General features: G+C 70.1%; 40 protein-coding genes (2 of these 40 cut by a window edge). 27 read left to right on the top strand and 13 right to left on the bottom strand.

Features of this window, described 5'->3' with window-relative positions:
- Both D7X30_RS10575 and D7X30_RS10565 read left to right on the top strand, forming a co-directional pair.
- Positions 1-7,325, top strand: partial view of a non-ribosomal peptide synthase/polyketide synthase gene (locus tag D7X30_RS10575; protein ID WP_233591505.1) — the 3' end only. It extends 25,678 nt beyond the left edge of the window; the window shows 7,325 of its 33,003 coding nt (coding positions 25,679-33,003); its start codon lies beyond the left edge, outside the window; its stop codon occupies positions 7,323-7,325.
- 274 nt (positions 7,326-7,599) lie between these two features.
- Positions 7,600-8,949: a GON domain-containing protein gene (locus D7X30_RS10565; protein ID WP_120562769.1), complete on the top strand. Its 1,350-nt coding sequence runs from the start codon at positions 7,600-7,602 to the stop codon at positions 8,947-8,949.
- Positions 8,950-8,959: 10 nt separating this feature from the next.
- Here D7X30_RS10565 and D7X30_RS10560 read toward each other — a convergent pair whose 3' ends face one another.
- From D7X30_RS10560 to D7X30_RS10510, 10 genes are all read right to left on the bottom strand, one after another.
- Entirely contained in the window at positions 8,960-9,784 is an 825-nt protein-coding gene (locus D7X30_RS10560; RefSeq protein WP_120562768.1) for a GNAT family N-acetyltransferase, read from the bottom strand.
- 49 nt (positions 9,785-9,833) lie between these two features.
- Positions 9,834-10,559: a hypothetical protein gene (locus tag D7X30_RS10555; RefSeq protein ID WP_120562767.1), complete on the bottom strand. Its 726-nt coding sequence runs from the start codon at positions 10,557-10,559 to the stop codon at positions 9,834-9,836.
- Positions 10,556-12,595: a serine/threonine-protein kinase gene (locus D7X30_RS10550; protein ID WP_120562766.1), complete on the bottom strand. Its 2,040-nt coding sequence runs from the start codon at positions 12,593-12,595 to the stop codon at positions 10,556-10,558. The genes D7X30_RS10555 and D7X30_RS10550 overlap by 4 nt, the downstream gene beginning before the upstream one ends.
- Before the next feature lie 618 nt (positions 12,596-13,213).
- The gene (locus D7X30_RS10540; RefSeq protein ID WP_120562765.1) at positions 13,214-14,938 is read right to left on the bottom strand and encodes a sigma 54-interacting transcriptional regulator; all 1,725 of its coding nucleotides are present in this window, start codon (positions 14,936-14,938) and stop codon (positions 13,214-13,216) included.
- An 11-nt stretch (positions 14,939-14,949) separates the two neighbouring features.
- Positions 14,950-16,371 carry a TolC family protein gene (locus D7X30_RS10535; protein WP_120562764.1) on the bottom strand — a complete coding sequence of 474 codons (1,422 nt, stop codon included), beginning with the start codon at positions 16,369-16,371 and terminating at the stop codon, positions 14,950-14,952.
- On the bottom strand, positions 16,368-17,276 hold the full coding sequence (locus tag D7X30_RS10530; protein ID WP_120562763.1) for an HlyD family secretion protein: 909 nt from the start codon (positions 17,274-17,276) through the stop codon (positions 16,368-16,370). The genes D7X30_RS10535 and D7X30_RS10530 overlap by 4 nt, the downstream gene beginning before the upstream one ends.
- Positions 17,277-17,282: 6 nt before the next feature.
- Positions 17,283-17,489, bottom strand: a complete 207-nt coding sequence (locus D7X30_RS10525) for a DUF1656 domain-containing protein (protein ID WP_120562762.1) — start codon at positions 17,487-17,489, stop codon at positions 17,283-17,285.
- The gene (locus D7X30_RS10520) at positions 17,486-19,534 is read right to left on the bottom strand and encodes an FUSC family protein (protein ID WP_120562761.1); all 2,049 of its coding nucleotides are present in this window, start codon (positions 19,532-19,534) and stop codon (positions 17,486-17,488) included. Before D7X30_RS10520 ends, D7X30_RS10525 begins: the two co-directional genes overlap by 4 nt.
- A 50-nt stretch (positions 19,535-19,584) precedes the next feature.
- Entirely contained in the window at positions 19,585-20,283 is a 699-nt protein-coding gene (locus tag D7X30_RS10515) for a carbonic anhydrase (RefSeq protein ID WP_233591504.1), read from the bottom strand.
- Complete coding sequence (locus D7X30_RS10510; protein ID WP_120562759.1) at positions 20,280-21,512, bottom strand: FAD/NAD(P)-binding oxidoreductase; 1,233 nt, start codon at positions 21,510-21,512, stop codon at positions 20,280-20,282. The genes D7X30_RS10515 and D7X30_RS10510 overlap by 4 nt, the downstream gene beginning before the upstream one ends.
- Before the next feature lie 192 nt (positions 21,513-21,704).
- Here D7X30_RS10510 and D7X30_RS10505 point away from each other — a divergent pair, with 192 nt between their 5' ends.
- Positions 21,705-22,406 carry an MBL fold metallo-hydrolase gene (locus D7X30_RS10505; protein ID WP_120562758.1) on the top strand — a complete coding sequence of 234 codons (702 nt, stop codon included), beginning with the start codon at positions 21,705-21,707 and terminating at the stop codon, positions 22,404-22,406.
- A gap of 2 nt (positions 22,407-22,408) precedes the next feature.
- Here D7X30_RS10505 and D7X30_RS10500 read toward each other — a convergent pair whose 3' ends face one another.
- Positions 22,409-22,960, bottom strand: a complete 552-nt coding sequence (locus tag D7X30_RS10500) for a glutathione peroxidase (protein ID WP_120562757.1) — start codon at positions 22,958-22,960, stop codon at positions 22,409-22,411.
- Positions 22,961-23,152: 192 nt separating this feature from the next.
- Between D7X30_RS10500 and D7X30_RS10495 the strand changes: the two genes are divergently transcribed.
- The 6 genes from D7X30_RS10495 (at position 23,153) to D7X30_RS10470 (ending at position 29,995) form a co-directional block, all read left to right on the top strand.
- A complete protein-coding gene (locus D7X30_RS10495) occupies positions 23,153-25,270 on the top strand; it encodes an ATP-binding protein (protein ID WP_120562756.1) in 2,118 nt (705 codons plus the stop codon).
- On the top strand, positions 25,260-26,633 hold the full coding sequence (locus tag D7X30_RS10490; RefSeq protein ID WP_120562755.1) for a sigma-54 dependent transcriptional regulator: 1,374 nt from the start codon (positions 25,260-25,262) through the stop codon (positions 26,631-26,633). Before D7X30_RS10495 ends, D7X30_RS10490 begins: the two co-directional genes overlap by 11 nt.
- An 89-nt stretch (positions 26,634-26,722) precedes the next feature.
- Entirely contained in the window at positions 26,723-27,247 is a 525-nt protein-coding gene (locus D7X30_RS10485) for an OmpA family protein (protein WP_120563262.1), read from the top strand.
- Positions 27,248-27,283: 36 nt separating this feature from the next.
- Positions 27,284-28,081, top strand: coding sequence for a DUF3014 domain-containing protein (locus D7X30_RS10480; RefSeq protein WP_120562754.1), 798 nt, complete (start codon positions 27,284-27,286; stop codon positions 28,079-28,081).
- A 48-nt stretch (positions 28,082-28,129) separates the two neighbouring features.
- Complete coding sequence (locus D7X30_RS10475; protein WP_120562753.1) at positions 28,130-28,765, top strand: FMN-binding negative transcriptional regulator; 636 nt, start codon at positions 28,130-28,132, stop codon at positions 28,763-28,765.
- Positions 28,766-28,852: 87 nt separating this feature from the next.
- A complete protein-coding gene (locus D7X30_RS10470; RefSeq protein ID WP_120562752.1) occupies positions 28,853-29,995 on the top strand; it encodes a hypothetical protein in 1,143 nt (380 codons plus the stop codon).
- Positions 29,996-30,000: 5 nt separating this feature from the next.
- On the opposite strand, the gene D7X30_RS10465 is transcribed toward D7X30_RS10470, so the two are convergent.
- Positions 30,001-31,101, bottom strand: a complete 1,101-nt coding sequence (locus D7X30_RS10465; RefSeq protein ID WP_233591503.1) for an erythromycin esterase family protein — start codon at positions 31,099-31,101, stop codon at positions 30,001-30,003.
- Between the two features lie 242 nt (positions 31,102-31,343).
- On the opposite strand from D7X30_RS10465, the gene D7X30_RS10460 reads away from it, so the two are divergent.
- The 6 genes from D7X30_RS10460 to D7X30_RS10435 all read left to right on the top strand — a co-directional run bounded on the left by D7X30_RS10460 (position 31,344) and on the right by D7X30_RS10435 (position 40,929).
- The gene (locus tag D7X30_RS10460) at positions 31,344-33,173 is read left to right on the top strand and encodes a sigma 54-interacting transcriptional regulator (protein WP_120562750.1); all 1,830 of its coding nucleotides are present in this window, start codon (positions 31,344-31,346) and stop codon (positions 33,171-33,173) included.
- A 43-nt stretch (positions 33,174-33,216) separates the two neighbouring features.
- Complete coding sequence (locus D7X30_RS10455; RefSeq protein ID WP_158619231.1) at positions 33,217-36,705, top strand: serine/threonine-protein kinase PknK; 3,489 nt, start codon at positions 33,217-33,219, stop codon at positions 36,703-36,705.
- A 79-nt stretch (positions 36,706-36,784) separates the two neighbouring features.
- Positions 36,785-37,729, top strand: a complete 945-nt coding sequence (locus tag D7X30_RS10450) for an SDR family oxidoreductase (protein ID WP_158619230.1) — start codon at positions 36,785-36,787, stop codon at positions 37,727-37,729.
- Positions 37,730-37,766: 37 nt separating this feature from the next.
- Entirely contained in the window at positions 37,767-38,324 is a 558-nt protein-coding gene (locus D7X30_RS41625; protein WP_147443155.1) for a hypothetical protein, read from the top strand.
- Positions 38,321-39,571 (top strand): YcaO-like family protein, encoded by a 1,251-nt coding sequence (locus D7X30_RS10440; protein WP_120562746.1) that lies wholly within the window; start codon positions 38,321-38,323, stop codon positions 39,569-39,571. The genes D7X30_RS41625 and D7X30_RS10440 overlap by 4 nt, the downstream gene beginning before the upstream one ends.
- 2 nt (positions 39,572-39,573) lie before the next feature.
- Positions 39,574-40,929 (top strand): TfuA-like protein, encoded by a 1,356-nt coding sequence (locus D7X30_RS10435; RefSeq protein WP_199724239.1) that lies wholly within the window; start codon positions 39,574-39,576, stop codon positions 40,927-40,929.
- Between the two features lie 41 nt (positions 40,930-40,970).
- Here D7X30_RS10435 and D7X30_RS41620 read toward each other — a convergent pair whose 3' ends face one another.
- The gene (locus tag D7X30_RS41620) at positions 40,971-42,236 is read right to left on the bottom strand and encodes a hypothetical protein (RefSeq protein ID WP_147443154.1); all 1,266 of its coding nucleotides are present in this window, start codon (positions 42,234-42,236) and stop codon (positions 40,971-40,973) included.
- A 328-nt stretch (positions 42,237-42,564) separates the two neighbouring features.
- Between D7X30_RS41620 and D7X30_RS10425 the strand changes: the two genes are divergently transcribed.
- The 12 genes in view from D7X30_RS10425 to D7X30_RS10370 are tightly spaced (at most 33 nt apart) and all read left to right on the top strand, a layout consistent with a single transcriptional unit that may run on beyond the window.
- On the top strand, positions 42,565-43,041 hold the full coding sequence (locus D7X30_RS10425; protein WP_120562743.1) for a hypothetical protein: 477 nt from the start codon (positions 42,565-42,567) through the stop codon (positions 43,039-43,041).
- A complete protein-coding gene (gene tssK, locus D7X30_RS10420; protein WP_120562742.1) occupies positions 43,031-44,395 on the top strand; it encodes a type VI secretion system baseplate subunit TssK in 1,365 nt (454 codons plus the stop codon). The genes D7X30_RS10425 and tssK overlap by 11 nt, the downstream gene beginning before the upstream one ends.
- 6 nt (positions 44,396-44,401) lie before the next feature.
- Positions 44,402-45,187, top strand: a complete 786-nt coding sequence (locus D7X30_RS10415) for a DotU family type IV/VI secretion system protein (protein ID WP_120562741.1) — start codon at positions 44,402-44,404, stop codon at positions 45,185-45,187.
- Positions 45,184-49,116 carry a type VI secretion protein IcmF/TssM N-terminal domain-containing protein gene (locus tag D7X30_RS10410; RefSeq protein ID WP_120562740.1) on the top strand — a complete coding sequence of 1,311 codons (3,933 nt, stop codon included), beginning with the start codon at positions 45,184-45,186 and terminating at the stop codon, positions 49,114-49,116. Before D7X30_RS10415 ends, D7X30_RS10410 begins: the two co-directional genes overlap by 4 nt.
- The gene (gene tssA / locus D7X30_RS10405; protein WP_120562739.1) at positions 49,113-50,171 is read left to right on the top strand and encodes a type VI secretion system protein TssA; all 1,059 of its coding nucleotides are present in this window, start codon (positions 49,113-49,115) and stop codon (positions 50,169-50,171) included. Before D7X30_RS10410 ends, tssA begins: the two co-directional genes overlap by 4 nt.
- Before the next feature lie 33 nt (positions 50,172-50,204).
- Positions 50,205-51,692, top strand: a complete 1,488-nt coding sequence (gene tssB, locus D7X30_RS10400; protein WP_120562738.1) for a type VI secretion system contractile sheath small subunit — start codon at positions 50,205-50,207, stop codon at positions 51,690-51,692.
- 21 nt (positions 51,693-51,713) lie between these two features.
- Positions 51,714-53,204 carry a type VI secretion system contractile sheath large subunit gene (gene tssC, locus D7X30_RS10395; protein ID WP_120562737.1) on the top strand — a complete coding sequence of 497 codons (1,491 nt, stop codon included), beginning with the start codon at positions 51,714-51,716 and terminating at the stop codon, positions 53,202-53,204.
- A gap of 27 nt (positions 53,205-53,231) precedes the next feature.
- Positions 53,232-53,738, top strand: a complete 507-nt coding sequence (locus D7X30_RS10390; protein ID WP_120562736.1) for a type VI secretion system tube protein Hcp — start codon at positions 53,232-53,234, stop codon at positions 53,736-53,738.
- A gap of 31 nt (positions 53,739-53,769) precedes the next feature.
- Positions 53,770-54,246 (top strand): type VI secretion system baseplate subunit TssE, encoded by a 477-nt coding sequence (gene tssE / locus D7X30_RS10385; protein WP_120562735.1) that lies wholly within the window; start codon positions 53,770-53,772, stop codon positions 54,244-54,246.
- Positions 54,243-56,081 carry a type VI secretion system baseplate subunit TssF gene (gene tssF, locus D7X30_RS10380; protein WP_158619229.1) on the top strand — a complete coding sequence of 613 codons (1,839 nt, stop codon included), beginning with the start codon at positions 54,243-54,245 and terminating at the stop codon, positions 56,079-56,081. Before tssE ends, tssF begins: the two co-directional genes overlap by 4 nt.
- On the top strand, positions 56,078-57,028 hold the full coding sequence (gene tssG, locus D7X30_RS10375; RefSeq protein WP_158619228.1) for a type VI secretion system baseplate subunit TssG: 951 nt from the start codon (positions 56,078-56,080) through the stop codon (positions 57,026-57,028). Before tssF ends, tssG begins: the two co-directional genes overlap by 4 nt.
- 7 nt (positions 57,029-57,035) lie before the next feature.
- Positions 57,036-57,671 carry the beginning of a type VI secretion system Vgr family protein gene (locus tag D7X30_RS10370; protein WP_120562732.1) on the top strand. 1,359 nt of this gene lie beyond the right edge of the window, so only the first 636 of its 1,995 coding nucleotides appear in the window; the start codon lies at positions 57,036-57,038; its stop codon lies off the right edge, out of view.

Here is a 57,671-nt window from a genome sequence, read left to right as displayed (position 1 = left end):
GCTTCATCGCCTTCGGTCCGGAGCAGGTCTTCCTCCAGGCCGCGCCGGTCGCGTTCGACGCCTCCATGCTGGAGCTCTGGGGCGCGCTGCTGCACGGCGCGAAGCTGGTGCTCGCACCGCCGCATGCGCTCTCACTGTCGGAGCTGGGCACGCTGCTCGCCATGGAGGGCGTCACCACGCTGTGGCTCACCGCCGCCCTCTTCGAGCAGATGGTCCTTCACGAAGGCGCGCCGGTCGCGGGCGTGCGGCAGGTGCTGGCAGGCGGGGACGTGCTGCCCGTGCCTCGCGTGCGGGAACACCTGTCGCGGATGGCGCCGGACGCCGTGCTCGTCAACGGGTACGGCCCCACGGAGAACACCACCTTCTCCACCACGCACACGCTGCGCGCGGGGGACACCGTGGAGCGCTCGGTGCCCATCGGCCGGCCGCTGGCGAACTCCACCGCGTGGGTGTTGGACAAGCACCTTCAGCCCCTGCCGCCGGGGCTCCCTGGCGAGCTGTACGTCGGTGGTGACGGTCTGGCCTGGGGCTACCTCCAGCGGCCGGACCTCACCGCCGAGCGGTTCATCCCCCATCCCCACTCCGCCATGCCGGGCGCCCGCCTGTACCGCACGGGCGACCGGGCCCGCTGGCGCGACGACGGCACGCTGGAGTTCCTGGGCCGCACCGACTTCCAGCTCAAGCTGCGCGGCTTCCGCATCGAGCCCGGAGAAGTGGAGGCCGTGCTGCGCCAGGCCCCGGATGTTCGCGAGGCCGTGGTGCTCGCGCGCGAGGACGTCCCCGGTGAGAAGCGGCTCGTGGCCTACGTGGTCCTCGACGGAGACAGCGCCAGCACCGACCGGGTGAAGGCGCACGCGCAGCGGCAGCTCCCGGACTACATGGTGCCGTCCGCCTGGGTGGCGCTGCCGTCCCTGCCGCTGTCACCGAACGGCAAGGTGGACCGCAGGGCCCTGCCCGTGCCCGAAGCGCCCCGGTCCACCGAGTCCACAAGCGAAGCCCCACGCAACGCCGTGGAGACACAGCTCGCGGCCATCTGGGCGGAGGTGCTGCACCTGGACGCCGTGGGCATCCACGATGACTTCTTCGACCTGGGAGGCCATTCGCTCCTGGCCACCCAGGTGGTGTCGCGCATCCGCTCGGCGCTGGGCGTGGAGCTGCCCCTGGGTGAGCTGTTCAACGCGCCCACGGTGGCCGCGCTCGCCCGGCACATGGGCGCCACCACGAACCACCGCGAGCACGTGCCGTCCCTCACCCGAGTCCCGAGGCCCCCGCTGCTGCCGCTGTCGTTCGCGCAGCAGCGGCTGTGGTTCATCGACCAGCTCGAACCGGGCAGCGCCCTCTACAACATGCCCGTCGCCCTGCGGCTCCTCGGCGCACTGGACGAGGCCGCGCTGAAGGGAAGCCTGGACGCGTTGATGGCGCGGCACGAATCCCTGCGCACCACCTTCCGCACGGAGGCGGGCCAGCCGGTCCAGCACATCCACACGCAGGCCACCGTGCCGCTGGAGCGCGTGGACCTGACCACGCAGGAGGACACCGAAGCCCGGCTGCGCGAAGCGGAGCGCCTGGTGACAGCGGAGTCCCAGCGGCCGTTCGACCTGGAGCGTGGCCCCGTCATCCGCGCCCTGCTACTCAGGCTCGCGGCCGAGGAGCACGTGCTGGTGCTGCACCTCCACCACATCGTCTCCGATGGCTGGTCGCTGGGCGTGATGGTGCGCGAGCTCACCGCCCTCTACGCGGCCCTGCGTGAAGGCCGTCCGCCCGCGCTCCCGGAGCTGCCGGTGCAGTACGCAGACTTCGCGCTCTGGCAGCGAGCCTGGCTCCAGGGAGAGGCACTGGAGGCGCAGCTGGCATGGTGGGCCCAGCAGCTCGAAGGAGCGCCCCGGGCGCTGGAGCTTCCCACCGACAAGCCCCGTCCCGCCGTCTCCACCCAGCGCGGAGACACGGTGCCGGTGCACCTGCCCCGGGCCCTGTCCGAGCGTGTGGAGGCCCTGGCGAAGCAGGAGGGCGCCACGCCCTTCATGGTGCTGCTCGCGGCCTTCCAGACGGTGTTGCACCGCTACTCCGGCCAGGACGACGTGCTGGTGGGCACGCCCATCGCGAACCGTCGCCACGCGGAGACCGAAGGCCTCATCGGCTTCTTCGTCAACACGCTGGTGCTGCGTGGAAGCTTCGGCGCCCGGACGACGTTCCGGGAGCTGCTGGCCCAGGTGCGCGCCACGACGCTGGGCGCCTACGAGCACCAGGACGTCCCCTTCGAGCGGCTGGTGGAGTCCCTGCAAACGTCGCGTGACCTGGGCCGCATGCCGCTGTTCCAGGTGATGTTCGCGCTCCAGAACGCGCCGGTGCCGGAGCTGTCACTGCCCGGCCTCACCGTGCGCCCCGCGGCCCTCGCGGAGCGCACCACGTCGCAGTTCGACCTGAGCCTGGACCTGGACCGCCGTGAGGACGGCTTCCGGGGCAAGCTCGAATACGCCACGGACCTCTTCGAGCGCCCCACCATGGCGCGGCTGCTCACCCACCTGCGGGTGCTGCTGGAGGCGGTGCTCACGAATCCGGATGGACCACTGTCCGGACTGTCCCTCGTTTCGGAGGAGGAACGGCGACAGCTCCTGGGCGACCTGGCCGGGGGCGTGTCGTCCTTCGAAGGTGACGGCACGCTGCACGGCCACTTCGAGGCCCAGGTGGCGCGGACCCCGGACGCGGACGCCCTGGTGTTCGGGGAGACGACGCTGTCCTTCCAGCAGCTCAACGCGCGGGCCAACCAGCTTGCCTGGCAACTGCGGTCGCTGGGGGTGGGCCCGGAGGTGACGGTGGGCCTGTGCCTGGAGCGCTCGGTGGAGGCCATCGTCGCGCTGCTCGCGGTGAACAAGGCCGGGGGCGCCTTCGTGCCGCTGGACCCGGCCGCGCCCGCCGCGCGCAAGTCGTTCGTCCTCAAAGACTCTGGCGCGTCCGTGCTGGTGACCACGCGGGCCCTACTGGAGGCGTGGCGCCCGGACGTGCCCCACCTGGTGCGGATGGACGAAAAACTTGTCCGACTGTCCGACAGGTTCTCGGAGGACGCCCCGGCGGCGGAGGAAGCCCCGGAACCTGTCCAACTGTCCGACAGGTTCTCGGGCAACCCGCCGCCGACGACGGAGGATGGCTCGGAACCTGTCCGACTGTCCGACAGGTTTTTGGAAACCGCCCCGGCGGCGGCGGGCAACTCGGAACCTGTCCGACTGTCGGACAGGTTTTCGGAAACCGCCCCGGCGGCGGGCGGCTCGGAACCTGTCCGACTGTCCGACAGGTTTTTGGAAACCGCCCCGGCGGCGGCGGGCGACTCGGAGCCTGTCCGACTGTCCGACAGGTTTTTGGAAACCGCCCCGGCGGCGGCGGGCGGCTCGGAACCTGTCCGACTGTCCGACAGGTTTTTGGAAACCGCCCCGGCGGCGGCGGGCGACTCGGAACCTGTCCGACTGTCGGACAGGTTTTCGGAGGCCGCCCCGGCGGCGGCGGGCGACTCGGAACCTGTCCGACTGTCGGACAGGTTTTCGGAGGCCGCCCCGGCGGCGGCGGGCGGCTCGGAACCTGTCCGACTGTCCGACAGGTTTTTGGACAACCTGCCGCCGGCGGCGGTGCCGGGGAACCTCGCCTACGTCATCTACACGTCTGGCTCCACCGGCACGCCCAAGGGCGTGATGGTGCGCCACCGTTCGGTGCTCCACCTGCGCCATGCGCTCTTGCGGACCGTGTACGAGGGACAGCCGCCGGGGCTCAGGGTCGGCGTCAACGCTCCGTTGTTCTTCGACGCGTCCGTGTACCAGCTCCTCTGGATCATCGATGGCCACTGCGTGTGCCTGGTCCCGGGGGACCTCCGGCTGGAGCCGGAGCGGATGCTCACGTGGCTGGAGCAGACGCGGGTGGACACACTGGACGTCACGCCCGCGCAGCTGAAGCTCCTGCTGGACGCGGGGATGTTGGAGCGCCCCCGACTGCCGTCACTGCTGCTGGTGGGCGGCGAGGCCCTGGACGAGGTGCTCTGGCGGCGGCTCGCCGCGACCCGGCGCACGCGGGCCTTCAATACCTACGGCCCCACCGAATGCACCGTGGCGACCACCGCATGGGAGCTGGAGGAAACGTCCCCCGCGCTGCCCGTCATCGGCCGGCCGTTCGACAACCTGCGCGCGTACCTGCTCGATGAACGGCAGGAACTGGTGCCCTTCGGCTTGCCCGGAGAGCTGTGCTTCTCCGGTGAGGGCGTCGCGCGCGGCTACCTGGGCCGGCCGCACCTGACCGCCGAGCGCTTCATGCCGGACCCGTTCGGCACGGAGCCTGGAGCGCGCCTGTACCGCACGGGCGACAAGGCCCGGTGGCGCGAGGACGGGACGCTGGAGTTCATGGGCCGCCTGGACTTCCAGGTGAAGCTGCGCGGCTATCGCATCGAGCTGGGGGAGGTCGAGTCCACGCTGCGCGCCCATCCCAGCGTCCGGGACGCGGTGGCCCTGGTGCGCGAGGACGTTCCGGGCGACTCGCGGCTCGTGGCCTACGTCACGCCGAACGTCGACACCGCCCCACTGCACGAGCACCTGCGAAGGCACCTGCCCGATTACATGGTGCCTGCCGCCCTCCTCGCCCTGCCCGTCCTGCCCCTGACGCCGAACGGCAAGGTGGACCGCAAGTCCCTGCCCGCGCCGGACGCATCGTCGCGCTCGGCACGGGGCTTCGAGCCTCCCGCGACTCCCACCGAGGAGCGCCTCACCGCCATCTGGGAGGAGCTGCTCCGCGTGTCCGGCGTGGGCCGTCACGACAACTTCTTCGAGCTGGGCGGGCACTCGCTGCTGGCCACGCAGGTAGTGTCGCGCGTGCGCGCCCACTTCGGCGTGGAGCTGCGCGTCCGGGCCCTCTTCGAAACACCGACCGTGGCGGGCCTCGCCCAGCGGTTGGCGGACGCCGCGCCCACGCCCGCGCTGCCGCCGCTGACGCGGACCCAGGGGGACGGACTCGCGCCCCTGTCCTTCGCGCAGCAGCGGCTGTGGTTCATCGACCAGCTGGAGCCGGGCAGCACGCTCTACAACATGCCCTTCGCGCTGCGGCTGTCCGGAGCGCTGGACGTCCCGGCCCTCCAGCGGGCCTTCGACGCGCTGGTGCAGCGGCACGAACCCCTGCGCACGACGTTCGAGACACATGACGGAACGCCACGTCAGCGCATCCATCCCGCGCCCACGGGAATGCTGCGCACGGAGGACCTGGAGGCCCTGCCCGCGAACGCGCGTGAAGCCGAGGTCTGGCGCCGGGTGGACGCGGATGCGCTGCGTCCCTTCGACCTGGGCACGGGTCCCCTCGCTCGTTTCACACTGCTGCGGCTGGACTCGATGGAGCACGTGCTCCTGCTGTGCACGCATCACACCGTCTCCGACGGCTGGTCCTTCGGGGTGCTCGTGCGCGAGCTGGTGGCGCTCTACGAAGCCTTCCGCCAGGGCCAGCCGTCGCCACTGCCGGAGCTGCCCGTGCAGTACGCGGACTTCTCCCGGTGGCAGGCCTCGTGGCTGGAAGGCCAGGTGCTGGAGGGACAGCTCGACTGGTGGAAGCGCCAGCTCGAAGGGGCACCGCATGCGCTGGCGCTGCCCACGGACCGGCCCCGTCCGGTCCGCCGCTCCGCGCAGGGAGCACGGTGGCCCGTCCACCTGACGCCGGCCTCGAGTGACGCGGTGGAAGCACTGGCGAAGCGGGAAGGCGCCACGCCCTTCATGGTGCTCATGGCCGCGTTCCAGCTGCTGCTGTCGCGGTACGCCGGACAGGACGACGTGCTGGTGGGCACGCCCATCGCGAACCGCCGTCACGCGGAGACCGAAGGCCTCATCGGCTTCTTCGTCAACACGCTGGTCCTCCGCGCCCGCTTCACCGCGGACACGTCGTTCCGGAAGGTCCTCGCGCAGGTGCGCACGACCACGCTCGGCGCGTACGAACACCAGGACCTCCCCTTCGAGCGACTGGTGGACGCGCTCCAGCCCGAGCGCGACCTGGGCCGCACCCCGCTCTTTCAGGCCCTCTTCGCGCTGCACAACACACCGGAGCCGGAGGTCGCCCTCCCGGGTCTGACGCTGAAGGCCGTGGAAGTCACTCCCACGGCGGCGAAGTTCGATCTGGACCTGGCCCTCACCCGGCAGCCCGACGGCTTCCAGGGTGCGCTCACGTACAGCACGGACCTCTTCGACGCCGCCACGGTCCAGCGGCTGATGGAGCGCTGGAGCACGCTGCTGGAGACCGTCCTCGCCGCGCCCGACGCGCCCCTGGACCAGCGGACGCTGCTGACGGACGAGGAGCTTCGCCGGATGCATATCCCGCATGCACCGGCCTCCCGTACCTCCGAAAGCACGGAGGTCGCCCCACGCGACGACCTGGAGCGGGAGCTGGTGGCGCTCTGGGAGGAGCTGCTGGGCGTCCGCCCCATTGGCGTGACACGTCCGTTCTTCGACCTGGGCGGCCACTCCCTGCTCGCCGTGAAGCTGATGGCCCGCATCCGGGAGCGCTTCCAGCGCGAGCTGCCCCTTGCCGCCCTCTTCCAGGCGCCCACGGTGGAGACGCTGGCCCGGCTGCTGCGCCAGGCGCCCGCGGTCTTCTCCCCGCTCGTGCCCATCCAGCGCGAGGGCTCGCGGCGGCCCTTCTTCTGCGTCCACCCGGTGGGCGGCAACGTGCTCGCGTACGCGGCGTTGGCGAAGCAGTTGGGCCCGGATCAGCCCTTCTACGGGCTCCAGTCCCAGGGGCTCGATGGGAGCCGTCCGCCGCTCGACACGGTGGAGGCGATGGCGGCGCTCTACGTGTCCGCCGTGCGCACCGTGCAGCCCCACGGCCCCTACCGGCTGGGCGGCTGGTCCATGGGAGGCCTGGTGGCCTTCGAGATGGCCCGTCAGCTCCAGGCCCGGGGCGAGACCGTGGAGCTCGTGGCGCTCATCGATGCCAGCCCGGCGACGGATGACCGCGTGCCGCTCGACGTGGACGACGCAGACCAGGTGGCCGCGCTGTTCGAGCTCGACCAGGGCCAGCTCGCGACGCCGGAAGCGGCCACGGCGGCAGGACGTACGCTCCTGCACGTCTTCACCCGCAACCTGCGCGCCCTGAAGCACCACCGCCCTGGAACGTTCACCGGCCGCGTCCTCCTGCTCCAGGCGGGCGACGACCCGACGCGCGGAGATGACGGCTGGAGCGCGCACGTCCAGGGCGAGCTGACGCGCGAGGTGCTCCCCGGCACGCACTACTCGCTGCTGCGCGCGCCCCACGTCCAGCGGCTCGTGGAGCGGTTGACGGAGGCGCTCCAGGGCATGGCGCGGGACGCGTCCCGGTAGGCCGGAGACCCGCACCGGCGCCGTGCCTCCCGCATGGCGCCGGGGTGCGCCCTCCGCGATGTCCGTGGAGGGCCCTGAGGGGGGCATGACAGGCCGCCTCCTGGGAGGAGCCAGCGCGCGTGCCAGGACTGGCACGTTCGCGGCGCGGCCACGTCATCCGGCGGGCCGCGCTCTCACGTAACGCCCCGGAATCCCGACGGCGGGGCCCTGGCGGCCCGCGTGGCCCCGACCTTGCCATGGGAAGGCCACGCAACCCTCACAGGAGCCCAGCCCCATGAACTTCCAGAAGCCTTCCGCCATCCCCCACCTCCCCCGCCACGCGCGGACCCTGACCTGGAGCCTCCTGGCGCTCGCCGCCGCCGGCTGTGGCGCCAGCGACAGCGCCAGCCCCAGCACCCTGGCGGAGCGCCCCCAGCCCCTCACCTCGCGGCCCTCCCGCTGCCTGGAGATCCGCGCCGCCCAACCCGGAGCGCCGGACGGCGACTACGTGCTGTACGTGGCGGGTGACACCGGCGCGTCCTGGACCGCGTACTGCCACGACATGGCCGGCACGCCCACCGAGTACCTCACGCTCACGCGCACGGACGCCGACTCCAACTTCTCGCAGTACACGGCCGGCGGCGCCTCCCCCGGCACCGACGTGCGCACCCACTTCACCCGGCTGCGTATCGACCCGGTGACCCTGCGCGTGGTCACGGGGGACCAGACCTTCGCCACCTCCACGGGCGAGCTGACGCACTCGCCGGACACCGTCACCGCGATGCCCTACGGCGTGGCCATGGCGTGCAACGGCGGCCAGGGCCAGGGCCACATCGACCTCCGGGGCACTCCGTTCACGGTGGAGGCGGAGTCGTTCGGCGTGGCCGGCGCGAACGCGACCGGCGCCGCCATCTCCAGCGAGGACGGCCAGGTCGTCACGCTGTCCGGTAACGGCTTCTGCGGCTGGGTGGGCCCACAGGGCAGCTACAACCCCTTCAACCAGCAGGGCAGCCTGCTCCAGCTCCACTACCGCGGCGAGGATCTCCCCGCGACGTGCCAGGAGCTCAAGGCGGCCCGCCCCGGTGCGCCGGACGGCGAGTACGCGCTGTTCGTGAACAAGGACCCGCTGAAGCGCTGGACGGCCTGGTGCCAGGACATGGCCGGCACGCCCAGGGAGTACCTCCCCCTGGTGCACACGGAGGAGGGCGCCAACTACTCGCAGTACACGGCGGGAGGAAACTCGCCGGGCACCGACGTGCGGACCCGGTTCACGCGCGTCAGGCTGAACCCCATCACCCTCGCCGTGGACACCGGGGACCACACCTTCTCGACGTCCAGCGGCTCCCTCATGCACGTCAACAAGGAGCTCGTGACGGCCATGACCTACGCGGCGGCCATGGGGTGCAGCCGCACGGGCCTGGCCAACGTGGACCTGCGAGGCACGCCGTTCTCCGTGCCCGTCGGCAACATCGGCCGGGCCGGCCCTTCGAGCGAGTCCTCGTGGTGGGCCTTCTATGACCACTTCCAGGTGGTGGAGATGCGCGGCTACGGAGGCTGCGGCTGGGTGGGCCCGCAGGGCAGCTACAACCCGTTCAACAAGAACGGCGCCCTGCTGCCCCTCGCGTACACCCTGCCGCAGCCGTAGCCCCTGACGTTCAGGGCGACGGCTCCAGCCCCGCGCCGGGCTTCACCAGCACGGCGCGGGAGTAGGCCATGAGGAAGCCCAGGCGCATGGCGTTGCGCTCCGTGGGGATGCCGGGCGAGGACATGATGGCCGCCAGGTCGCTGCCCTTCTCCAGCCCCCGCGCCAGCCGCGCGACAATCAGCGCCTGCTGCACGCCGAGCCGCCGGTACGCGGGCAGCACCGACGTGCCGAACAGCGAGGTGAGCCCGTCGCTCACCTCGCAGCTGCCGGCCCCCACCGCCACGCCGTCGAGCCACGCCACGTACGAGTCCGAGGCGGGGTTGCGCGCCGCCTTCAATCCCATCTCCAGGAAGACCGCCGGCATCGACTCGCCTTCCGGGACGAAGCCGCTGCCGGCGACCTCCACGAACCTGCGCACCGCCGCGTCGTCGGACGGATCCACCCGCTCGACGCGCAGCCCGGCGGGAGCGCCCCGGGCCAGCTTCGACAGGTCCTCCCCGGCTTGCAGCGGCCGGTACAGCACCGTCTCGAACTCACGCAGCACGAAGCCCCGGGCCGCCAGCCCCTTCAGCAGGGCCTGGGGCGCGAAGGGGCTCAGCTCCGCCTTGGGCTCCACTCCACGCGACGCGAAGAAGTCCACCAGCGCGTCCAGTTCCGCGTCCGTGACGTCGCGCTCGAAGCCGTAGCCGCACGACTTGTTGATGTAGGACCCCACGCCGCCGAACGCCATCCAGCCGTCCGCGAGCGGCGCGGAGGCCGTCGAAAGCGCCACCGCGGAGGTGGCCTGCTTGCATTCGAACCGCCGGGCGATCTCCACCAGGTTCACGTCGTTCATCCGCCCCGTTTACACCGGAGCAGGCCGCCGCGTCAGTGCGCCGAGGCGCTCACCCAGGCCCGCGTCCCGTGGGCGGCGGGGGCGAGGACAGCAGCCCATCCAGCACGCCGTAGGCATAGAGGGCCGCGAAGGCGTAGGCCCCCACGAGATAGGAGACGTTGAAGGCCCGGGCCGTGGGCGCGTCCTGGGCCGAGTAGCGGCCGTCCGAGCCGCGCAGGGACAGGGCCACGCCCAGGGAGACCGCGGACACGGCGAACGCCGTGCCCTGCCCTGCCGCGAGCACGGTGCCCTTGGAGCGTTGGCCGTGCACGAAGTGCCCCACGCCGAACGGCACCAGGTACCAGCCTTGCGAGGCCGGGCGGGGCTCGACGAGGACGGGAGCGGCGGTGGAGGACGCGGTCCCGGGCAGGAGCACGGGCGGCCGGAGTCGGGCGGCGCGCGGGTCGATGCGGTCCTGCCGCCGCGCGCGCACCCGTTCGATGAAGGCGATGAAGTCCGGCGGATACACCAGGGGATCCAGCTTCGCGTCGGGGTCGAGCGCGAGCCCTTCCACGGCCTCGTGCTCCGCGCGGGGCACGTCCTCCTGGGCGTGGAGCGTCGCCGCGAGCAGCAGGTGGGCTTCGGCCTCCTCTTGAGGATGGGAGAGCCGCGAGGGCTGGAGCAGGGCCTCCAGCTCGGTCCGGGCGCGAGGCAGGTCGCCGGACTGGTAGGCCTCACGAGCGGGGCCCAGCGGGGAGTACGCCGCGAGCAGCAGGGCGACGATGGCGGTCTTCATGGAGCGGACCCCAGCACGACCGTGGTGCGGGACCCCGCCACCGCGTCGAGCGATTGCCTCAGCACGTTGCCTCCCGGGTCGCGGGCGGACAGGAGGTGTCCCCCGTGCGAGAGCTTCAAGGGTTCACGCAGCGGAGCCACGCCCACCTCCACGCCGTCGACGAAGACGCGGGACGCCGCGGGCGCGACGATGGTGACCTCCGCGTCGCGCACCCGGAGGGAGACTTCGCGCGAGACGGCTGCGCCGGCAGCCACTTCGAGCACTTCCTCGACGGGCTCGCACAAGGGGTTGGCGAAGCGGAGCCGGTGCGTGCCGGGAGACAGCCGCAGCTCGCGCAGCCGAGGGGTGTAGCCCCGGCTCTGACCGTCCACGAACACCTCGGCCCAGGGGCGTGTCACCACCGTGAGCGTCGCGAAGTCCTGGGCATCCGGCACGCGAACCGGCAGCTCCGTGCCGGTGGGCTCCGGGGACACGGGCCGCTGCGGAGAGTCCTGGGCGGGGCGGGTCAGCGGCGCTGGCGCTGCCCGAGGCGACCTACCCGGAGCGTCCGGACGCGCGGCCCGGACCGGCGTACCGGCCGCCGCCTGATGCAAGGGACGCGAAGGTCTTTGCGCTGAATCAAGGCGGGCGACGGCCACGGGCGCGGCGGAGTCCTCGCTTGTGGCAGGCAGGCCAGCGCCGGGCGGTGCCGAGGCCGAGGCCGCCATTGTCGCAGTGGAGTCGGCACCGGGCACGAGCGCGGCAAAGTCCTCCGACGTGGCAGGCGAGCCCGCATCAGGAGCAACTGGCACGGCGGTCCGCACCATTGCCTCCAAATCCGGCGCGAGCGCCGACTCCAGCCCGTTGGCCACCGTCGGAGTCCTGGAGCCACCCGCGCGCCAAGCCCACGTTCCCAACCCGCCCAACAGCCCCGCGAGCACCACGCCCGTCAGGAACCCCCGCCTGTGTTCCGCCCACGAGCGCGGGAGCGCATCCCACGCTCGCCGGACGAAGCCCTTCTTCATGGGACGCGAGCGAAGGAGCGCCAGCACCTCGGGGGCCCCGGGCCGGAGCGTCAACGCGGCGTTGAGGCACCGGGCAGCCTGGGCACCCTGCCCCGCGACGAGCAGCGCACGGCCTTCGCCCAACAGCCGCTGGAACCGGTCCTCGCGCCAGCGGGCCACGGAGGACTCCGGTGCCTGGAAGAAGGCACGTGACGCTTCGGCGGGAGCCCCAACCCACGACCGCAGCACCGCCTCCAGCTCCTGCGCCAGCGCCCCACCCTCCACGGGCCTGTCACGCGCATCCCGGGCAAGACACCGCGCGACCAGCGCCGACAGGGGCGCGGGCGTGCCCGGCGCGGCCTCCACCAACGGCGGTGCATCGCGGGTCATCACCGAGACCGCCAGCCGGGCACTGCCCTCCCCTGCATGTGGCGTCGAACCGGTGCACAGCTCGAACAACACCACGCCTACCGCGTAGACGTCCGACGCCGGGGACCACGCCCCGGTATCGATACGCTCCGGCGCCATGTACGCCAGCGAGCCGATGACGGCGCCAGTGCTCGTCAGCCGGGCCTGGTCCTCCGCCAGCGCGGCGATGCCGAAATCCGCGAGCTTCAGCGGCCCCCCACGCGCCACGAGCACGTTCTCCGGCTTCACGTCCCGGTGCACCACACCGCGCGCATGCGCCGCGTCCAGCGCGCGGGCCAGCTCCCAGCCCAGCAGCGCGACGGCCTCCGGCGGCACGGGAGCCAGGCGCCGCGCCAGTTCGCGCAGGTTCTCGCCTTGCACCCATTCACAGACGAGGAACGGGCCGCGCACGGCGTCCTCGCCAAAGTCATGCACCGCCAGGACATTGGGGTGCTGGAGCGAGGCCACCACCTCCGCCTCCTGGCGGAAGCGCTCGGTGAAGCGGGCGTCCAGGCCCGGGTGCAGCACCTTCACGGCCACGCGGCGGGACAGCCGGAGGTCGAGGGCGAGGAAGACCGTCGCCATCCCGCCCCGCCCCAACTCCTGCTCCAACTGGTAGCGGCCGGCCAGCAGTTCGCCCGTCATCGCGCGCGCAGTCTAGGAAGCGGGATCCGCGCGATCAAACCCCGGGGCGCCCTCACTGCTGGCACACGCGGAGGGTGGAGCCGGGGAGCTGCACGCACGTGCCTGCCTGTCCCCCGGGACACTCCGCATCCGACCGGCAGGGTTGGTGACAAGTCTTCCCACGTCCCAGGTCCGCGCAGAAGCCGCAGCGGGCGCAGTCCATGGAGCTCTCGCAGAAGTCGCCCAGGTGCTCGGGGGACAGGCCCTCGCAGGTCTCGACACACAGGGACTCCGGAGCCGGTGAGCATTGGTAGCCCGTGGGGCAGCCCGGGTCGCAATCGCGTGTACAGCGTCCCTTCACGCAGTACGCGAACGTCGAACAGGCCAGGGGATCGGAGCAGGGCTCTGTGAGGCGGGGGCCCGCTTCGCATTCCCTGTGGACGTCGGAGCAGCGCTGGTCCTCGGGACACTCCCGGTCCGCGGCGCAGGAGCGCACGCAGACGTCTCCCAGACAGCCGGCGTCCAACTCCTCACGCACCTGGATGTCGAGCGGACACCCCGGGCCCACGAGTAGGACGAGCAGCAGGAACGAGAGTGGGAAGCGCATGGTGATCAGCTGCGAGGATGGGGGAGCCGTCCTCACTCCTCTTCCCCCAGGTATCGGAACACGGAGCGCACGCCGATGCCCAGCGCCCGGGCCGCCTCTTTCTTGCTTCCCCCGCTGCGAGCAATGGCCTCGCGCACGTAGCGCAGCACGAACGCATCACGTGCCTCGTCCAGGGGCACCAGCGGCGCCGTGTCCGCGGCCAGGTCCAGGTCCTCGACGCCGATGAGCTCCCCAGACGCCAGGATGGCCGCGCGCCGCACGCGAGACACGAGCTCGCGGACGTTGCCGGGGAAGGGATGACCGCGCAGGGCCTCCGCCGCCTTCTGCGTGAGGCCCCGCGCACGCGCGCCCTGCTGCTTCAGGACATGGTGCGCGATGAGCAGCACGTCCTCGCCGCGCTCCCGCAGCGCGGGCACCTCCAGGCGCACCTCGTCCAGGCGGAAGAGGAGGTCCTCACGGAAGGCCCCTCGGGCGACGAGCGCCTTCAACGGCTGGTGCGTGGCGGCCACGACGCGCATGTCGACCTTGCGGGGACGGTGCTCGCCCAGCCGCGTCACCTCGTGTTCCTGGACGACACGCAGCAGGCGCGACTGGAGCGACAACGGCATGTCTCCAATCTCATCCAGGAACAGCGTGCCCCCATCCGCCGCCTCCACCAGCCCCGCGCGGTCGGAGGTCGCGCCGGAGAACGCCCCGCGAACGTGGCCGAACAACTCACGCTCGATGAGGGACTCCGGAAGCGCCGCGCAGTTGATGGCCACCAGCCGTCCGCGCCGGCCGCTCCGCCGGTGAAGCGCCCGGGCCACCTCCTCCTTCCCCGTGCCTGTCTCGCCCTGGATGAGCACGTGCAGGGACGTGGGCCCCAGGCGTTCCACCTGCCGGTAGAGGTTCCGCATGACCGGGGACTCACCGATGAGCCCTTCGAACGTGGCCGCGGCGATGCGCTGCGTGAGGCTGTCCACCTGGGCGCGCAGCTCCGTCAGCTCCCGCGACGTGGCCAGCAGCAGCGCCGCGAGCGACGACAACGCCATGGCCTCCTCCAGCTCGCGGGTCGAGAACGGAGGGCTGCCCAGGCGCCGTCCCAGGTACACGGCGCACAGCGGCGCGGAGCCCGCACGAAGCGGCAGCACGAGCGCGGAGGTCAGCCGCAACGCCAGGACACTGGGAGCCCCCGCGAGCGCCGCCTCCGCCGCGACGTCCGGCACCAGCACCGGAGCCCCCGAGCCCACGACCTGATCCACGAGGCTGTCCACCACCGCCGAAGCCGGCACGGAGCCGGTGGCCGCCAGCACCTGCCGCCGGTCCCCCTCCACCGACACGAGGAACCCCACGTCCGCGGAGGTGACGTCCGAGATGCCCCGCAGCGCCGCCTCCAGCAGCTCCGACGAAGGGCGCTGCACGAGCAGCCGCGAAGCGAAGTCCGTCAGCACGCCCAGCAGGCGGGACGGCGGCGAGGAAGGCTCCACGCGAACCGGCGCCTCCGAAACCGTCAGCGTGAGCGAAGCCCTGCCCACGCTGAAGGACTCTCCCGGCTCCAGCGGCGCCAGCTCCACCCGCTTGCCACGAACCCGGACGTCACAGTCCGCGCTGGCGGCGGACACCGTCCACCCGCGCGCGTCACGGAACACCAGGGCGTGGCTGCCCTTCACTCCGGGCGCGGAGAGGACGACGTCGCACGCGGGCTCGGAGCCCACGGACACCACCGGCTTCTCCAGCGCGATGGAACGGCCGTCCGGGAGGGTCAGGAAGAAGCGCATCCGCCCCCATCCTACTGTCCCCCCGCGGGCGGCGGCTCCTCCCATCCCCCACCCAGCGACAGGAACAGGGCGATCTGATCGGACACCAACTGGCTCTGCGCGGAGGCCAGCGAAGCCTCGGCGTTGGCCCGGGTGCGCTCCGCGTCGAGCACGCCCAGGAAGCTCTCCCTCCCTCCCCGGTAGAGCGCGTCGGCTTCGCGCGCGGCCTCGGCGCTGAAGTCCCGGGCGGCCGTGAGCGCGGCGACGCGCTCCAGCTCCTGCGTGTACTGCGTCAGGTTGCTCTCCGTCTCCAGCAGCGCGTTGAGCACCACCCCGTCGAACTGCGCGAGCGCCCCTTGCGCGGCCGCATCCGCCTGCGCGATGCGAGCCCTGGCGACGCGGGTGTTCGGAAACGTCCAGGACAGCAGCGGCCCCAGGCTCCAGCTCAGCGTGCTCTCCTGTCCGAAGGAACTCATCAGGCCTCCGGACCCCGCGGACAGCCCGAAGTTCACCGTGGGATAGAGGTCCGCCGTCTCCACGCCGATGCGCGCGGTCGCCGACGCAAGCGCCCGCTCCGCCTGCCGGACATCCGGACGCCTGCGCAGCAGCGCGGCGCCATCCCCCACCGGGATGGGCGAAGCCAGCCGTGGCGGCGTCTCACACGCCTCCACGTCCGGAGGAAACGCCGCGGGCGGCCTGCCGCTGAGCACCGCCAGCCGCAGCAGCGCGATGCGCCGCAGCACCACCAGCGGAGGGATGTTCGCGCGAAGCACCTCCACCTGCGCTCGCGCCCGGCTCAGGTCCAGCGCCGTCCCCCGCCCCGCCTCCACCAGCCGCCGCGTCCGCGAAAGGCTCTCCTCCTGCAGGACCAGCACGTGACGCGCCACCAACACCTCGTTGCCCACCGAGCAGACGCTCGCGTACGCCCGGGTCGTCTCCGCGGCCACCGTGATGTGCGTCAGGTCCAGCGCGGCCTGGACCGCCTCCGTGTCCGCGCGCGCCGCCTCGATGCCCCGGCGGATCCGCCCGAACAGGTCCAACTGATACGACACGTCGAAGCCCAGGCCGTAGGTCACCGACGGCCGGACCGGCGGCGTCCTGCCCACGCCCACCGCCGCGTCCACTCCAAAGGTCGGCAGCAGCGCGCCCCCGACCTCCGCCAGCACCGCTTGCGACCGCGCGAGGTTCGCCTCCGCCACCCGCAGGTCCACGTTCGACTTCAGCGCCTGCTGCACCAACCCCTCCAGCACCGGATCCTCGTACAGCCGCCACCACTCGCCCGGGACGGGCTCCGCCGAGTAGTGCGGATCCTCCGCGCCCAGGAAGGCCCCGGTGGCTTCGGGCGAATGGACGACCGCGGACGGCGGTGGCCCCCGGTAATCAGGCCCCACGGTCGTGCAGGCGGACACCAGCAGCGCCAGGCCCACCCACCCGCGCAGCCCCCGCGTGCTCATGGACGGACGTCCCCGGTGCGCGCGGCCGAAGCCCCGTCCCCCTCTTCGTGCACCGTCACCGTCGCGGTGCGTCCGGACACGAGCCGGACTCCCTCGGGCACCGCGTCCAGCGCGATGCGCACGGGCACCCGCTGGGCCAGACGCACCCAGCTGAACGTGGGGTTCACGTTGGGCAGGAGGCTGGGGCCCGCCCCGCGCTCGCGGTCCTCGATGCCCGCGGCGATCCCCTCCACGTGTCCACGCAAGAGGGCCGGCTCGCCCATGAGCCGGATGGTGACTGGCGCGCCAACGCGGATGCGCGGCAGCTTCGTCTCCTCGAAGTAGCCCTCCACGCGGAAGGAGTCGCTGTCCACCAGCGCCACCATCTGCCGCCCGGCGGTGGCGTAGTCCCCCTCCTCCACCTCCAGGTTGGTGATGATGCCGTTCACCGGCGCGCGCACCGTGGAGCGGTCCAGGTTCAGCGCTGCGATGTCCCGGTTGGCCAGCGCCTGCTGGAGCGCCCCTTCCGCCTGCTCCGCGCGGGACAGCCCCTGCTCGCGGGCCTCCTCGGACACCAGGTTGCCCAGCCCCCGGTTGCGCTCGGACTCACGCTGCGCCTGCGCCCGCGCCGCCTGCCGGCTCGTCACCACCGCCTCCGCCTGCCTCAGCGCGAGCTCGAAGCGGGCGCGGTCGATGACGAAGAGCACCTGCCCCCGGGTCACCCGCTGGTTGTCCTGCACGTCCACCGACGTGACGACTCCCGACACGTCCGGCGCCAGTTGCACCACGTCCGCCAGCACGCGGCCGTCGCGCGTCCACGGCTCGACCTCGTAGTGCCGCCACATCCACCAGCCCGCGAGCAGGGCCAGCGCGACGACGGCCACCGTCACGCCAATCCGGATGAGCTGCGGGCGCGTGGGTTTCATGGCGTCTCAGGGGACCCGCGAGGCGAGGAAGGTCACCGCGAACCAGAGGAGGACGAACAGCGCCAGGTCGAAGAGCGCCGGGTGCCACACCCACCGGTAGACATGGAGCGCGGCCAGTCCCCGCCGCAGGGGCACACCGAGCGCCACCGCGACCAGCGCCCAGACGAGGAGCGCGGGGACGAAGACCCCCTGGACGTCCAGCTCTCCCCTCATCGCGCCGCCTCCAGGGGCGCTGCCCGGTAGGGCGCCGCGTCCGGAAACAGCGCGCGCCGCAACCCCACGAGCGCGAGCACCCCGTCGCGCTTCTGCGCGGAAGGCGGCGCGTCCGCCACGCTGCCCAACGTCGCGTCCAGCGCCCCGAGCAGCTCCACCGGAGGCGCCGTCACCCGCCCCAGCGAGCGCGCCCGGAAGTGCCCGGAGATGCGCTGGAGCAGCAGCCCCGCGGACAGGCTCGCGGCAGTCCCCACGTGCGGACGGACCCGCTGAAGGTCCACGACGTTCAAGCCCAGCCGCAGGTCCGCCAGCGCGTCCGCGGCCTCCAGCGCCTCGTCGCGGGACGTGGCCAGCGCCAGCCTCGGGGTGAGCATGCCCAGCCGGTCCAGCATGCGGCTCGTCCAGCCCAGGCGGTCCGGCACGCCCTCGGCGGAGGCCAGGCCCGCCAGCTCCCGCCACCCGGTGCGCAAGAGCCGGTGCGCGCTCCAGTCCGTGCCCACGGAGCGCAGGAAGCGGGTGGACAGCGCGGCGGCGATGAAGCCCACGGCCTGCGCCAGCGAGCTGTTGATGAACTCCGCCAGGTCCGCGGTGTAGCGCTCCTGGAGCGACAGCGTCCCCAGGAGGCCCAGCACCGCGATGCTCGCGCGCCCCGCCCACCGCGGATCCGCCATCAACACCCCCACGCCCAGGAGCGTGGGGGCCAGCGCGGCGGCCAGCAGGGGAAAACCGTCGATGCCGGGCAGGATGCCGAACAGGTACACCCCGCCCACGACGAAGGACACCCCGGTGAAGGCCAGCGCGGACAGGATGGCCGGCACCGGATCATCCTGGGTCGCGAAGAGGCAGCTGTAGACGGCCGCCATCATCGCCGCCGCGCTGCCCTCCGGCCACGCGAGCGAAATCCACACGGCGCAGCAGAGCAGCACGGCCGCCGCCGCCGCGATGCCGGACATGAGCGCCAGGCCCCGGTCGCGGTGCAGCGGACGCTGGACACGCGCGAGCAGGAGCGGCGTCAGGCGCTCCGGCGCGGGCCCGGTGGGGTCGCGGATGAAGGCGCGCAGGTCGCGGCAGTCCTGGACGGTGTCCACCAGCTCGCCCAGGCGCACGGCAAGGCTGGTGGTGACGAGCGCCGTCCAGTCCGCCTTCGCGTCCAGCGGCGGCGCGAGCGCGGCGCAGGCCTCGGAGAGCCGCTGGCCTTCGGCGCGAGCGGCGTCGGGCCCCGCCTGGATCCACGCGCTCAGCGCTTGGAGGAGCGTGTCCCGCCTGGCGTCGGGCCCTTTGCCCGAGGTCTGGAGGACGGCGAGCCGGTCCTCGATGCTGGAGAGGATGGGCAGCAGCATGGACATGCGCTCGTGCAGCGCGCGCACGGCGCCGGCCCTGGGGCGCAGGCCGGCGGTGTCGAACGGCAGGTGCGTCGCCAGCAGGTGGAGCGCGGTGACGTCCTCCGCCAGCCGGTGCCACTCGCGGCGCGTGCGCGCGTCCCTGCGGCCCGCGAGCGCGTCCTGGGCCCACCGGCCCGCGTCCGCGAGGAAGCCGTCGATTCGGTCCAGCAGCACCGGCCCCACCGGGCGCGGAAAGAGAGCGGTGTGCACGACGGTGGCGCACACGATGCCCAGGCCAATCTCCTCCACCCGCACCAGCGCAATGTCGAAGAGGGCCCCCGGCGAGGAGACACCGGGAAAGCCGATGATGGCCGCGGTGTAGCCGCCCAGCATGAAGACGTAGCTGCGCGGCGTGCGGTCCAGGAGCGCCAGGTACAGGCAGCAGCCCACCCACAGCGCCATCGCGAGCGACAGCAGCTCCGGTGCGTTCACCAGGTGGGGGACGAGCACGCACGCCATCACCGCGCCCAGCACCGTGCCCAGCAGCCGGAAGACGGCCTTCGAGCGCAGCGCGCCGGACAGCGGCTGGCTGACGACGTAGACGGTGATCATCGCCCAGTACGGTCTGGGCAGGGAGAAGCGCAGGCCGAGGAACAGCGCGGCCATCGCGGCGGCGAAGGTGTTGAGTGAGAACACCCATGCCCTGAGCCGCGGAGTCATCATCTCCGCGGGTCTAGGCCGCGCTCCCCGGCGCTGTCGTCAGCCCCGGAGTCTCACTCCTTCGTGAGGTCGTAGACCTCCTGGATGCTGTGGAGCGTCTGCACGAAGTCCAGCTTCAGGTCCTGGATGAGGCCGTTGCGCAGGTCGAACACCCACGAGTGCACGATGGGGAAGCCCCGCGACAGGTAGGACTTCTGCACGGCGGCCGTCTTGATGATGTTGATGCTCTGCTCCAGGACGTTGAGCTCCACCAGCCGCTCATAGCGCTTCGTCTCGTCCGAGATGCCGTCCAGCTCCTGCTTGTGGAACCGGTACACGTCCCGGATGTTGCGCAGCCAGGGGTTGAGGATGCCCAGGTCCTTGGGCTGCATCGCCGCGCGCACGCCGCCGCAGCCGTAGTGGCCGCAGACGATGATGTGCTTCACGTCCAACTGCCGGACGGCGTAGTTGATGACCGACATCACGTTGAGGTCGACGTTGTTGACCAGGTTGGCGACGTTGCGGTGAACGAAGACGTCACCCGGCGCCAGACCCATGATCTGGTTCGCGGGCACGCGGCTGTCCGAACACCCGATGTAGAGGAAGTCCGGCTGCTGCGACACCGACAGCTTGGTGAAGTAGTCCGGATCCGAGCGGAGCTGCTCCTCCGCCCAGGCCTTGTTGCTCTCGAAGATCTTGTCGTAGGGCGTCACGGCCCGGAAGGTCGCACGGGCAAACCCCACCGTCGAGCGGTCACTTCCTCCAGTGTTCACGCGCGACCACGGAGCATCCAGTCCCAGTACAGGCGCGGCAGTCCGTACTTCTTGAGCAGCCACAGGTCGCGGCGCTCCACGAAGGTGTTGATGAACGGCAGGCTCGGGGCGGGCTGGCCGTCGTAGTCGAACTCGGCGAGCAGCATCCGCCCGTAGCCCGTCACCAGCGGGCAGGACGCATAACCGTCATACCGCGCCGTGGGCTCGCGCCCCTCCATCACGGCCACCAGGTTCTCCACGAGCACGGGAGCCTCCGCCCGGACGGCGGCGCCCGTGCGCGACGTGGGCAGGTCGCTCGCGTCTCCAATGGCGAAGACGTTCGGATGGTCGGGGTGCTGGAGCGTGTGCTTGTGCGCCTTGACCCAGCCCGCGTTCGGACCGTCCTGATGGGCCAGCGCGCTGCGCTTGATGAAGTCCGGCGCGCTCTGCGGCGGCGTGACGTGCAGGAGGTCATAACCCAGCGTCACCCACTCCCGGCGCCCGTCGCGCGTCACCGCGAAGAGCGCCTCGCGGGTGTGCGCGCGCACCTCCACCAGGTCGTGGCTGAAGTGCGTCTGGATGCCGTAGCGGTCCACGACGCCCTCCAGCACCCGCGTGTAGGGCTGCACCCCGAAGAGCGCCTTGGCCCCCGAGCCGAAGACGACGCGCGACTTCCCCGCGAGCCCGCTGCGGCGCAGGTGGTCCGCCACCAGGTACATGATCTTCTGCGGCGCCCCCGCGCACTTCACGGGCGTGGCCGGGTGCGTGAACAACGCCGTGCCGCCCTGGAACGCCCGCACCATCTCCCACGTCTTCGGCGCCAGCCGGAAGTCGTAGTTGCTGGACACGTACGGCGTCTCCAGCGCCTCACGCAGGCCGCGCACCCGGTCCCAGTCCAACTGGATGCCCGGAGCGACCACCAGGAAGTCATAGGTCAGCCGCGCGCCGCCCCGCGTGAGCACCTGCTGACGGACGGGGTCCACCTCCTCCGCCCGGTCCTGGATCCACCGCGTCCCCTTCGGGATGTAGTCCGCCTCCGGCCGCACGGTGCTCGCGATGTCCGCGGCGCCAGCGCCCACCAGCGTCCACAGCGGCTGGTAGAAGTGCTGCGCCGAGGGTTCGAGCACGGCGACGCCCCGCACGCCCTTGCGCCGCAGCCGCGCCGCGACCGTGAGGCCCGCGGTGCCGCCGCCGATGATCAGCACCCGGTGGTGCTCGGGCGAAGGCTTGAGGGATGGAGGAGCGTTCATGGGAGCAAGCCGCGAGCCTGCCCACGACAGCCCCACCGCGCCAGTTGCCCCGCGAGGCGAACGCACGTTGCCGGGTCCACATCAAATATCGGCAGACTTCCCTTTATCGGAGCTCGCGTTCCATCGGACAATTCGCGGAAGGCGCTGAAGCCTCTTCTCCGCCCGCGGCCCCCGTGCACCGGAGATTCCGACATGCTCTTCCGCCAGCTCTTCGACTCCGAGTCCTCGACCTACACGTATCTCATCGGTGATGAGGCCACGCGCCAGGCCGTGCTCATCGATCCGGTGCTGGAGCAGGTGGACCGCGACCTGCGGCTCGTGGGTGAGTTGGGGCTCGTCCTCTCCCACGTCTTCGACACCCACGTGCACGCGGACCACGTCACCGCGTCCGGCACGCTGCGGGAGCGCACGCGGTGCCAGGTGGTGGCTGGAACAGGCGGGGCCCGGTGCGCCGACCTGCGGGTGCGGCACGGCGACACGGTGCACGTCGGACAGTGCGCCTTCCAGGTGCTCGCCACGCCGGGCCACACGGACGACAGCGTGAGCTACCTGCTGGGCGACCGCGTCTTCACCGGGGATGCCCTGATGGTGCGGGGCAACGGCCGCACCGACTTCCAGAACGGGAGCGCGAGCCAGCTCTACGACTCCATCACCCGCGTCCTCTTCCAGCTCCCGGACGCGACGCTCGTCTACCCCGCGCACGACTACCACGGGAACACGGTGACGAGCATCGGCGAGGAGAAGCGCCACAACCCGCGGGTCGCGGGCAGGAGCCGCGAGGAGTTCATCGAGGTGATGAACAACCTCCACCTGCCCCGCCCCAAGAAGATCGACCTGGCCGTCCCGGCCAACCGCGCCTGCGGGATGACTCAAGCCCCCGCGCCGGAGGCCTGACCTCAGGCCGGCTTCGCCAGCTCCGCGTCAATGGCCTGGAGGAGGCGCGGATCCTCCGCCGTCACGTCCGGCGCGAAGCGGCCCACGACGCGGCCATCGCGGCCGACGAGGAACTTCTCGAAGTTCCACTGCACTTCCGGCCGCGGGTTGGCTTCGATGCCGTAGCCCTTGAGGTTCGCGCGCATGGGCCCCTCGCCCGTGGCGTCCGGGATGGCGCCCGTCAGCGCGTGGTAGAGCGGGTGCTTGTCCTGCCCCACCACGGAGATCTTCGAGTACAGCGGGAAGGTCACGTCGTACTTCAAGGTGCAGAACTGCTGGATCTCCGCCTCGCTGCCCGGCTCCTGGCCCATGAAGTTGTTCGCGGGGAAGCCCAGCACCTCCAGGCCCTGCCCCTGCCGGCTCGCGTAGAGCTTCTGCAGTCCTTCGTACTGGGGCGTCAGGCCGCACTTGGAGGCGACGTTCACCACCAGCAGGACCTTGCCCTGGTGCTGGCCGAGCGTCCGGGGAGCGCCGTCGATGCCGGTGAGGGGGATGTCGTAGAGGTTCTGGCTCATGTTCAGGCTCGGTCTCCGTCTGAGGGGGCGGCCACTCTAGCCCAGGCCCGCCAGGGGGCGGCCCCGAGCAGGTCCGGCAAAGTGCCAGCCCCGGTGTGGTGATTTGCGGCGGTCGCGGCGCGGCGCAAGGTGCCGGCCCCTGGAGGGAACGGCTGGCCCGGGCCTTGCGTTGTGTGGACTCCCTCGCACTCCATGCACCGTCTCCTCGCCCCCCTCGTCCTCCTGCTCGTTGCCCTGGCCAGCGTGGCGGGCGGAGCCGTGTGGTTCATCCAGCGCGACCGGCAGGCGCTCGTGGAACAGTTCGGGGGAGACCGGCAGGCCCAGCTGGAGGAGGCCGCCAGCGGCGTCGCCCGGTCGCTGGAGGACCTGGGGGACAACCTGCGCTTCGCGAGCGAGCTGCTCGCCCAGCCCGGCTCCGCGGGAGACCATCACAACGAGCTGCGCGCCCTGTTGGAGGCCGTGGGCCAGTACCGGGCCATCGCCGTGCTGGGCCCGGACGGCGAGGAGCGGCTCTTCCTGGTGGACTACAAGTCGCGCCACCTGCCGAGGGAGGCCGTCCATCCCCCGGCGCTCGCGGACACCGCGAGGCAGGCGCTCACGGCCCCGGTGGGGCACGTCATTCCGTCGCATCCCATCGAAGGCGCCGCGTCCTCCGGGTGGATGCGTGTCTTCGCCATCCGCATCGACTCCGACACGCCCGGGGGCGGAGGCGCCATCGCCATCCTCGTGGACACCGAACCGCTCTTCGCGCCGCTGCGCATGGTGACGGTGGAGGAGAACACGCGCCTGCTCCTCTTGGGCGCCCACGGCACGCCCGCGCCCATGAGCGACCCGGCGCTCGCGTCGTGGCACCGGCGGCTGGGTGAACCCGAGGGCAAGCTCGTGCCGGGCTTGCGCACCCTGGTGGCGAGGATGCGCGCGGGCGCGGCCGGGACGCTGCGGATCAACGAGGCGGAGGCCGCGCGCCTGGGCCTGGGGGCCGCGGACGCGGTGGCCACGTTCCGTCCCCTGCGCATGCGGGGCGAGGCCTCCTGGTCCGTGGCGACGCTCTCCTCCACGAGCGCCCTGCGCGCCCACGAGCGCACCCTGGTCCTGCGCCTGTCGCTGGCGGCGCTGCTCGTGGCGGTGTTCCTGGTGGCGTTCGGGACCTACGTGGTGCTCGCCAACCGCCGGGCGGTGGCGCTCCAGGAGAGCCTGCGCCACGCCGCGAGGTTCGCGCACCTGCATGAGAAGACGCAGAAGATCCTCGATCACATCCCCACGGGCATCCTGGCCCTCGACCGCGAAGGCCGCATCAGCGCCGTGAACCAGGCCTTGCGCGCGCGGCTGCCAACCACCGCCGTGGGCAGCACCCTCCCGGAGGCCTTCCCCACCGCGCCCACGGCCGCGGTGCAGCGGCTGACGGCGCTGGTGCTGGCCGCGCGGGACAAGGGCGCAGTGCGCAGCCTGCACGGCGAACCGCTCAGCCTCTTCAACGAGAAGGACCAGTTCAACGTCCATGCCGTCCCGCTGGAGCACGGCGACGGAGAGGCGAGCACGCTGCTGGTGCTGGAGGACCTGAGCAACGTGCGCATGCTGGAGGATCAGCTCCTGCGCGCGGAGAAGCTGGCCACGGTGGGCGTGCTCGCCGCGGGCGTGGCGCATGAAATCGGCACGCCGCTGGGCATCATCCGGGGCCACGCCGAGTACATGCTCCAGAAGGTGGGCGGCGTGGAGCACCCGCAGGGCCGGGGCCTCAACGCCATCGTCACGCAGATCGACCGCGTGAGCCGCATCATCCGCCAGCTGCTGGACCTCTCACGCCTCCAGCCCGCGCGCGCCGGCGTCGTCCCCCTGGCGCCTCTCGTGCGGGGCCTCCAGGAGCTGCTCGACGTGGAGGCCGAGCGACGGCACGTCCACTTGGAGCTGGACGTGCCCGAGCGGCTGCCCAGCCTCGCGGCGGACGCGGATCAGCTCCAGCAGGTGCTCCTCAACCTCGCCCTCAACGCCTGTGACGCGTGCAGCGCCGGAGGCCACGTGCGGCTGAGCGCCACGACGTGCATGGCGGGAGATGCCCAGGCGGTGGAGATCCGCGTCCAGGACGATGGCCGTGGCATCGCGCCGGAGCACCTGCACCAGGTCTTCGACCCCTTCTTCACCACCAAGAAGCGGGGCCAGGGCACGGGCCTGGGTTTGAGCGTGGTGGCGCAGATCGTCCGCAACCACGGTGGCCAGGTGGGGGTCGAAAGCGAGCCCGGCCGGGGCACCGTCTTCACGTTGCGGTGGCCGGTGGCCGCCGCTTCCGGCTGGGAGGAACGGCATGCCGTCTAGCGCGCGCATCCTCGTGGTGGATGACCACGAGGAGATGGGACAGATGTTGAAGGACCCCCTCACGGACGCGGGCTACCGCGTGGACCTGTCCACGGGCGGCGCGGACGCCATCGCGCAGCTGAGGGCCCGCGTCTACGACGTCGTCCTGTGCGACCTGCGCATGGAGGAGGTGGACGGGCTGGACGTGCTCGCGGCGGCGCGCCGTCACGACCCGGAGCTCCCGGTGCTCCTGATGACCGCCTTCGGCGCGGTGGAGAGCGCCGTGGAGGCGATGAAGCGCGGCGCCTACCACTACCTCACCAAGCCCTTCCGCCTGGACGAGGTGCTGCTCCACGTCGGGCGCGCGCTGGAGTCCCGGCGCCTGCGGACCGAACACCGCGACCTCAAGCGCCAGGTGGCCCAGCGCGGTGGCCTGGGCTCGCTCCTGGGCCACAGCGTGCCCATGCGGACGCTCTATGAGCTCATCGACCGCGTGGCGGCCTCGGAGGCGCCGGTGCTCATCCGGGGCGAGAGCGGCAGCGGCAAGGAGCTGGTCGCCAGGGCGCTCCACTCCGAAGGGCCCCGGAGCCAGGCGCCCTTCGTGGCGGTCAACTGCACCGCCCTGCCCCACGCCCTGCTGGAGAGCGAGCTGTTCGGCCACCTCAAGGGCGCCTTCAGCGGAGCCACGACCACGCGCCGGGGCCTCTTCGTGGAGGCGGACGGAGGCACGCTCTTCCTCGACGAAATCGGGGACATGCCCCCGGAGCTCCAGGCGAAGCTGCTGCGCGTGCTCCAGGACGGCGAGGTGCGGGCCGTGGGCGCGGATGGCTCGCGCCGCGTGGACGTGCGCATCCTGGCCGCCACGCATCAGGACCTGGACGCGCGGGTGAAGGAAGGCCGCTTCCGGGCGGACCTCTTCTACCGGCTCAACGTCGTCTCGCTCCGGGTGCCGCCGCTGCGCGAGCGCACGGAGGACATCCCGAAGCTCGCCGAGCACTTCGTGACACAGGCTCGCGCCCGCAATCCGCGCTCCGCCGTCACCACCCTGTCCCCGGAGGTCGTGGCCACGCTCACGCGCATGCCCTGGCCCGGCAACGTGCGCGAGCTGGAGAACCTGGTGGAGCGCTTGGTTGTCCTGGGAGCGCAGCCCACCGTGGACCTGGCCCAGCTGCGCCTGCACACCGCGGACGCCGCGCCAGAGGTCCACCCGCTGGCCGCGGCCCACGGACAGGTGGTGCCGCTGAGACAGCTGGAGGGTGAATACATCGCGTGGGTGGTCGCCCGCTGTGGAGGCAACAAGACACGCGCGGCGGAGCTGTTGGGGATTGATGTCTCCACCATCCACCGCAGGGAGAAGACCGACAGCGGCGTTTCGCAACGCTAGGACGACGCGCTTTGCGAGTCATCGCGCCCCCCCCGCGCGAGACTCCAGACGGAGGGACCGCGGCACAGCCCTTGCTCATGTATCAGGGCATGAACCGAACCCACCTGTTCCTCCTGATGTCAGTCATTGGCCTCTCTGGTTGCGCCAGGCGCGCGGCCAACACCAGCACCACCGACGCGGCGACCCACGCGCCGGCCCCCACCACCAGCGACCGTGGCAACGCGGCGCGGCCCGCGCCCGACGACACGGAGCAGGCGCTCGCGGCGCTCAACGCCGCGCCCATCTACTTCCCGCTCGACTCGTCCCTGCTCCCGTCCGAGGCCACCGACGAGCTGTCGCGCATCGCCCAGGCCCTGCGTCAGCGAAGCCTCGCGAAGGTGACGGTGGCGGGCCACACCTGCGAGCTGGGCACGACGGAATACAACATCGCGCTGGGCCAGCGCCGCGCCGCCAGCGTGCGCGCCTACCTGGTGAACCTGGGCGTCGAGCCCGGGCGCATCTCCGTCATCTCCTACGGCGAGGAGCGGCCCGCGGACACGAACGCCCCGGAGAAGAACCGCCGCGCGGAGTTCTCCTTCCGCCTGGCCGAACAGGCCCGCGCCGGCGAGCTGTAGACCCTTTCATCGACCTCCCACCGAGTCCCCATCCACATGAGCCCCAGCGAAAACGCCCCCCTTCCGCCGTCTCCCGTCCGTTACCTCCGCTGGCCCCTGGGCATCGCCGCCGTCGTGACGCTCCTGGGCGGTTCGAGCTACTTCCTCCTGCGCACGTCGGAGCCGCCTCCCGCCCCCACGCCGTCAATCGCCGAGCCCACGCCTCCGGCGCCGCCTCCGCCCCCGGCGGTGCAGCTCTCCGGCACTGATACTCATGTGAGGGAGCTGTTGAAGGGACTCTCCAGCGACGCGGACTTCGCGCGCTGGCTGTCCTCCGAGGACCTGGCCCGCCGCTTCGCCGCGTCCGTGAACCTGGTCGCGGAAGGCCAGAGCCCGCGCATGCCGCTGTCCTTCATGGCGCCCACCGGGACCTTCCGCGTGACAAAGCGTCACGGCCACACGGTGACGGCGCCGGAGAGCCATACCCGTTACGACGGAGTGGCCCGCGTCATCACCTCCCTGGACGCGAAGAAGGCGGGACAGGTGTATCAGGAGCTCAAGCCGCTGCTGGACGCCGCGCACGCGGAGCTGGCCCCGCCGGGCCGGAGCCTGGATGCGACCCTGTCGCAAGCCATCGGGCGGCTCACCCGCGTCTCCGTCCCCAAGACGCCTCCGGAGCTCATGACGAAGGGCGCGCTCTACGTCTACGCGGATCCGAACCTGGAAGCGCTGGGCGCGGCGGAGAAGCACCTGCTGCGCATGGGCCCTGCGAACATGCGCAAGGTGCAGGAGAAGCTCACCGAATTGGCGGCCGCCCTGGGGATGCCGTCGCAGGAGCAGGCCCGCGGACCGTAGCGCGCTGCTTCTCCCACCCACGGGGGCGTGCAAGGCTGTCCGGACCGCATGCTCTACACGCCCCGAAGCTTCCAGGAGTCGGACCTCTCCACGCTGCACGCGTTCATGAAGCAGCACGCCTTCAGCACGGTCATCTCGCACGGCTCGGGGATCAACGTCTCGCACCTGCCGCTCATGCTGGTGCCGGACCGGGGCGACAAGGGCACGCTGCTGGGGCACCTGGCGCGCGCCAACCCACACTGGAAGGACTTCGACGGCGAGCGGCCGGCCCTCTGCGTCTTCCATGGGCCCCACGCGTACATCTCACCCACCTGGTACAAGGTGCGGCCCTCCGCGCCGACGTGGAACTACGCGGTGGTGCACGCGCTCGGCCGTCCGCGAATCATCGACACGCAGGCGGAGCTGTCGAAGCTGATCGACGTGATGCTGGCGGAGTACGAGCCCGCGAGCGGAGCCCCCGGCCACGCGGCCCACCTGCCAGAGGAGGTCCGCGCGCAGCTGCTGGAGCACATCGTCGGCTTCGAGCTGCCCATCGAGGAATTGCAGGGCAAGTTCAAGCTGGGCCAGAACCGCTCCGCGGAAGACCAGGCGGGAATGATGGAAGGGCTCGCGGGTCAGGGCGGCGATGCGCTGGCCCTGCTCGAGCTGATGCGCAAGCGGTCCCGCACGCGCGGCCCCTCCTGAGAGAGGCGGCGGGCGACATGCCTTTCCCAGCCTGCCTGCTTCGCCGACTGGCAGGAGCCCCCCCCACGGCACAGCTTTGGGAGGACCATGGACGTCCCCGCCTCGCTGCTCGACTTCTCGCTGGTCCAGGGAACCTCACTCGACCGGCGGCACCGCTTCCCCCGTCTCGACCGGGTCTCGCTGCCCGTGCGCGTCGCCAGCCTGATGCTGGTGAGCTGGCTGCCGCTCCTCGTCCTGTCGCTCCTGGAGGGTGGGACGGCGGCACACGCCTTCCTGAGCAACGTGGCGACCCATGTCGAGTTCCTGGTGTCCCTACCGCTGCTCGTCGCGGCCGATGGATACATCGACATGCGCCTCGCGGCGGCCGTGCGCCATTTCGTCATCTCGGAGCTGATTGATGCGAAGAACCTGCCCCGCTACGAGTCCATTGCTCGCGACGCGATGCAGGGGCGGCGAAGCGGCGTCATCGAGGCCGGGTTGATGGTCCTCTCCTTCGCCGCGTCCTTCGTGCACGCACCCTACCTGCCGAACCGTCCGGCCTGGCTCCATGCGGAGCCCGGGGGCCCGCTCACCCTGGCCGGGTGGTGGTACCTCGCGGTGAGCATGCCGATCATCCGGTTCCTGCTCCTGCGCTGGCTGTGGCGGGCGATCCTGTGGGCGATGTTCCTGTTCAAGGCCTCCAGGCTGCCGCTCGCTTTCGTGCCCACCCATCCAGACTCGGCGGGCGGCCTGGGCTTCCTGGGCACAAGCCAGGCCAGCTTCTCGGTCATCGTCCTCGCGTTGTCCTCCACGCTCACCGCGCAGCGTCTGGCGCACGCCTCCAGCGCGAACGTCACCGGCTACGCCCTTCACCTGTTCGCCTTCGCGCTCATCTGCCTTGCCGTCGTCTTCTCGCCGATGGTGTTCTTCTTCCGTCAGCTCTTGATGGCGAAGCGAAGGGGGGACCATGCCTACTCGGGTGTGGCGTCCTGGCACTCGCGGCGTTTCGAGCGGCGGTGGTTCCACCACGAGATACCGAAGGGACTGGAGCCGCTGGGCGCGCCCGAGTTCTCCTCGCAAACGGACCTGAATACGTCCTTCAACGTCGCGCGCGGCATGCGCTGGTTCCCGGTGGACCTCCGCGCGGCGCTGGGCGTCGTCGCCGCGGCCATGGCGCCCATGGTGCCCCTGCTCCTCGCCGACCGGCGCTTCATCGAAGTGATGCTGGCGCTCGGCAAGAGCGTGCTCTGACCTCGCTATCGAGCTGTGCGCGATGATGGGCGCGAAGGCATTTCCTCCCGGATGATCAGCAGCCCATCCACGACCGTTGCCCAGGGGGCCTTCATCCACGAGGAATAGGTCAGGAGACGGGCCACCCTGGGCCCGAAATCACGAAGCTGGCGCCCATCCAGATACCGGGTGTCCGCGCTGTGGTTCGCGAACGCCTGGCCCTCCAGCGAATCAGGCGTCGCGGGTGCGAGGGCAAACGTGTGGGCACTGGCGCCGATGGAATGGCTCCCGGAGCTCGCGGAGAACCCCAGCACGAAGGACTGGTCCCCGAACCGCTCACGGACATAGGAGCCGAGCGGAATCCTCTGCCGGTCGTCCGACTCCAGGCTCGACATGTCCTTCGCGGCATGAACGGTGGCAGTCCAGACAATGGCTTTCCGGGGCTGGGGGGACTGGGACAGGAGCCATTCCAGGTTCATGAACATGGAGCGATCTCGCGCGATGTCATGACCCCAGTCCCAGGGCCCATCAGGCTGAGCCTGCTTCCGGGCCCGCGCGGCGGCCTCACGGGTGAAGTTCCTCACCAGATTGCGGGCGATCTGCAACTGCGCGGGTGTCGCTGGCGCTTCGGGCCTGGAGAGCGCCGACTCCAGCTCCTTCGCGCAGCCCAGGAGGTCCTTCGCGGTCTCCGCCGTGTACGGGTGGGTTTCGTCATACCGCCAGGCCAGGTGCCGATCGAGCGCCGCTCCGCACTCCGCCTGCCGCGGGCCGGTGAACAAGGGGCTGAGCTCACGCGCCATCTCCTTCGTCGCCCAGGTGCCCCGGTTGATCTGATCATCAATCCCACCGACCGCGAGGGTTCCCGCCCGGAGCCGCTCGGCTAGAAAAGGAATCAGGGGCGCCATCTCCGGACTGGCCCACATCCCGCCAATGGCAGCCGCGAGCGTGTCATCGCTGACGGGCTGGCCCGCTTTCAGCAGCGTCTGGATGCGGAGGAAGTCATAGGTGCCCGTCTCGATGAAGAAGGCGTCGTACTGGCATTCCTCCACCAGCCTGCGGGTCAACTCCACCTTGAAGGCCACGGTCCTGGCGCTGCCGTGGTGGGATTCCTCCCCCAGCAGCGCCATCTGTTTGCCGCAAAGCTCCCGGACGATCCGGTCGGCGTCTGAAACCCGAGGGGCTTCACTTCGGGGTGACGAGGCACAGCTCGAAAGCAAGGGAATCAGGAGCAGCAGGTATCTCATTCGGGGTCTCCAGGAAGGAGCATGCTCCGAGGCGCTCTCCCAGTGAAACAGTGGGCAAGCCGCCGGCCTTGTGGGTCTACCCAGCCCCTGTCTGCCCGGCCGCCCATCTCCTCTATACTTTCGCCATGCACGCAGGGCAGCGACGTCAGGCGACAGGCGTCACCAAGACGGACCCCATCACGAACGGTGGAGGCGAGGAGCGGGTCGCGGGGTACGCGCAGCGGATCGCCGTGGTCGTCCACCACGAGCACGGCGCCGAGCTGGGGTTGCTGACGCCCGACGTTCCCTTGACCCTCGGCCGTGACGAGCCCTCCGGCCTGCGCATCCACGACCGGCGGCTCTCGCGCGTCCATGCGCGCCTGCTGCTCTCCGACCAGCGCATCACCGTGGAGGATCTCGACTCGACCAATGGCACCTGGGTCGCCGGCAGGCGCATCCAGACGGCCTCGCTCGAAGTCGGTGATGAGTTCCGGCTCGGCGGGCTGCCCGCGCGGATCCACGCGCTGGGCCGTTCGGGGCAGTCGCTCCGGCTGGAGGGAGATGCGCTCTTCCGGCAGGCCGTGGACGACGAGGCGGCACGGGCGCGGCAGTTCCACCGCCCCTTCGCCCTGCTCGTGGTGCGCGCCGCGCGGGCCCGGGGCCAGGGTGCGCCGCCTTCGATTGATGAGCACGTCCACCGTTGGTTGGAGCACGTGCACGGCCTGCTGCGCCCGGTGGACCGGATGGCGCCCTACGGCAGCGACGCCGTGCAGTTCCTGCTCCCGGAGACCGGCCCCGAGGACGCGACGCGCCTCGCGCACGCCATCGCCGCCCTTCCGCGCGACTCCAGCCCCCAGCTCGTGGTGGGCGTAGCGCTCTTCCCGGGAGCGGCCGGCACGGTGGAGGAGCTCATCGAGCTGGCGCGCGCGGCCGCCAACCGGGCCGGGCCTGAGAAGCCCGTGGAGCTGACCTCGACGGCGCCGTGGTTCGACAGCGGCACCGTGGCCCAGGGCGACCTCGTCGCGGGCGCTGCCATGCACGGGCTGCTGGAGACCGCGCGCCAGGTCTCGGCCTCTCGCGTCCCGGTCATCCTCCATGGGGAGACAGGCACGGGGAAGGAGGTGCTGGCGCGCTTGCTTCACGAGCAGGGCCCCCGGCGCTCCCAGCGGATGGTGCGCGTCAACTGCGGCGCCATTCCCAAGGAGCTCGTCGAAAGCACGCTCTTCGGCCATGAGCGCGGGGCCTTCACCGGCGCGGGCAATTTGAAACAAGGCGTCTTCGAGGAGGCCCATGGCGGCACGGTCTTCCTCGACGAGATTGGCGAGATGCCGCTCACGGCGCAGGTGGCGCTGCTGCGCGTGCTGGAGACCGGCGCCTTCTCACGCGTGGGGGCCAGCAAGGAGCTCACCGTCGACGTCCGCGTCGTCGCGGCGACGCACCGGGACCTCGAGAGCATGGTGGCTGCCGGGAGCTTCCGGGAGGACCTCTACTACCGGCTCAACGCCATCATCCTGGCCATTCCCCCGCTGCGGGAGCGGCAGGATGAAATCGAACCGCTCGTGCACCGCTTCCTGCGGCTCGCCAACGAGAGCAACGGCCGCGCGGTCCAGGGCTTCGAACCCGCGACGCTGGAGCTGCTGCGGGCCTACTCCTGGCCCGGGAACGTGCGCGAGCTGAAGAACGCCATCGAACGCGCCGTCGTGGTCGCACGGGGGGCGCTGCTCACCCCCAGCGACCTGCCAGCGCGAGTGCAGGCAGCGGGCGCACCGCGGCCTCCCGCCGCGCCACCCGTGCCCGGGCCCGGGCAAGAAGCCCCGGACCCGGCTCGCGAGCGGGTGCGGGACTACGAGGCGCGGCTCGTCCAGGAGGCACTCATCGCGACAGGCTGGAACCGGACCGAGGCGGCGAAGCGTCTGGGAATCCCCGTGCGGACCCTGTCGTATCGGATGAAGGTGCTGGGTCTCAAGAAGCCGTAGCCCGCTCCCAATGACTCTCATCTCAAGGCCGGGTGAGCCGGTCATGCTCGGGGACTATCGCGTCACCCGCATCCTGGGCCAGGGCGGGATGGGGGTGGTGTACCGGGCCGAGCACCGCGAGCACGCGGTGCCGGTGGCCCTCAAGACGGTCCGCGCGTCCTCGGAAGCCTTGCTCGCGGGCATCCGCCGGGAGATCCACGCGCTCCGGCGTCTGGATCATCCGGGCATCGCGCGCATCCTCGACGAAGGTTTATCGGAGGGCCTGCCCTACTACGTGATGGAGCTCTTCGAGGGGGGAACCCTGCGAAGCCACCTCGGGTCCGCCGCTGGGGACATGTCCGGGGCGGGGCTGCCCACGTCCACGGAAACCGCCGTGACGGGCGAGATGTCTGAAACCCTCCCCGCGCAAGCGACGCCCCTCGAACGCGCCAGGGTGGACCTGCCCGCGCTCCGTGCGCGGCTGTCCATGATTCGCGGGCTCTGCGCGCCGCTCGCGCACCTGCACGGTGAGGGCTTCGTCCACCGGGACCTCAAGCCGGAGAACATCTTCATCCGGGAGGACGGACGGCCCGTGCTCGTGGACCTGGGCATCGCCGCGTCGTTCAGCGGCGCCGCGAGCCGCGAGGAGCTGGCCGCCGAAGGGCGCGTCGTGGGCAGCGTGGCCTACATGGCGCCCGAGCAACTGCGGGGCGAGCTGGTGGATGCGCGCGCGGATCTCTACGCGCTGGGCTGCATCCTCTATGAGTGCCTCGTGGGCCGTCCGCCGTTCACCGGCTCGTGGGCCGGCTCCATCGTGTTCCAGCACCTGAACGAGCCGCCCGCGCCCCCCTCGCGCTACGTCGAAGGCCTCCCGGAAGAGCTCGAATGGCTCGTGCTGCGGCTGCTCGAGAAGCGCCCGGAGGCCCGGCTCGGCTACGCCGAGGACGTGGCCCACGTGCTCGACACGTTGGGTGTCGAAGGCGACGAGCGCGAGGGCACGCCACGGCCCAGGAGCTATCTCTATCGCCCCGGGCTCGAAGGCCGCGAGGGCCCGCTGGCGGCCCTGGGAAGCGCGCTGGAGCAGCTGCGCCAGGAGCGGCGCGGACAGCTCATCCTCCTGGAGGGGGAGAGCGGCGTGGGGAAGACGCGGCTCGCCATGGAGGTGGCCCTGCTCGCCTCCCGGCGCCAGGTGAAGACGCTGACCGGGCAGTGCGCCCTGTTGGACATGTCCTCCCTGGAGCAGGGACGGATCGCCGTGGCGCTCCATCCCTTCCGCCCGCTCCTGCAATGGCTCGCGGACCGCTGCCGCGAACGGGGCGACGCGGAAGCAGAAAGGCTGTTGGGCACCGGCGCCAGGTGGCTCGCGCTCTACGAGCCCGCGCTGGTGGAGCTTCCCTGGGTGCGGGGGCTGCCGGAGCTCCCGGTGCTGCCGCCGGCCGTGGCCCAGCCACGAATCCTGGAAGCCTTGCGCAAGGCGTTCGCGGCGCTCACGGAGGAGCAGCCCGTCCTGCTCGTCCTCGACGACCTGCAATGGGCCGACGAGCTCTCCCTCGCGTTCTTGCAGTTGGTGGCGGCCCGGAGTGGTGAGCCCGGATTGCTCATCCTGGGCACCTGCCGCCTGGGCGAGACCGGCGCCGAGCTCACCGCGCTCCTGGGCTCGACGGGGATCCGGAGGATCGCGCTCGGCCGGCTCGACACGGCGAGCGTGGGGACTTTGGTGGCCGGGATGCTGGCCTTGCGCGAGTCACCGGCGGAGCTGGTGGACTTCCTGGCGGACAGCTCCTCAGGCAATCCCTTCTTCGTCGCGGAGTACCTGCGCGCGGCCATCGACGAGGGGCTGCTGGTGCGGGACAGGAACGGAGCCTGGAAGCTCCGCTGGCCTGGAGCCGAAACGGACAAGCGGGCGCGCCACCTGCTCCTGCCGCACACGCTGGCCGCGCTCATCGAACGCCGCCTGTCCCGGGTGGGCGGCGCCGGACGGGCGCTGGTGGAGCACGCGTCGGTCCTGGGGCGCGAGTTCGACGGCGCGCTGCTGCCGGCGCTGGCCGGGCTCGCGGAGGCGGAGGTGCTCGACGGGCTCGCGGAGCTGCGCAGGCGGCAGTTCATCGAGGAGACCGCCTCCGGACGGCTGCGCTTCGTCCACGACAAGATCCGGGAGACGGCGTACGAGCAGCTCCCTGCGGAGAAGCGGAGCGCACTGCACCTGGGCGCGGCGCTCGCGGTCGAGGCGAGGTCCGCGAACGATCCGGGTGCCTTCCGAGACCTCGGGCACCACTTCGCTCACGCCGGCGTTCACGACAAAGGGGCGCTGTATTTTGGAAAGGCCGCGGACCGGGCCAGGCAGACTTATGCCAACCACGAAGGGCTTGCGCTCTACAGGTTGGCTATCGCCGAGGGGCTTCAGCCGGCTACCACGGGCGAGCCATCTTCCCCGCCACCGGTGCCCCTCTGCTCGCTCTACGAGCGGCTCGCGGACCTGCTCGCGCTCACGGGCTCGCAGCAAGAGGCACGGGCCGCGTTTGGGAATGCGCTCTCGCGGGTCCCAGAGACGGAGCGCATCGTGAGCGCCCGGCTCCACCGGAAGATTGGCAAGACCTGGGACACCCACCATCGGGACGAGGACACACTGCGGAGCTATGCCCTGGCCGAAGCGGCTCTGGGCGACGAGCCCCCACCGTTGCATCCAGCCCGCGACACCTGGTGGCACGAGTGGATTCAAGTCCACATCGACAGGATGCTCTTTCATTACTGGGTCGCCGACATCGACGCGATGACGCCGCTCGCGAGCAGGGTCTCGAGCGTCGTCGAGGTCCACGGGCTGCCCTCGCAGAGGACCCAGTTCCACCAGATGCTCGCGCGCGTCAACTTCCGGCGGGAGCGCTATTCACACTCGGAAGAAACGGTGCGCCTCGCGCAAACGGCGCTCCGAGCCAGCGAGGAGTCCGGCGACGCGGCCCTCGTCGCCGAGTCGCGCTACTTCCTGGCCTTCACGTTGATGTTCCGCGGCCGCCTCGCGGAAGCGGAAGAACAGATGCGTGCCGCGCTCTCCGAGCTCGAGCGCATCGGGGACCTGACCGTGCATTCGCGGTGCCTGGCCTACCTTCTCATCATCCACCGGATGCGCCAGAACGCCGCGGAAGCCCGCGCCTGCTCCGAGCGGGCGCTCGCGGTCGCCAGCGCGGCCCAGATCCTCGAATACATTGGCGTGGCCCGGGCGAACATGGCCTGGCTCGCGCTCCGCGACGGTGATCATGACGCAGTCGAGACCCATGGCCGCGAGGCCCTCGACTCGTGGCAGCGCATCTCCTTTGTCTACCCATTCCACTGGCTCGCGAGACTGCCATTGATGGTCGTGTGCCTGGAACGCGCGGCGCTGCAAGACGCGGCGATACATGCCAGGGCCATCCTGCATCCCGCCCAGCACCACCTCCCGGAGGAGCTCACTTCACGGCTTGTACAGGGAGCAGTCGCCTGGGACGCAGGGCGTCCCATCCGGGCACGCGCGATTCTGGCGGACGCCCTGTTCCAAGCCAGGAGTCTCGGTTATCTTTAGGCCGCATCCTGCGAGTCGGTTCCGCGCCTGTGTCCCATCGAGACCATGCCCGTGCGTGCAGGAGAAAAGGACATCGTTCATGATTCTTGTCGTTGGCGCGACCGGGCTACTGGGGAGCGATATCTGCCGTCAACTCGTCGAGCAGGGACACTCCGTGCGAGGCCTCGTGCGACGCACGTCCGACCCGGCGCGGGTCGAGCTGCTGCGGCGCCTGGGCGTTGAGCTGGTCGAGGGAGACCTCAAGGATGAAGCCTCGATTGTTCATGCGTGCCAGGGAGTGGACAGCGTCATCACCACGGCCGCCACCACGTTGAATCGCCAGCCGGGCGACGCCATCGAGACGGTCGACAAACAAGGACAGATGCATCTCGTGGATGCGGCCAGAGCGGCCGGGGTGAAGCGCTTTGTCTATATCTCCGTCCCGGTCCTCTCGTTCGAGGGGGCCTTCCCGTTGCTGGAGGCCCGTCGTGCCGTCGAGGCGCACCTGGCCCAAAGCGGCATGCGGTACACCGCCCTGCGGTTGAGCTGGTTCATGGAGGTGTGGATGGCTCCGCTCACGGGCTTCGACTACGTCCAGGGAAAGGCACGAATCTTCGGCTCGGGCGAGGGAGGAATCAGTTGGATCTCGGTTCCCGACGTCGCCACGCTGGCCATCCGGTGCCTCGACAACGCCCATGCGGAGAACGCGCTGCTGGATGTTGGCGGACCGGAGGCTGTCAGCTACCGCGATGCAGTGGCCATCTTCGAGGAAGAGAGCGGCCGCAAGTTCGAGCTTGAGCTTGTCTCCGAAGCGGCGCTCAGGGAACAGCTCTACGCGACGGATGACCCGCTCCAGCAGTCCATCTGCAACCTCATGCTGTGCTCGGGCCAGGGACACTCCGTGAACATGACAAACCTTTTGCGCGCCATGCCCCTGGAGATGACCACGGTCCGGCAATATGCGCGACGGGTGCTGCGCGAACTCAATGCACACGTCGCTCCGGCAGAGAAGAAACAACTCCCCTGGCAGATCAAGTCACAGTGAACGCCATCCACCAGACACACTCCTGAAAGGTCTCATCATGAGAGCTCCATCGCCCCCCACCCCCCAGCTCCTTCTTCCTGGGGATCTCTGCCTCCTCGTCCGAGGGAGCCCCAAGCAATACTGCCTCCGGCAGACTGACTACACGGACTCGCGGTATGATGTTCTTCCAGATCCTTACATCGTGGACCCGGCGTACGCTGGGCTCCTTGATCTCCTGGCGAACGGTAGCGTCCTGGGCTCCGTCCCGAAAAACGTCGGCACGGCCTGCTACGTGGTTTGTCTTCCAAGCCTCAATCCGCTGTCTCCCCTGCCACCACCTCACGTAACGCCGCCGAAGCGAGCGGCTGATGACAAACCAGACGACCTTCTCATCTACGCAGTCTCATCCACGACAAAGGATAAAAAATCTTTGTACCGCATCCCCAAGGATGTCTACACAGACGATAAGTTCGCGGTTCCCTGCGATTTTTCCCTCGATATCTTCGACGCGCTTATCCATGGGGTTGTTCTCATTGGTCAGCACAATGCGGATAAGAAGACCATCCGCTATGGCTTAAACCTCTCCATGCTGGACCTGCCACCTGATGCGCCATGAGCTCGGTGCTTTTCACGAGCCTTGAGGACCCGGTGCTCAAGCGCTTCCAGGCGGGCACCCACCGCCTGGCGGAGCCCGCCGAAACCGTGGAGAGAGCACTCCGGGTCCGCGGCGCCGCCGGCATCACCCGTGTGGCCAACATCACCGGACTGGATGTCATTGGCATTCCGGTGGTCGCGGTCATCCGTCCCAACGCGCGTTCCATGGTGGTCTCTCAGGGGAAGGGCGCGGACCTCCACGCCGCCAGGGCCTCGGGGCTGATGGAGGCCATCGAGACGTACCATGCGGAACATGTCACGGCGCCCCTGTTGCTCGGCAGCCATGCCGACCTGCGACGCCGTCACCGCCTGGCGGACGTCTCACGCCTGCCACGGCTCGGGACAGGAAGCTTCGATGAGGACAAGAAGCTCCTCTGGATCGAAGGCAGCGAGCTCATGGACCGGGTTCCCATCTGGGTGCCCTACGAGCTGGTTCATACGGACTTCACCCTGCCCTTTCCCACCGGCAGTGGCGCGTTGGCCATGAGTTCTAATGGGCTGGCGTCGGGCAATCACCTGCTGGAGGCCGTGTGCCATGGCATCCATGAGCTCGTCGAGCGCGACGCGACGACACTCTGGCACTTTTCGGCGGCACAGGGAGGCTCGCGGCTCTCCCTGGACACAGTGGATGACCCTGGCTGCCGGGGCCTCCTGGAGTGCTTCGCACGTGCCGAGGTGGACGTCGCCGTCTGGGAAACGACGACTGACGTGGGACTGCCGTCATTCCAGTGTGCCCTGCTGGATCGCAACCCGGACCCGCTCCGGAGGCTCGCGGGGGCGACCGGCATGGGGTGTCACCCCGCGCGCGAGATCGCGTTATCGCGGGCGCTCACGGAAGCCGCCCAGACGCGCCTGACCCTCATCGCGGGCGCCCGGGAAGAGACTGGCGGCGGCTTCTACGAGGAGGCGCGCGACCCTCGTGTGCTGGAGAGGCTCCAGCTCCGGATGCGTGGCGAGCCGTCTGTGCGGCGCTTTTCCGACGTCCCAACGCTTTCGAGTGAGACGTTCAATGCCGACCTCGACATCGTGCTCTCGCGCCTCCGCGCCGTGGGGATTGAGCAGGTCATCGCCGTGGACCTCAGCCGTCCGGAGATTGGCATTCCGGTGGTGCGCGTGATCATCCCGGGTCTCGAGTTCATCCATGAGGCCCCCGGCTACGTGCCTGGAAAGAGGGCCAGAACCCTTCTCGCGGCGCGCGCAGGAGCCTGAACGTGGCCATCTATGTCTTCGTAGGCCCCACCTTTCCGGTGGCGGAGGCCCGCGCTGAGCTTGACGCGATCTACCTCCCGCCGGCCGCACAGGGGGATGTGTACCGGGCCTGCCTCAATGAGCCACAAGCCATTGGCATCATTGACGGCTACTTCGAGCGGGTGCCGTCGATCTGGCACAAGGAGATCCTCTGGGCGATGGCTCAGGGCATCCACGTCTACGGCAGCGCCAGCATGGGAGCGCTGCGCGCCGCCGAGCTCCATCCCTTCGGGATGGAGGGTGTCGGGGCGATCTTCGAAGCGTTCCAGAGGGGCGAGCTCGAGGACGATGACGAGGTGGCCGTCGTGCATGCCTCCGCCGAGGACGGGTACAGGCCTCTGTCCGATGCCATGGTCAACATCCGCGCCACCCTGGCGAAGGCGGTGGCGCAAGGGGTCATCAGCGCGGACAGCCAGGGCGCGCTGGAGCGCATGGCGAAGAGCCTCCATTACGTGGAGCGCTCCTATGGAGTCCTGCTCGCGCAGGCGTCCGGGTGGGGGCTTCCCTCCTCAGAGCTCGACGCACTCCGAGCCTTCTTGCCGGAGGGGAAGGTCGACCAGAAGCGTGCCGACGCGCGAGCGATGTTGCGCCTCATGCGCGAGCAGCTTCCACGGCAGGGGCCGAAGCGCATTGACTATGCGTTCGCTCACACCGATGCGTGGGAGCAGGTTCGCAAACAGGCGACGCCTCGAGGCGCCGCCCCGGTCCGACGTGAACGGGACGCGATGTCAGCGCCTGTCCTCGAGGAACTCCGCGTCGCCGGCGCATTCGACTCCGCGCGGACCGGGGCGTTCGTTCGCGCCCTGGTGCTCGCAGAAGCCCGACGGCAGGGGCGCTCGGTGGACCCACGGACGCTCCAGGCGGAGGCAGAGGCCTTCCGGCGCGAGCGTGGGCTCCTGGAGGCCAGAGCTACCGAGGAGTGGATGCGGGCACAGAAGCTCAGTGTGGAGGGCTTCTGGGAGTTGATGCTGGAGGAGGTCTTGCTGCGTTGGGCCTACCAGACGCTCGCGCCCGCACTCACTTCATGTCTTCCGAGTCACCTCCGCGCCTCCGGCGATTACGCCGCGCTCGCAGAGCGCGCAGAGCGCAAACAGCGCATCCTGGATGAGCGAGGCCTGTGCAGCCCAAGCCTGGAAGACACGGGCCTCACGGAGGACCTTCTCTGCCGCTGGTACTTCAGTGAGCGGCTCGGCCAGCCTGTCCCGTCGAACCTCGACGATCATGCCCGCGCCATCGGATGGGCAGACGCCTCCGCGCTTCGCCGCGCCATGTTGCGGGAGTACTGCTATCAGAAGCTCTCGCAATGCGCGGGCGGATAGCCGGCCAGCGCTCAGCCTGGAAAGGCGGATGCAGACTCTACTCAGCGACGGACCATCCTGGACTCCATTCTGCGAAAAACATACAACAGTCGCTTGAGACTGGCCGTTTCACCACCGACCTTGATCCTGAAATCACAATCAGGAAATTTTTTACTCCACCTCAATTTGACTCCGGAATTAAAGTAGGCGTCCACGTCGAATTCATACAGATTGACCTTTGAAAAAGCCAAACTGGGAGCGCCCATGGATAGCGACTGCCGAGCTCGACCCTCCTCATTGAAGTACCACATGAATGGCATCGCCTTTTCGAGTTCCACCCAGTTCTGATTCAGGATCAATGGAAACCCAGAAACAACATATCCCTTCCGATGCGGCAGGAGTCGACGATCAAGAGAAACCTGAAACAGGTCGGACAGTCGCGCAACAGTCGCCAAGGTGATGCCGAACTTGTTCTGCCGAACGGGTTGACCACCAAGCCGAGCGACTTCCTTTTCGCGATACACCTCAATGCCGAGCTTGGTCTTGAAAGCCGGCACTTCCAATTTCACCTTGAAACCCAGGAACTCCTTGCGCAGATAGAGCGGCCCGGTAAGCTGACTTTTCTCGACCTGTCTGAAGCCGAGCACATGCTCCCAGGGAATTTCCATGGGGACCGCGACCTCGGCCTGACGATAAACTTCGAAATCCCCCATGGGGTGGCGTTCGCGTGCCATCTTAAGTTCTTTGTCGAGCTCGTCATGCAACTTGTTAGCGGTCTCTGGATCTCGTTTCCCGATTTGATAGACCTTGTCACGCTTCTTCTGCACGACCTTTTCAGCTGCGGCGAGATTCATTTGGTCTCTTTGGATAGCATCGTACGCGTTGCTGACACGCACATCGACTCCACGAGCGAGGACGGCATAGACCCAACCGTTTCCCGGTGACACGTGATGTTGATCGACCGCCTTAAGAGCGATCTGCATGCTTCGTCCGGTCGAAATGAAGCACGTCAGCAATTGCCTGCGCGGATCCGGGTTGGTGTGGAAGGCGACAGAGTCGTCATACTCCCCGGTCTCGGATTTGTAGATTTTGAATCCTCCCGCCTCTTGGATCTCCTGGGGAGCGCGACTGTCTCCGCGCAGAAGAATCTCCGTCGCCATTGCACCGACGTATCTCTCCTCTATTTCTGTATGTTTTTTGTATATCGGGAGAGTTCCGCGTAACGGCGTCGAGGCGAGAATCTCTTCAATATTCTCATCGAGCTTAACCGTCGATTGCTGCGGCGTAGGGTCCCAGTCGATGTAGTCAATGGCTTGGAATCCTTCCATGAGGGGCTCCCTGAAAACGTGCGAATGCAGTAGTCGGCGCGACACCCGTTGACGGACATGCGCCTGGTTTGAGCCCGCCAGCTTCGGCCAATGGCCCCTGGGGCATGAGCACATTCCATGCCGAGCAACTTCAGGCGTGGCGACTGGCGGAACTCCTGCTGCGGCAACTTCTTGCCGGCGGACCTTGCCGGGCAACCTGGCCCCGGCAAGTTCCTGCCGGCTCGCAAGTGCGCCCTCCCCTGCGGTGACGCTGGCCCGAGCCTTGCTCCTGCCAGGAAGTGTCCGGGACCGCACTCACCTCCCCGGCCCCTGAGAAAAGACAGACCTCATGAACTGCCGGCTCCGGCTCCGGCGCCGGCCGCTGGCCATCTGCGTCCTGGCCCTCACCCTGACGAGCTGTGTCTCGTCTGGCACCGGGCTGAAGGTCCAGATCCGCCTGCGGCCGGACGCCAATGACAACAGCCCCGTCCCGCTCTCCCTGCTCCTCGTCTACGACCAGACCGTGCTCGAGCAGTTGCTCGCCGTCGGCGCGACGCAGTGGTTCGTCGGGCGCGAGCAGTTCCTGCGCGACCACGCCGCGGACGTCCACGAGGAGTTCTACGAGCTGGTCCCCGACCAGTCGCTCCCGGAGTTCCGGCGCTACGTCCCCGCCCATACCGCTGGCGGCCTCGTCTTCGTCGGCTACAGCGCGGAGGGCGAGCACCGCTACCGGTTCGATCCCAAGCGGGCGCTCCAGTTGGAGGTCCGCGCGAACCACCTCTGCCTGACCCAGCCCGAGCTCCAGGGGGACTGCCATGAGCCGTGACGACACGATTCCGCCCCCCATCCACTGGTCCGACGGAATGCTGCTCATGCCGCAGCACTTCCAGCAGCAGGCCCACCACCACGAAGAATCCCTCCGCTACCACCTGCGCCTGCTCAATCCCTTCCACTGGGGCGTGCGGCGTCTGTCCTTTGATGCCCAGGCCCTCGCGGAGGGCTTCTTCCGCGTCCAGGAACTGGAGGCTGTCTTCGAGGACGGCCTCACCGTGCGCTACCCGCCGCCCGAGACGGACGCCGGGAGGAAGCCGCAGGGCCTGGCGCTGGATCTCGGCTCGCTCCGGGAGCGCGCCAGCCAGCAGCCGGTAACCGTCTTCCTGGCGGTCAGCGACGACAAGTTCTCGGGGACGAGCAGCGACCACTCCCGCTTCCAGGCCCAGTCCACCGGCAAGGTGCGCGATGAGCACACGGACGACGGGGATGCCCGCCTCACCGTGCTCCTTCCCCGCATCAAGCTCCAGGCCGACGAGGCCACCCCGGGCTACAGCCTGCTGCCGCTGGTCGCCATCGAGTGCGTCCAGGCCAAGTTCCGCGTGGTGGACGGCGACGTGGCCCCTCGCATCGCCACAGACGCGAACAGCCCGCTCTGGATGCGGTGCGCCTGGCTGGCGAAGGACCTCCGCGCCCGCGCGGCCAGCCTGGACGACAGCATCCGCACCGCCAGCGCCGACACCGAGCGCGCCCTCGTCCACGAGCGCGAGCGCCTGCTCCACCACCTGGTCGCGGGACTCCCCGCCTTCGAGGCGCTGCTCGCCACCGAGCCCCACCCCTTCACGCTTTACCTCGGGCTCTGCTCGCTCGCCGGACAACTGGCCGCCATCGGCCACAGCCGGATTCCGCCTCCCTTCGCGCGGTACGAGCACGCGTCACCCGGGGCCGCCTTCAACTCGGTCATCGAATTCATCCGCGTGAGCCTCGACCAGGGCGTCTCCGACCTCTTCACGGCCATCCCGTTGCGGCAGCTTCAGGACCGCTTCTCCACGCAGGTGGAAGCGGACTGGCTGGACCGCGAGTGGGTGATTGGCATCCAGGGCACGCCAGGGACGACCGAGCGGCAGCTGCTGGACTGGATGCGCGGCGCGCGCATCGGCGCTGAAACCCAGCTCAAGGGCCTGCGTGAGAAGCGCAGCGTGGGCGTGCCCCGCGTGCAGGTGAACCAGTGCCGGGGACTGCTCGCACCGCGCGGCACGCTCCTGTTCTCGCTCACCCCCGAGCCCGGCCTGCTCGAGGCCCGGCAGCCGCTGGCCGTGGAGAACCCACGCGACCCCGAGCACCCGCGAGCGCTCGCGCCTCCCGCCCAGCTGACCCTGTTCGTCGGTCCCCGCACCCGGTCCTCCTGACGCCACATGTCCTCCTCCCTTCCCACCGAGTACCAGCCGCACCGCGCGCCCCTGCTCGAGCAGGCCCGCGAGTTCCTCAGCGAGCTGCTGCGGCTCAAGCAGACGCTCGTCGAGGCCCCGGTGGCCGACCCCGACAGCGACGAGCCCGCGCCCGAGGACGACACGTTCGCGAGGCTTCGGACGACGCTGGTGGAGAAGCTGGAGCGACTGGGCTCCCACCGCGTCCGTGGGAAGGAGGACGCTCAGGAGATCCGTCCGGAGGAGGTCCGCTACGTCCTGGCCGCCTTCACCGACGAGGTGCTGATCCAACACACCTGGCCGGAACGGGGTGCGTGGAGCAGCGCCCTGCTGGAGGAGGAGCTGTTCGGCACCCACGTCGCGGGGGATCAGCTCTTCACCGACATCGAAGCCCTGCTGCGGGAGGCGGACGCGGCCCGCGTGGAGATGGCCGCGGTGTACCTGCTGGTGCTGTCGCTCGGCTTCCAGGGACGCTTCCGGGACAGGGACGCGGGCACCCAGCTCCGCAAGCTGCGGCGGCGGCTCTTCGCGTTCGTCTTCCGGCGGGAGCCGGGCTCGCGCGAACCCGCCCACCGGCTGCTGCCCCAGGCCTACGCGCACACGTTGGACGGCAAGCACGAGCGGCGCCTTGCGTCCCTGCGGCCCTGGGCGTTCGCGCTGGCCGCGGTCGTGGGGCTCGGCGTCGTGGCCGGGAACGTCATCGTGCGCCGCGAGACGCGCGGCCTACGGGCCTCCCTGGACCGCATCCTCGCGCACGGCGAGGTGCCGCGATGAGCGCGCTCGAATCCTTCCTCGCGGGCTGCGTCCCGGTCGTGCTGGCCGCGCTCGGTCAGGGCGTGCGGCTCTGGATGAAGAGCCAGGCGGAGCAGGCGGCGGCGCGGCTCGTGACGGCCGCCACCGAACCACGGACGCCCGCTCCGGAAGTCTCCACGCCTCCCGAGGACGCCGAGAAGCCGGCACCGGGACTGCTGAAGCGGTGGTCACGGCTCCTCACGCCCAAGAAGGGCGGCGCCACTTACGCGGTGCCCCACTGCGTGCTGGTGGGCACGCCCGACGCGGACAGCGCCACGCTCCTCAAGAGCGTCGAGCTCCCGCTGCCCTTCGGCAAGCCCGAGCGTCCCCAGGACCCCACCCGCGCCACCGCGTGGATCTTCAACGAGGGCCAGGTCATCGACCTGCCGGGGCTGACGAAGTCCGCCGAGCCGTCCTTCCGCTCCGCGCTGAAGTCGCTTCGCGGCGCCCGGCCCCTGCGTCCCATCGACGCGGCGGTGCTCGCCCTCCCGGCCGCGTTGCTGCTGGGGACGGACCGCGCGTCCCGCGAGAAGGCCCGCGCGCAGGCGGACGCGGTGGCGAAGGGCCTGCGCACGCTCCAGGACGAGCTGGGCGTCTGCTTCCCCATCTACGTGCTGTTCACGCAGGCCGAGGTGCTTCCCGGGTTCGCCAGCTTCTGCCGCGCGCTGCCCTCGGACATGTGGAACGAGATGTTCGGCTGGTCCAACCCGCATCCGTTCGAAGCGGCGTGGCGCGACGAGTGGATCCCCGAGGCCTTCGAGCGCCTCCATGGGACGCTCACCCGCGTCCAGCTCGAGCTGCTCGCCAGCGAGGAAGGACAGAACGCGCAGGAGCGCGACGCGGCCTTCACCTTCCCCTCCGCGCTGCGGGGGCTGACCGAGCCGGCGCGCGCCCTGCTGGATCCCATCTTCCGGGCCAGCGTCCACCACGAGGCCCTGCCGTTGCGCGGCGTGTACTTCAACGGGGACCTCAGCGCGAGCGAGCGGCTCACGGCGCGAACCCTCGGAGCGCCCGCGCCCGGGCCGCATCCCATCTTCCTCACGCATCTGCTCGACCAGAAGGTCTTCCCTGAAAGCAGCCTGGCCCGTCCGTCCGCTTCGGAGAAGCGCCGCAACCAGCGGGCGCTGACGGCGCTGCGGTGGTCGCTGGCCGTGAGCGTGGTGCTCCTGCCCGTCGGCCTGTGGACGCTCGAACAGCGCCTGCGCGGTGACACGCGGCCCGTGGCCGAGGGCATGGCGGGGCTTGCCCGCCTGAGCACGGAGCGCGCCCATGGCGAGCCGGACGCGGAGGCTGAGCGCCGCCGCGCGGCGACGGTCCTCCAGGAGCTGGCGAAGCTGCCCGGCACGCCCGCGCCGGCCCTGGCCGGACAGCTCCAGGACGCGCTCCGCGTCAGCTTCGAGGACCTGGTGCTGCCCACCCTCCACCGGGAGCTCGGAACCAGGCTCCAGCAGATCCTCGACGGGGAGGTCCAGCACCCCGCGCTTCCTGACGGCCTGCTCGCTCCCGAGGAGACCCCCGAGTTCCAGGCGCTGCGCTCGCTGGATCAGGAGCTGGCCACCTTCACCGCCCAGGTGGACGCGTTCAATGCCTTGCAGAGCCAGTCCGGAAGCAAGCGGCTGCAGACAGTGGACGGGCTCGCGCGGTACCTGCTGCATGCGGACCCTGGCACCGCGTTCCTCCAGAACGGCGCGCGCTACGAAGAAGCGCTCGCGCAGGCCTCAGCGCCCCGCTTCGAGGCGTCGTTGCAAGAGGCGGCGCCGCGCCGGGCCACCGCGCTCGCCGCGAAGCTCTCGCGCCGCCTGTTCGTGGAGAACCCGCTGGAGGCGCGACTGGCGGCGTGCGCCGCCCTGGCCACCCGGCTGGAGGGACGTGGCGGGGAAGGCACGTCCGTGGCGCGGACGGCCCGTGAGCTCGCACAGACCCTGGAACGTCTGCGGACGGAGCTGGCCCGGCCCGGGGCCGTCTGGCTTGGCCCGCCTGGCCTGGGGAAGTCCCTCACCGGGCTGCTGGACTCCGTGCGCAAGTCGCGCGCGCTGGGTGATCCGGCGGCGGCGGACATGGAGCGCCAGTGGACGGGAGAGCTGGACGCGCTGAAGGAGCGGCTGTGCGCGCTCTCCACTCGGGCCACGGGGCCCCTGCTGGCGCGCGACGACCAGGGCTGCAAGCTGGAGCTGTCCCCGGGCGCGCTCGCCCTGGAGAAGGCGCTGAAGGAGCTGCTCGCCCAGGGTTTCATGGCCGAACCCGACGCGCCCCCGCCCGCTTCATCCAAGGGGCCTGTCCGCGTCTTCTGGTCCGAGCCCGCGCTGGACGAAGCCCTCCGCATCACGAAGCTCTACGAAGGCTTCCTCACCGAGGGGCTGACGGCGTTCCCCGGCGAGATGCACGAGGTGGTGGCGGAGGTGGCCCGCCAGCAGCTGGAGCGCCGGCTGAGCATCCAGCTGCTCCGCGCCCGGAAGCTGGAGCCGATGCCCGCTGGCGAAGCCGCGACGCACTCCCCCCAGGCCGAGTCCCAGGTCGCCGCCGAGCTGGCCAACCTCAAGCAGGTGGACGGCAAGCTGCGGCAGCTGCGCGACCTCGGAGACCAGCTGCTCCTGCTCACGACCCGTCAGGAGCTGGGCGACCTGCTGGCGTCACAAGCCGGAAGCCTGCTGGAGCGCGTGGACGCCCTCTTCGAGCGGGACACGCTCTACGCACCGGATCCGCGCTTCTCGCGGTGGCAGGGAAAGACCCCGGCGGCGCTGGAGGCCTTCGGGGTGTCGGACGCCGTGGCCCTGGGGCAGTACCTCAAGACGCAGCGCACGCGCGCCGCCACGCTGGCCCGGGACTACGCCACCCTGCCCGTGTCGCTCCTGTGGGAGGTGTCCGCCACCAGCGAGCGTCCTCCGCTGCTCCTCAAGTGGCGCCGCATCGGAGACGAGCTGCGCGACTGGGAACAGCAGGTGCCCGGCAACTCCGTCCAGGCGCTGGAGTCGTTCGTCCAGCAGGGCCTGATGGGCATCACCCGCGAGCACTGCCTCCAGAGCCTCCCGCCCGCGGGAGACGCGGGCAGGGACTTCTTCCTCGCCCGCCGCGCCAGCTTGCAAGGCCTGGTGGCCCGCCGCTGCGAACAGCTCGTCAGTGATCAACTGGGCGAGGCCTACGCCCGGCTCGCGCGCCGCTTCAACACCACCCTGGCCGGCCGCTTCCCGTTCACCACCGACACGGTGGAGGCCCCTGACGCGGCCCTTCCGGAGGTCCGCGCCTTCTTCCTCGCGCTGGACGAGGTGCTGCCCCTGGTGGACGCCCCGGAGCGCCGGTCGCTGCCGGCCGAGGCGCTGGCATTTCTTGAGCAGGCCCGCGCCACCCGCGCCTTCCTTGCGCCGTTGCTCCTCGACGAAGAGGAAGGACTGGCCGGCTACGGCCTCAAGCTGGAGCCACGCGTCAACGTGGGCGAGGAGCGGCTCGCCAATCAGATCATCACCTGGAGCCTGGTGACGGGCGGACGGAGGCTGTCGGCGGGCAAGCCGGGCGCGTGGCACCCGGGCGAACCCCTCCAGGTGGCGCTGCGCTGGGCGAAGGACGCCCCTTCCGCGCCCCTCGCTCGCGGAGAGGCGTGCGGCGGACCTCGAGCCCCGGACGCGACCGCGCGCTTCGAGTTCGGCGGCACCTGGGCCCTGCTGCGGCTCCTGCGCGCCCAGCAGGGCCGGCCCACGGACTTCGGCGGCGGCGCGGATCCCCGGCCGCACACCCTGCGCTTCGCCATCCGTGTCGAGGAGAAGCGGAGCCGCCTCTGCGAGCAGGCGGTGGCCTTCCTCCGCGTCCCCCTCACCGGCCTGGAGGGAAAGACGCGCTTCACCGCGCCGCGCCTCTGGCCCACACGCGCGCCGTCGGGTGCACCCACCGCCTCACTGACCCGGAGCTCCACGCCATGAGCGCCTCCCTGCTCGACTTCGAGAAGCTGCTCGCGCCCGTCTCCGAAGACGCTCCGGCGGGCCCCTCCCTGCGTCACAATCAGACGTACGACGACATCCGAGAGGCCCGGCGCGAAGACGACCCCGCGCTGCTGAAGGACATCGGACGGGACCAGTTCAAGCACGCCCACTGGCGGCAGGTGAGCCAGCTCTGTCAGGAGGCGCTGCCGCGCTCCAAGGACCTGCAGCTCGCGGCCTGGCTCACCGAAGCGCTGCTCGAACAGCATGGCCTCCCGGGACTCGCGGAGGGCCTGCGCCTGCTGGCCGCGCTGGCTGACAGGTATTGGGACACCGCCTGGCCCGCGCTGGATGACGGCAATGCCAGCCATCGCATCTCGGTGCTCGATTGGCTCGACCGGAACGCGACCCCGAGGCTCAAGCGCATCCCGCTCTCCCAGCCCACGGGAGGCAGCGGCACGGCCTGCTGCTACGCGGACTTTGAGCGCATCCTCCACCGCGAGAAGCATGAAGCGCGGTCGCGCGACGACGAGCCGGCGCGGGACGGCTCCCAGCCCCTGGACGCCCAGGGCTTCCTGAGCGCCCTGCGGTCCACGCCCGCGGCCTTCTACCCTCCCCTGGGCCAGGCCCTGCGCGAAGTGAACGACGCGGCGCTGGAGGTGGAGAGCGTCTTCTCACCGCACCTGGACGAGGAGCGCCCCCTGCTCGGCCAGCTCCGGCGCGCGCTGGAGGACCTGCGGACGGTGCTGGCGCCGGTCAGTGACCTGATGGAGCCCCCGGCCCCGAGCGCCCCTGCGTCCCCGCCTGTCCCATCCACGCCCCTCCCGCCCACGGCGCCCGGGAGTTCCATCCAGAGCCGGGCTGAAGCCTATCAATGGCTGACAGAGGCCTCCGACTACCTGCTCCGCACGGAGCCCCACAGCCCCACGCCCTATCTGGTGAAGCGGGCCGTGAAGTGGGGAGCGATGCCGCTCGGGAGACTCCTCGAGGAGCTGGTCCCAGGCACGGACGACCTCCAATCCATCTTCGCGTTGCTCGCCATCCGGGACGCGAAGTGAAGCGCGCAACCCACGAACAGGAGAAGCAAGACCATGAGCAGTGAAAGCAAGCAGCACTGGCTGGACAGGAACAGGCCGCCGCGGGTGCACATCACCTACGACGTGGAGACGCTCGGCTCCGCCAAGAAGATGGAGCTCCCGTTGGTGGTCGGCATCCTCGCGGACCTGCTGGGCAAAACCAAGCCGAGCGACCTGCTCAAGCAGCGCAAGTTCGTCCAGATCGACCGCGACACCTTCGACGACTTCATGGCCAAGCTCGCGCCTACGCACACGGTGAGCGGGGAGGCGGGCCCGGCCACGCTCACCTTCAAGAAGATGGAGGACTTCGAGCCGCTCCAGATCGTGAAGCAGGTCCCCAAGCTGAACAAACTGCTGCGCGAGCGCCAGCGCCTGGTGGACGTGGTGGCGAAGCTGAGCGGCAATGACAGCCTGAACGCCAAATTCAATGAGGTGTTCATCAAGGGCTCCGCCGCCCTCGCTGCCAAGAAGGCTCAAATCGAGGAACAGCGCCTTCCTTTCAAGGGGGCTCGCGATGCCGCCAAGACCCTCACCGCGAAGGCCCAGGTGTTCAGGGAGCGCCTGGAGGCCGTGGCCAGCGTCATCCACGTGGCCCTGCAGAGCCACCGCGTGGAGGGGGCCTTTGACCGCTTGACGCAACTGCTCCCGGAGGAAGACCTCTCGGAGCTCAAGACCGGTGACGCCGCGAAGCTCAAAACCTTCCGGGAGCAGCACCAGGGCCTCCTGGCGCCTGACGCCAGCAAGCTGATGGAGGGCGCGATTCAAGCGCTGGAAGGCGCGGCCAGCCAGACGCCGCCTGACACAGCCGGAATGACGCAGGCCCAGAAGGACCTCGGGGGCCCGGCGGCAGGCCTCAAGGCGCTCGCCAATCTCAACACCGACATCGCCGACCCGGCCAAGCGCGCCCAGGCCTTGGACGTGCTCCGCAAGATCGCCAAGGGGGCCAGCGCCATCGGTGATGCCCTGAAGAACCTGGAGGAGGCTCCTAGCGTTGACGCAGCGGAAAAGGACAGCGACGTGAAGATGTTCGAGGCCGCCAAGGACCGCCTCAAGAAGACGTCGCTGGCGAACGCGGACAAGCTCATCGCGGAGAGCGAGGCCTTCGCCAAGGACAGGAGCAAGCGCGACGCGCTCCAGAACGAGATCAAGGCCGCCTTCCCCAAGCCGCTCCGGGAGGAGCTGGAGCTCTCCCAGGTCCAGGTGCTGCGTGAGCACCAGCGGAAGATCATGGACGGCGCGGAGGCCCGGGTCATCCAGGCCCGCCGCTTCATGGATGCCAGGTCGCTGGAGAAGGCCCTCGCGACGCGTGAGGAGGCCCGCCAGGTCCTGGAGACCGCGGAGAAGCTCGAAGGCCTCGTCACGACGCTGGGCGACAGCGTCCCTGAGCTCCTGGGGCAGCTCGAGTCCGTCCATCAGCGCGTGGAGGCGTTCCGCGGCGCCGCCGACGCCGCCGCCGCCGAGACCCGGCTGCAGCTCGAAGCCTTCAACAGCACCCACTCGTAATCCCAGCCCAGGAACCCAGCCATGCCCTTAGCAACCGCAGTCATTGATCCGAAGTTGGTGGGAGAACTCGTCAAGCAGATCAAGGAGGGAATCTCCGACGACACCCAGCGGCAAGACGAAGAGCAGGCGCTGAATGCGCTCCTTGTCGACCTCATCCAGACCCGGGAGGTGGTGGTCGGCCCCAATACGGTGACAATGCTTCAGGTCCAGATCGCCCAGATCGACGAGGAGCTCTCCCTGCTCCTCAACGCCATCCTCCACGACAAGGCCTTCCAGAAGCTGGAGGCCACCTGGCGGGGCCTGCACTCCCTGGTCAAGAACACGGAGACCGGCACCGGCCTCAAGCTGCGCGTGATGCACGCCACGCAGGAGGAGCTGCGCGAAGACCTGGAGAACGCCATCGACTTCGACCAGAGCGCGCTCTTCAAGAAGGTCTACGAAGAGGAGTACGGCACCTTCGGCGGGCATCCGTTCAGCCTGCTCATCGGCGACTACGAGTTCACCCACTCGCCGGAGGACGTGGCGCTGCTGACGAACCTCTCCAACGTGGCCGCCGCCGCCCACGCGCCCTTCCTCGCCGCCGCGAGCCCCCAGCTCTTCGGCCTCAAGGACGACTTCACCGGGCTCGACGCGCCCCGCGACCTGGCCATGCGCTTCGAGGCGTCGGACATGATCAAGTGGCGCAGCTTCCGGGAGACGGAGGACTCGCGCTACGTCACCCTGGTGCTGCCGCGCGTGCTGATGCGCCTGCCCTACGGCAAGGCCACGGTCCCCGTGGACGGCTTCATCTTCGAGGAGGACCTCAGCGTCGCGGGCGACGGCGGCGACGGCGCCAAGGCCCACGGCAACTACCTGTGGGGCAACGCCGTCTGGAAGCTGGGCGAGCGCATCACCCACGCCTTCTCGCTGTACGGCTGGTGCGCGGCCATCCGCGGCTTCGAGGGCGGCGGCACCGTCTCCGACCTGCCCCTGCACACCTTCACCACGGACAGCGGCGAGGACGTGGTGAAGATCCCCACGGAGCTGGCCATCACCGACCGCCGGGAGAAGGAGCTCAACGACCTGGGCTTCCTCGCGCTCGTCTACCGCAAGGGGGACGACAAGGCCGTCTTCTTCGGCTCACAGACGACCAACAAGCCCACGAAGTACGCCAGCCTGGACGCCACCGCCAACGCGCAGGTGTCGTCGATGCTGCCCTACCTGCTCGCGGCCTCGCGCTTCGCCCACTACATCAAGGCGATGATGCGCGACAAGATTGGCAGCTTCATGACGCGCGGGAACGTCGCCTCGTTCCTCAACAACTGGATCAGCGACTACGTCCAGCTCAACGACGAGGCCTCCCAGGACATCAAGGCCAGGCAGCCGCTGCGCGAGGCCCGCATCGACGTCACCGAGGAGCCCGGCAAGGTGGGCTCCTACAAGGCGGTCGTCTACCTCAAGCCCCATTTCCAGCTCAACGAGCTGAACGCCTCCATCCGGCTCGTCGCCAGCCTGCCGCCGCCCGCGGCCTGAACCCTCTCACGCCTGGAATAACCCGCCATGCAAAACATCTACATCAGCTTCCCTGACGTCAAGACGCTCGCTGGCCAGTCCACCACCACGGAAGGCAAGGATCAGATCGAGCTGCTCTCGTTCAGCCACGGGGTGTCCATGCCTCTCTCCGCGGGCGCGCCCTCCAACACCAGCCGCAGGCACGGCCGGTGTTCCCACCAGGACTTCACCATCACCAAGTACGTCGACACGGCGTCTCCGTCCCTCAACCACTACTGCAGCGGTGGCAACACCCTGAAGAAGGCCGTCATCACCATCTACCAGGCGAGCGAGGAGGACTCCAAGAGCGCGCCGGTGGCCTTCTTCACCTACGAGCTGGACAACGTGCTCATCAGCTCGGTGTCGGTGGGCGCGGGCGGCGGGGACCTGCCCATCGAAACCATCTCGCTCAACTACACGGCGATCAAGTGGGCCTACAAGAAGCAGAAGCAGGAGAGCCCGGGCACCGCCAGCGGTGATGTCTCGTCGTCGTGGGATCTGACGAAGAACGCTTAGTTCCCCACGACAGGGGCACCGGAGCCACGAGATGAAACAGCGCAATGACAATCACGTGGCCCCGATGCCCCTGTTCGACCGGCTCATCGACGATGAGCCGAGGCGGCGGAACGGCCCACCCCTGCCGAAGACCTTGAGCGAGGAGCAGCTGCGGGAGTCGGTGCACCGGGAGCTGACCCGGCTGCTCAACACCCGGAGCCGCCTCTCGCTCCAGCAGGCGGAGACGCTCGCGCCGGACGCGTGGACCGTCCTCGACTACGGCCTGCCTGACGTGGCGACGCTCCGCTCCGCGTCGTCCACGGACCGGGCCCGGCTGGCCCAGGTGCTCTCACGCACCATCACCGCCTTCGAGCCCCGGCTGGGCGAGGTGCGGGTCGCGGTGGAGCCGCACGCCACCCGGGAGGACGCGCTGCGCGTGCTCGTGTCCGGCCTGCTGTGGATGGAGCAGCGCGCCGAGCCCCTCACCTTCGCCCTGGAACTGCGCAACCGCGCGGGAGGTCCCACGTGAAACCCACGGATGCACTGCTGCGGGTGTATCAGCAGGAGCTGGATCAACTGCGCGAGTCGTCCGAGCGCTTCGCCGCGAAGTACCCCAAGGTCTCCCAACGGCTGGGCCTGGTGGACAAGGCCTGGGACGATCCGCACACCGCGCTCTTGATGGAGTCCTTCGCGTTCCTCACCGCGAGGGTGCAGCACGGCTTCCAGCAACAGCTCCCGGAGATCAGCACCGCCCTGCTCGGGCTCATCGCACCCCACCTGGTGGAACCGATGCCCTCCATGGCCATCGCCCGCCTGGTGCCCGGCGCTGTTCCTCCGGACGGGCTGAAGCTCCCCCAGGACACCCCGCTGTTCACGAGGGACACGCCGCGCAAGGCCACCTGCCGGTTCCGCACCCGCTACCCCACCACGCTGTGGCCCGTGGAGGTGAAGGAGGTCCGGCTCTGCTCCATTCAGGAATTCAAACCCCTCGTGACGGAGCGGGGCACCGCCCAGGCGGTCCTGTCGATCCAGTTGGAGTCGCGGCAGCTCCCCTTCGCCAAGCTGGAGATGGACACGCTCCGGCTGTTCCTCGGAGGAGACCCGCTGGAGTCCTCCAGGCTCTACGAGCTGCTCGCGCGGCACGCGCTCGGACTGGCCGTCTTCTCCGGCGAGCGGCGCGACCCGCGGAAGCGCGAGGAGCTGCGGCTGGTGCCAGGACAGCCCATCCGGCCGGTGGGGCTCGAGGCGGACGAAGCGATGCTCCCGGGCCACCGGCATGGGCGGACCGGACACCGGCTCCTGCAGGAGTACTGCGTCTTTCCGGAGAAGTTCCTGTTCTTCGACTTCGAGCCCGGCCGGCGGAACGTCCAGGCGGCGAAGGACACCCGGCTGGAGTTGGCCATCCCGCTGGACATCAAACCCGACGACCTGCCCGCCTTCTCGGAGCGGAGCCTGCTCACGGGCTGCACCCCCGTCGTCAACCTCTTCTCCCGGGTCAGCGAGCCCATCCGGGTGGACCACCGGCGCACCGAGTACCGGCTGGTTCCCGACGCGCACTGGGAGTCCACCACGGAGGTGCACTCCATCCAGGAGGTCCGCGCCTCCATGAACGAGAAGGATCCGACCGGTGTGGTCGCGCCCATGTTCGCCTTCAACCACGCGGTCGGGCGGCGCAAGCCCCGGACGTTCTGGAGCGCGCGCCGCGAACCCGCACGTGGCGCGCAGGCACTGGGGACGGACCTGTACCTGTCCTTCCTGGACCTGGACTTCAACCCCCAGGTCCCGGACGAGCGGACGCTCTACGCGCACATCCTCTGCACCAACCGGCACCTCGCCGCGCAGCTGCCTTCCGGTGCGGAGCTGCACTGTGAGGGACTCCCGCTCCCGGAGGTCCGCCTCCTGAAAGCGCCGACGCCACAGCGGGATCCACCGCTGGGAGGGAGGACCCTCTGGCAGTTCGTCTCGCAGGCCTCCTTCGGCCACCACTCCATCACCGCGCTCCCCAATGGCGTGGAGGTGCTGCGGGAGATGATCCGGCGCCACGGGCACGAGGGCGACGAGGCCCTGGAGAACCAGCTCCGGGGACTGCTCAAGCTGGAGAGCCGCGACTTCGTGCACCCGATGTCCGCGGACGGCTGGCGCGGCTTCTGCCGGGGCCTGGAGCTGGTGCTCACCGTGGATGAGTCGCGGTTCGTGGGCGGCAGTGCGCTGCTGCTGAGCGCGGTGCTCAACCACTCCTTCGGGCTCAACGCGCCGGTGAACACCCTGGTCCGGCTGACCCTCGACGCGCACAACCCGCTCACCGGCAAGACCGAGAGGAGGAAGCAATGGCCGCCCATGTCCGGCGAGATGCACGTCCTGTGAATCAGCAACTGAGGGACGAAGCGCACCGCTTCGACTTCTACCAGGCCGTGCGCCTGCTGAAGGCGGACCCGCGAAAGACGGTGCGCTTCCGCTCCAAGACGTCCATGGCCTTCCCCGCCACGGACGTGGACTCGTTCCGCGTGGACGACGACGGGACGCAAGAGCTGTGGGTGAACTTCCTCGGCATGGCCGGAGCGCACGGCCCCCTCCCCGCTCCGTTCACGGAGCTGCTCCGTGACCGGGTCCACGACGGAGACACCGCACTGCGGGACTTCCTGGACATCTTCAATCACCGCCTCGTGTCCCTGATGTACGAGGCGCGCGCCCAGCGGCGCGTGGGCCTGGCAGTGACGCATCCCCGGCACCATCCCTTCGCGCGGTACCTGAGCGCGATCCTGGGCACGCTGGACTGGCCGGAGCGGCTCCAGCTGGGACTGATTCCCCACACCCGGGTCCTCACGTCGGGTGCGCACGACTCCATGGCGGCCCTGGAGCAGCTGCTGGCGGAGCGGCTGGGAACGCGCGTGCAGGGCCAGCCGCTCGCGGGGGAATGGCTCCCGCTCGCGCCCGAGCAGCGGACACACCTGGGCAGGGGCGGCCTGGCGTTGGGCCGGGGCGCGGTGCTCGGCACCCGCGCGTGGGATCCGCAAGCGCGCTTCACGCTGCGGTTCGGCCCGCTGCCATGGCGCGAATTCGTCCAGCTCCTCCCCGGCCGCGCCGCCTTCGAAACGGCCGTCACGTACACCCGCCTGGTGGCGCCGCCCCACCTGACCTTCGACTTCGTGCTGCTGCTGGAGGCGAAGGAGGTCCCCGCGCTGAGGCTGGGTCGCCGCCAGAGGATGAACCGCGGGCCGAGGCTGGGACGGACCTCCTGGCTGCACCCCATCCCCCTGTCGGCCACGCCCTTCGAGGTGCGCCTCTCCAGCCGTCACATCCGCAACGCCTGAGCCGCCCATGGACGACACCCAGGACAACCTCTACCTGAGCATCGAGACCCCGCTGGGCAAGGACGTACTGCTGGCGCGCTCCTTCCATGGCGAGGAGCGGCTCTGCGCGCCCTTCCGCTTCGACCTGGAGCTGCACTCGCGCCACGGCGACCTGGACTTCACCCAGGTGGTGGGCCAGGGCGCCACGGTGAGGCTGGAGCTGCCGGACGGCACGCCGCGGTACTTCCACGGGCTCGTCACGCGCTTCATCCAGGCCGGCACGCGCAAGGACTTCACCACCTACTTCGCGGAGCTGCGGCCCTGGCTGTGGCTGCTCACCCTCACGCGAGACAGCCGCATCCACCAGAACCTGAGCGTGCCGGAGATCGTCGAGGCGACCTTCAAGCGCCACAACCTGGGCGAGTTCCGCAAGGACCTGAAGGGCACGTATGCCCCACGCGACTACTGCGTGCAGTACCAGGAGAGCGACTTCGACTTCGTCTCGCGGCTCCTGGAGGACGAGGGCATCTTCTATTTCTTCGAGCACGCGCAGGGGAAGCACACCCTGGTGCTCGCGGACGACGCCTCCGCGCACACGGCCTGCGCGGGACTGGAGCAGGTGCGAGTGGCCGGCCAGGACACGACGCTCCGGCCAGAGGACACC

Origin of the sequence: Corallococcus sp. AB011P, from assembly GCF_003611605.1 — a bacterium.
Taxonomy (GTDB): domain Bacteria; phylum Myxococcota; class Myxococcia; order Myxococcales; family Myxococcaceae; genus Corallococcus; species Corallococcus coralloides.
Note: the sequence above shows the minus strand (reverse complement) of the source record. Positions and strands in the feature narration are given on the sequence as shown.

What these genes read in the sequence shown, in the direction of transcription:
- D7X30_RS10565 (WP_120562769.1), top strand. Translation starts at nt 7,600, where the DNA reads ATGAACTTCCAGAAGCCTTCCGCCATCCCCCACCTCCCCCGCCACGCG.
- D7X30_RS10560 (WP_120562768.1), bottom strand. Translation starts at nt 9,784, where the DNA reads ATGAACGACGTGAACCTGGTGGAGATCGCCCGGCGGTTCGAATGCAAG.
- D7X30_RS10555 (WP_120562767.1), bottom strand. Translation starts at nt 10,559, where the DNA reads ATGAAGACCGCCATCGTCGCCCTGCTGCTCGCGGCGTACTCCCCGCTG.
- D7X30_RS10550 (WP_120562766.1), bottom strand. Translation starts at nt 12,595, where the DNA reads ATGACGGGCGAACTGCTGGCCGGCCGCTACCAGTTGGAGCAGGAGTTG.
- D7X30_RS10540 (WP_120562765.1), bottom strand. Translation starts at nt 14,938, where the DNA reads ATGCGCTTCTTCCTGACCCTCCCGGACGGCCGTTCCATCGCGCTGGAG.
- D7X30_RS10535 (WP_120562764.1), bottom strand. Translation starts at nt 16,371, where the DNA reads ATGAGCACGCGGGGGCTGCGCGGGTGGGTGGGCCTGGCGCTGCTGGTG.
- D7X30_RS10530 (WP_120562763.1), bottom strand. Translation starts at nt 17,276, where the DNA reads ATGAAACCCACGCGCCCGCAGCTCATCCGGATTGGCGTGACGGTGGCC.
- D7X30_RS10525 (WP_120562762.1), bottom strand. Translation starts at nt 17,489, where the DNA reads ATGAGGGGAGAGCTGGACGTCCAGGGGGTCTTCGTCCCCGCGCTCCTC.
- D7X30_RS10520 (WP_120562761.1), bottom strand. Translation starts at nt 19,534, where the DNA reads ATGATGACTCCGCGGCTCAGGGCATGGGTGTTCTCACTCAACACCTTC.
- D7X30_RS10510 (WP_120562759.1), bottom strand. Translation starts at nt 21,512, where the DNA reads ATGAACGCTCCTCCATCCCTCAAGCCTTCGCCCGAGCACCACCGGGTG.
- D7X30_RS10505 (WP_120562758.1), top strand. Translation starts at nt 21,705, where the DNA reads ATGCTCTTCCGCCAGCTCTTCGACTCCGAGTCCTCGACCTACACGTAT.
- D7X30_RS10500 (WP_120562757.1), bottom strand. Translation starts at nt 22,960, where the DNA reads ATGAGCCAGAACCTCTACGACATCCCCCTCACCGGCATCGACGGCGCT.
- D7X30_RS10495 (WP_120562756.1), top strand. Translation starts at nt 23,153, where the DNA reads ATGCACCGTCTCCTCGCCCCCCTCGTCCTCCTGCTCGTTGCCCTGGCC.
- D7X30_RS10490 (WP_120562755.1), top strand. Translation starts at nt 25,260, where the DNA reads ATGCCGTCTAGCGCGCGCATCCTCGTGGTGGATGACCACGAGGAGATG.
- D7X30_RS10485 (WP_120563262.1), top strand. Translation starts at nt 26,723, where the DNA reads ATGAACCGAACCCACCTGTTCCTCCTGATGTCAGTCATTGGCCTCTCT.
- D7X30_RS10480 (WP_120562754.1), top strand. Translation starts at nt 27,284, where the DNA reads ATGAGCCCCAGCGAAAACGCCCCCCTTCCGCCGTCTCCCGTCCGTTAC.
- D7X30_RS10475 (WP_120562753.1), top strand. Translation starts at nt 28,130, where the DNA reads ATGCTCTACACGCCCCGAAGCTTCCAGGAGTCGGACCTCTCCACGCTG.
- D7X30_RS10470 (WP_120562752.1), top strand. Translation starts at nt 28,853, where the DNA reads ATGGACGTCCCCGCCTCGCTGCTCGACTTCTCGCTGGTCCAGGGAACC.
- D7X30_RS10465 (WP_233591503.1), bottom strand. Translation starts at nt 31,101, where the DNA reads ATGGCGCTGCTGGGGGAGGAATCCCACCACGGCAGCGCCAGGACCGTG.
- D7X30_RS10460 (WP_120562750.1), top strand. Translation starts at nt 31,344, where the DNA reads ATGCACGCAGGGCAGCGACGTCAGGCGACAGGCGTCACCAAGACGGAC.
- D7X30_RS10455 (WP_158619231.1), top strand. Translation starts at nt 33,217, where the DNA reads ATGCTCGGGGACTATCGCGTCACCCGCATCCTGGGCCAGGGCGGGATG.
- D7X30_RS10450 (WP_158619230.1), top strand. Translation starts at nt 36,785, where the DNA reads ATGATTCTTGTCGTTGGCGCGACCGGGCTACTGGGGAGCGATATCTGC.
- D7X30_RS41625 (WP_147443155.1), top strand. Translation starts at nt 37,767, where the DNA reads ATGAGAGCTCCATCGCCCCCCACCCCCCAGCTCCTTCTTCCTGGGGAT.
- D7X30_RS10440 (WP_120562746.1), top strand. Translation starts at nt 38,321, where the DNA reads ATGAGCTCGGTGCTTTTCACGAGCCTTGAGGACCCGGTGCTCAAGCGC.
- D7X30_RS41620 (WP_147443154.1), bottom strand. Translation starts at nt 42,236, where the DNA reads ATGGAAGGATTCCAAGCCATTGACTACATCGACTGGGACCCTACGCCG.
- D7X30_RS10425 (WP_120562743.1), top strand. Translation starts at nt 42,565, where the DNA reads ATGAACTGCCGGCTCCGGCTCCGGCGCCGGCCGCTGGCCATCTGCGTC.
- tssK (WP_120562742.1), top strand. Translation starts at nt 43,031, where the DNA reads ATGAGCCGTGACGACACGATTCCGCCCCCCATCCACTGGTCCGACGGA.
- D7X30_RS10415 (WP_120562741.1), top strand. Translation starts at nt 44,402, where the DNA reads ATGTCCTCCTCCCTTCCCACCGAGTACCAGCCGCACCGCGCGCCCCTG.
- D7X30_RS10410 (WP_120562740.1), top strand. Translation starts at nt 45,184, where the DNA reads ATGAGCGCGCTCGAATCCTTCCTCGCGGGCTGCGTCCCGGTCGTGCTG.
- tssA (WP_120562739.1), top strand. Translation starts at nt 49,113, where the DNA reads ATGAGCGCCTCCCTGCTCGACTTCGAGAAGCTGCTCGCGCCCGTCTCC.
- tssB (WP_120562738.1), top strand. Translation starts at nt 50,205, where the DNA reads ATGAGCAGTGAAAGCAAGCAGCACTGGCTGGACAGGAACAGGCCGCCG.
- tssC (WP_120562737.1), top strand. Translation starts at nt 51,714, where the DNA reads ATGCCCTTAGCAACCGCAGTCATTGATCCGAAGTTGGTGGGAGAACTC.
- D7X30_RS10390 (WP_120562736.1), top strand. Translation starts at nt 53,232, where the DNA reads ATGCAAAACATCTACATCAGCTTCCCTGACGTCAAGACGCTCGCTGGC.
- tssE (WP_120562735.1), top strand. Translation starts at nt 53,770, where the DNA reads ATGAAACAGCGCAATGACAATCACGTGGCCCCGATGCCCCTGTTCGAC.